The following is a 55,378-nucleotide window of genomic DNA, read 5'->3' as shown; positions in this document are numbered from 1 at the left end:
GGCGAACGCTGACTGCATTGTCATTCAGGGTTCGAACATGGCGGAGGCCCACCCGGTCGGTTTCCAGTGGGTGAGCGAGGCCCAGGCCCGCGGCGCCAAGGTGATCCACGTTGATCCCCGTTTCAGCCGGACCTCCGCAGTGGCGGACAAGCACATCCCGATCCGGGTGGGCTCGGACATCGTGCTGCTGGGTGCCCTGGTCAACTACATCCTGAGCAACGACCTGTGGTTCAAGGACTATGTGGTGGCCTACACCAACGCAGCCACGATCATCAGTGAGGACTACCAGGACGCCGAGGATCTGGACGGCCTGTTCTCCGGCTACGACCCGGAGTCCGGGAAGTACTCCCCGCACTCCTGGGCGTACCAACGCACGGAGAACACGCATGAGGAGGGGAAGGAACACGGCGAGACCAAGTCGGAGTCTGCCGAACCGGAGGCCGCCGGCAGTGGTGGCCCGCCGGTGGACTCCTGGCACTACGACACCGATGAAACGCTCCAGCACCCGCGCACTGTCTTCCAGATCCTGAAGCGGCACTACGCCCGCTACACCCCGGAGATGGTGCAGCAGGCCTGCGGGATCCCGATCGAGGACTTCGAGTACCTGGCGAAAGCCGTGACCGAGAACTCCGGAAGGGACCGCACGACGTGCTTCGCCTACGCGGTGGGATGGACCCAGCACACACTGGGAGCACAGTTCATCCGGATGGCGACGATCGTCCAGCTGCTGTTGGGCAACGTCGGCCGCCCGGGCAGCGGCATCATGGCTCTGCGCGGTCACGCCTCCATTCAGGGGTCGACGGACATCCCGACGCTGTTCAACCTCCTGCCGGGGTATCTGCCGATGCCCAAGGTCGGCGAGCAGTCACTCGCGGAGTACCTGGACGGCGTCCGATCCGAGGACCAGAAGGGATTCTGGCACAACGCCTCGGACTACATGGTGAGCCTGCTCAAGTCCTATTTCGGTGACGCCGCAACGGCGGAGAACGAATACGGCTACGACATGCTGCCCAAACTCACCGGTGCCCACGGCACCTATCAGACGGTGATGGCGATGCTGGAGGACAAGGTCGACGGTTACTTCGTCTTCGGCCAGAACCCGGCGGTGGGTTCGGCCCACGGCCGGATGCAGCGGATGGGCATGTCCCACCTGAAGTGGATGGTCGTCCGCGATCTGCAGCTGATCGAAACCGCGAACTTCTGGAAGGAGGGGCCGGAGATCGAATCCGGGGAACTCACCCCAGAGGACATCGAGACCGAGGTCTTCTTCATGCCGGCCGCCAACCACGTGGAGAAGGCGGGTACCTTCACCCAGACCCAGCGACTGCTGCAATGGCGCCACAAGGCGGTCAACCCGCCGGGACAGGCACAGAGCGAATTGCATTTCTTCTATGAGCTCGGCAAGCGGATCATCGAACGGGTCGCTGACTCCGATGACCCACGGGATCTGCCGTTGCAGTCTGTGACCTGGGACTATCCCACTGATGAGCATGGGGATCCGGATCCGGAGGCGGTGCTGGCGGAAATCAACGGTTTCCACCTGACCGGTGAGAAGGCGGGCCAGCCCTTGTCCAATTACACCGAGATGAAGGATGACGGCTCGACTTCCGGCGGCTGCTGGATCTACACCGGCGTGTACGCGGACGGGCACAACCATTCCGCGAACCGGACCCCCGGCAGGAACCAGAACGAGATAGCTCTGGACTGGGGCTGGGCCTGGCCGGCCAACCGCCGCATCCTCTACAACCGGGCCTCCGCGGACCCGGACGGCAAACCGTGGAGTGAACGCAAGAAGCACATCTGGTGGGATGCGAATCAGGGAAAGTGGATCGGCGAGGATGTCCCGGACTTCCCGGCGACTCTGGACCCCACGGCGCGTCCGGGGACGGAGGCGCAGGGCGTCGCCGCTCTGTCCGGCATCGACCCGTTCATCATGCAGGCGGACGGCAAGGGCTGGCTCTTCGCGCCGAACGGTACCGTGGACGGGCCGTTGCCCACCCACTATGAGCCGCACGAGTCACCGGTGCGCAACCCGCTCTACGGTCAGCAGGCCAGCCCGAGCCGGATCGTCTTTCCCCGGGCGGACAACCTGAGTGCACCGAGCGGGGGACAGGCAGGTAGTGAGGTGTACCCGTACATCTTCACCACCTACCGGCTGACCGAGCATCACACCGCCGGTGCGATGAGCCGCTTCCTGCCTTATCTCTCGGAGCTGCAGCCGGAGATGTTCTGTGAGGTCTCCAAGGAGCTCGCGGAAGAGCGGGGCCTGGAGAACTACGGCTGGGTCACCCTGGTTTCGCCCCGTTCCGCCATTGAGGCGAAGGTACTGGTCACCGACCGCATGAAGGCGCTGACGATCAACGGGCAACGCTTCCACCAGATCGGCATGCCCTACCACTGGGCGCAGGGCAGCCAGGCGGTGGTTTCCGGTGATTCGGCCAATGACCTGATCGGGGTCACCCTGGACCCGAACGTCCAGATCCAGGAGACCAAGGTCTCTGCGGTCGACATCCGGCCGGGCCGGAGACCCCGTGGGGCGGACCGGTTGACACTGGTCCGCGAATACCAGGAGCGTGCCGGCCTGACCTCGGAGACCGGCAACCAGCAAGCGACCGTCGACGCGGACACGCTCGCGCGGGCGGCAGAGGAGAACGAGAACGATCCGGACCACGGAGACAATGAGTAGGGAGGGGCTGACATGGCTATGACCTTGACTGAAGGGCCCTCGCACCTGGGCTATGACGGGCACCGGCGGAAGGGCTTCTTCACCGACACCTCGATCTGCATCGGCTGCAAGGCCTGTGAGGTGGCCTGCAAGGAATGGAACCGCAACCCGGTGGACAGCACCTTTGAGCTGTCCAACTCCTCCTTCGACAACACCGAAGAGCTCGGCGCGGATACCTGGCGCCATGTCGCTTTCATCGAGCAGGATTCCGAGCGCATCGAGCAGGCCCGGGAGTCCGGCCGCAAGCTCGTCGGCCTGGGTATGCCCACCATCGGGACGACCCCGGAGGAGTCGGCGGCCCCTCCGGCGGACCCCACACCCCCGGACACCGCTGACTTCCGCTGGCTGATGAGCTCGGACGTGTGCAAGCACTGCACCCACGCCGGCTGCCTGGACGTGTGCCCGACCGGCGCACTGTTCCGCACCGAGCACGGCACCGTCGTCGTCCAGGACGATGTCTGCAACGGTTGCGGAACCTGCGTGGCGGGCTGCCCCTTCGGCGTCATCGAACGCCGCGCTGACGGTGGGGTGAGCAAGAAGGACGACCGGGAGCACGGGGACAATGCGTTGACCGCCATGGGCAAGCGGCTCTTCGGCGGGGACCAGAACGAGGACTTCACCGTCGGTCAGGAACCGCCGGTCAAGAACATCGGCGTCGCCCAGAAGTGCACGCTGTGCTACGACCGTCTCAAGGACGACCAGACCCCGGCGTGCGCGCAGGCGTGCCCGACAACCTCCATCAAGTACGGCGAGCACGATGAACTGCTGGACATCGCCCGGAAGCGGGTGGCCGAACTGCACGCGCAGGGCATGACCGAGGCCCGTCTCTACGGCGCCAACCCCTCGGACGGGGTCGGCGGAACGGGGTCGATCTTCCTGCTCATGGATGAGCCGGAGGTCTACGGCCTGCCGCCGGATCCGCGGGTGCCCACCCAGGACCTTCCCCAGATGTTCAAGCGTGCCGGCATGGCCGCCCTCGGCATGTTGGGTGTCGCCACGGCGGCGTTTCTCGCGGGAGGGAAAAAATGACGACCTCGGAATTCGATTCCTACCGCCCGCCGGAGCCCCCGCGGAAGAAGCGGAAGAAGAAGGGCAGGCGGCGCGGGCCGGGCCGGACCGACGGTTCCGCGGAGATGATGATGGTCCCGGACGTCGAGTTCGACTCCTACTACGGGCGGCCGGTGGTCAAGGCCCCGCCGTGGGAATCCCCGATCGGTATCTACCTGTTTCTCGGCGGCATCGCCGGCGGCTCCTCACTGCTGGGGCTCGGGGCGCAGTTGACCGGCCGGGAGCAGCTCCGCCGGAACTCCAGGCTGTCGGCCATCACCGCGGCCGGGGCCGGCTCCGTGGCACTGATCGCGGATCTGGGCCGCCCCGAGCGGTTCCTGAACATGTTCCGGGTGTTCAAGCTCAGCTCCCCGATGAACCTCGGGTCCTGGCTGCTCGGTGCTTTCTCGCTGTCCGCGGCCATCGCCGCTGCGCCGGAGGCGGATCGCCTGACCGGACGTCGCCTGCCGCTGCCGAAGTGGCTGCGGCGCACCCTGGATAGGGCCGCCGCCCCGGCCGGCGCCACGTCGGCCGCCTTCGGGGCACCCCTGGCGGTCTACACCGCGGTGCTGCTCTCGGACACCTCGGTGCCCACCTGGAACGAGGCGAAGGACCACCTGCCCTTCGTCTTCGCCAGTTCCGCGGGCCTGGCATCCGGTGGACTGGCGATGATCACCACGCCGGTCCAGGAGGCCGGTCCCGCCCGCGCGCTCGCGGTCGGGGGTGCCGTCGCCGATATCGCGGCCACGAAGATCATGGAGAAGCAGATGAACCAGGTGGCTGCGGAACCGCTGCACCAGGGCCTGCCCGGCCAGCTGCTGAAGTGGTCGGAGCGGTTGGTCGTCGCCGGCGGCGTGGGCGCGCTGCTCGGCGGGCGGTCCCGCCTGGTGTCGGTGCTCTCAGGCGCCGCGCTGTTGACAGGTTCCGCCTTCACCCGCTTCGGCATCCTGCACGCCGGACTGGAATCGGTGAAGGATCCGCGCTATGCGGTCGAACCGCAGCGCCAGCGTCTGGCGGCCCGTCGCGGGCAGGGCCAGACGGGCGACGCCATCACTACCGCACGGTGACGGTGCCCGGGTGCTCGGCGACGGTCTCGCCGATGACCGGGTACCCCGGGACCTCGCCGACGACCAACAGGCCACCGGAGGTCTGGGCGTCGGCGAGCACGATCAGCTCATCCTCGGAGAAGCCGTCCGCCACATTCAGGTGCGGACGCACCCAGTCCAGGTTGCGGCGCGATCCACCGGGGATGTAGCCGTCGCGCAGCGCCTCCGTCACGCCGTCGATGTGCGGGACCTTGGTGTGGTCGATGACGGCCCCCACCCGGGAGGCACGCATCATCTTGTAGAGGTGGCCGAGCAGACCGAAGCCGGTGACGTCGGTGGCGGCCTTCGCCCTGGCGGCCACGGCCTCCTCCGCGGCGTCCTTGTTGAGGGTGGTCATGGTCGTGATCGCCGCTTCGAAGACCTCACCGGTCTGTTTGTGCCGGTTGTTGAGCAGCCCCACGCCGATCGGCTTGGTCAGGGTGATCGGCAGGCCAGCCTCTGCGGCGTCATTGCGCATGAGCTTGTCGGGATGGGCGATGCCGGTGGCCGCCATGCCGTAGGTCGGCTCCGGGGAGTCGATGGAGTGCCCGCCGGTCACCGGTGCGCCGGCTCGCTCGGCGATGTCCATGCCGCCCCGGAGCACCTCGGTGAGCAGTTCCAGCGGCAGTTCCGAGCGTGGCCAGCCGACCAGGTTGATGGCGGTCACGGGGGTCCCGCCCATGGCGTAGACATCGGAGAGGGCGTTGGCGGCGGCGATCGCACCCCAGGTGTAGGCGTCGTTGACCACGGGGGTGAAGAAGTCGGCGGTGGAGATGACAGCGAGGTCGTCCGTGATGCGCACGGCGGCGGCATCGTCCCCGTCATCGAGCCCCACCAGCACGTTTTCGTGGGTCTGGCCGGTCAGTCCCCGGACGGCCTCCTCGAGTTCGCCGGGCGGGATCTTGCAGGCGCAGCCGCCCCCGTGGGCGTATCCGGTCAGTTGGATGGAACTCAGGGGAATGTTCATGACCTCGACTTTAACCACAGTTGAGGCGGGCGGGCATCCGGGGTGTCCACCGTCGCTGTTAGAGTTCTGCGGTGGAGGCGTACGTGTCCTGGTGGGCGCCCCGGTCTTCAAAACCGGTGAGTCCGAGCATCTCGGGCTGGCGGGTTCGATTCCCGTCCGTCTCCGCCACCGACTTTTCCCATCTTCGCCCCCGCGGTTCTTGGAGGATGCCATGGAGGATCCGAGGCGGCGCATCCCGCGCACCGATGACCTGCTGCGCCTGCCGGCGGTGACCGCGGCCCGCACCCGCCTCGGGGAAACCAGGATCCGGGAGCTGGTGCGCGCTGCCCAGGCCCGGGCCCGGGCGGGGGAGATCGCCCCCGAGCAGGTCGCCCCGGAACTGGCGGCGGCCCTGGACACCACCCGGCCGGTCAGTCTCACGCCCGTGCTGAATGCGACGGGCGTGATCGTGCACACCAATCTGGGGCGGGCCCCGCTGTCCGATGCCGCCCGTCGTGCGTTGTCCGACGCCGCCGGCTACGTGGACGTGGAACTGGATCTGACCACCGGCCTGCGTTCCGGCACCCGCGGGGCGGGGGCCCGGGCCGCGCTGCTGGCCGCGGTGCCCGCCGCCGGGGACGCGCTGGTGGTGGGCAACGGTGCCGCGGCGCTGCTGCTGGCCACCACGGCCCTGGCGGCGGGTGGGGAGGTCATCATCAGCCGGGGTGAACTCATCGAGATCGGCGCCGGCTTCCGGCTGCCGGAACTGATCGAGACCACGGGCGCCGGTCTGCGCGAGATCGGCGCGACCAACCGCACCCACCCGGCCGACTACTCGGCGGCGGTCACCGCCCGGACCCGCGCCATCCTCAAGGTCCACCCCAGCAACTACCTGGTCAGCGGCTTCACCGCCAGTGTCGGTGTGCCTGAGCTGCGCCGGATCGCGGATGAGCATGGCCTGCCCCTGATCGTGGATCTGGGCAGCGGTCTGCTGCGCCCGGACCCCGTCCTGCCGGACGAACCCGACATCGACACCGCGCTGCGGGCGGGTGCGGACGTGGTCATCGCCAGCGGTGACAAACTGCTCGGCGGCCCCCAGGCCGGGATCCTGCTGGGCACCCCCGAGATCATCACGACCCTGAAGAAGCACCCGTTGGCCCGTGCCCTGCGTGCCGACAAACTGACCCTGGCCGCCCTGGAGGCGACGGTGTCCGGTGCGAGCACCCCGGTCCAGCAGGCCCTGCACCTCGACCCCGAGCACCTCCGGGACCGGACGGAACAGTTGGCCGCCGAGGTGGGCGGGGACGTGGTGGCCCACGACGGCCGCGTCGGCGGGGGCGGGGCACCGGAACACCCGCTCCCCGGGTGGGCACTCCGCCTTCCGACGGAACTGGCGCCGGCCCTGCGCGCCGGTGATCCCGTGGTGCTGCCGCGGGTCCACCAGGGAGCCTGCCTGATCGACCTGCGCTGCATCCCGGCCGCCGCCGACGGGCAGCTCGCAACCGCCATCACCCGTGCCCAGGAGGCCTGATGTTCGTCATCGCCACCGCAGGTCATGTCGACCACGGTAAATCCACCCTCGTCAAAGCCCTGACCGGTATGGAACCCGACCGCTGGCGGGAGGAACGCGAGCGCGGCCTGACCATCGATCTCGGCTTTGTCTGGGCCACTCTGGGCTCGGGCCGGAAGGTGGCGTTCGTGGACGTGCCCGGCCACGAGAAGTTCCTGGGCAACATGCTCGCCGGCATCGGCCCCGCCCCGCTGGTGTGTTTCATCGTCGCCGCCGACGAGGGCTGGCAGGCCCAGAGCACCGATCACCGCGACGCCCTCACCGCCCTCGGTATCTCCCACGGCCTGGTGGTGCTCACCCGCGCCGACCGGGCAGAGCGCCAGCGCCGCGATGAGGTCACCGCCGAGGTCCGCACGCAACTGGCCGACACACCGCTCGCCGACGCCGCCGTGGTCGAGGTGTCCGCGCACACCGGCGAGGGGCTCGACCGACTGCGGCAGGAGCTGGACGCTCTGCTCAGCACCGTTCCCACGCCAGACCCCGGGACGCGGGTTCGCCTGTGGGTGGACCGCTCCTTCTCCGTCAAGGGCGCAGGCACCGTGGTCACTGGCACCCTGGCCGCCGGCACGCTGCGCACCGGCCAGCGGATGCAGCTGCTGGGCCGGGAGGAAAACCACGGGGTGGAGATCCGGGGGCTCCACAGCCAGAACCAGAGCCACCGGGAGATCGGCCCGGTCAACCGGGTGGCGGTGAATCTGCGCGGCGAGGACGCCGAACGCGTCCACCGAGGGGACGTGCTGGTCACCCCGGGAGCGTGGCAGGAAACCGCCGTCATCGACGTCCGCCGGACGATGGGCACGGCCCTGGACGACGCCCCGCGGACCCTGGTCATCCACCTCGGTACCGTCGCGGTGGAGGCGCACCTGCGTTCCCTCGACCCCGATCACGCCCGGCTCAGCCTGGACCGGGCCCTGCCCCTGCAACTGGGCGACCGGCTGGTGCTGCGCGGCACCGGCGCCCGCAACGTGCTCGCCGGGGTGCAGGTGCTCGACGTGGCCCCGCCGGAGCTGGGCAGACGCGGCGACAGCGCCCGGCGGGCCGGCACGTTGGCGACGATGCCGCCCACCGGCGACATCCGCACCGAGGTCACCCGCCGCGGTCTGATAGCGGGTCCGGAACTGACCCGCTTCGGCATCGCGCTGCCCCCGACCCCGCCGGAGGGGGTGACGGTGCTGGGGCAGTGGTGGGTCGACGCGACGCTGCCGGCGACCTGGCGTGACCGGCTGCGGCGGGGTGTGACGCAGCTCGACCCCCTCAGTCGGGGACTGAGCCGCAAGGCCGCCCGCGACCTGGTGGGCTGCCCCGCCGAGCTCCTGGATCCGGTGATCCACTCCGCCGGTCTGGTGGACCGCGACGGGTTCATCACCGATCCGCAGCGCCGGATCGACCTGGGCGCGGCCGAGCCCGCGATCCGGACCATCGAGGGCTGGCTGCGGGAGGATCCCTTCGTGGCCCCGGAGGCCAATGAGCTCGCCGACCTCCGGCTGAGCACGAGGCAGTTGGCCGCGGCCGAGACCGCCGGGCGCATTCTCCGGTTGGGCGAGATCGTGCTGCTGCCGGACGCCCCGCAGGGTGCCGTGGCGGTCCTGCGCGGGCTTGACCAGCCCTTCACCCTCAGCCAGGCGCGTAAGGCGCTGGACACCACGCGCCGGGTGGCGGTTCCCCTGCTGGAGCATCTGGACGAACTCGGTCTCACCCGCCGGGTCGACGCCGGCAACCGGGTGATCCGCTAGAGATCCAGTGACTGACCGGGGGAGAGGGGCACGTACTCCGCGCCGTAGTTCTCCGCGAGGATCCGCAACTGCTTGTCATTGATCGCCAGGCCGAAGTCATTGACGATGCCGTCGTGGATGGCGACGAACCGTCGTGGCCGCTGCCGGTCCAGCCAGGCCTCGACGTCGAGCATCTTCACCCAGGGACCGTTCACCGGCACCAGGGCGGTGTCGATCAGTGCCACCTCCTGGAAAGCGTCGCCCGGGTGCAGCAGCGTGGCGTTGAACAGGTAACCCACATTCTCCGCGGTGGGCTGACAGCGCAGCACCGCCGCATGCTCGGTGCCGACGACCTCCACCTCGATCTCGCCGATCCGGAGGCGGTCACCGGCGGCCACCACCCTGGCCGCCGCCACCGTCTCCGCCACCGAGGCCGGGGCGTAGACCGCCAGCTGCGGATTCTGCTCCCGGGCCGCGGCCAGCTCGGCGACGTCCACGTGGTCCGGGTGGCCGTGGGTGAGCAGCACCGCGTCGGCTGCCGCCAGGTCCGGGGGCACCCCGAAGGTGCCGGGGTCGACGATCAGGGTGGTGGCGCCTTCCTCGATTCTGACGCAGGCATGGATGTGTCTGGTGAGTTTCATGTTCTCCATGATGCCCGTCGATAGGCTGGGACACATGGGATTCACACGAGCCGAACTGGACAGCTTCCGCGACCGCACCGTACCGGATCTGTTGCCGGACCCGCTGCGGCTGTTGCTGGTCGGCATCAACCCCGGGCTGATCAGCGCCGCCACCGGGGTGCACTTCGCCCGGCGGGGCAACCGCTTCTACCCGGCGCTGCACCTGGCGGGAATCACCGAGACCGTCATCGACGCCGGCGACGGCATGAGCGCGGCCGACCGCGCCCAGCTGACCGACAAGGGGGTCGGGATCAGCAACCTGTGCCCGCGGGCGACGGCCCGCGCGGATGAACTGGACGACGCTGAGCTGCGCGCCGGGGTCGCACATCTGACGGAGATCGTCACCGAGCGTGCCCCGGAGGTGGTGGCGATTCTGGGGATCACCGCCTTCCGCACCGCCTTTTCCCGGCCGAAGGCGACGCTGGGGTGGCAGGACTCGCCCTGGGAGGGCACGGCGTTGTACGTCGCGCCGAATCCCAGCGGGTTGAACGCGCACGCGCAGGTGCCCGACCACGCGGCCGCCTACGCGGAAATCGCCCGCGCCGCCGGGGTGATCTGAACTAGGCTCGGAGGGGAAAGGAGCAGGACATGGATTTCACCGCACCACATATCGGCGATGGCATCGAAGAAGCGATGGCCCGGCACCCGAGGACCCGGTTCCTGCCCGCGGACCAGGCACCGTATGCCGCGGAGAACCGCGCTCTCCCCATCGGTTACGGCCAGACCAACTCCCAGCCCAGCACGGTGGCGGACATGCTCCGGCTCCTGGACCTGGCGCCCGGGCAGCGGGTGCTGGACGTCGGCTCCGGATCGGGGTGGACCAGCGCCATCCTGGGCGAGCTGGTGGGGGAGTCCGGCCAGGTGCTGGGCGTGGAGCTGGTCCCGGAGCTGGTGGCCGCCGCCCGCGAGGCGTTGGGGGACGCCCAACCCTGGGTCAGCATCACGCAGGCCACCCCGGGCACGCTCGGACTGCCGGACCAGGCCCCCTTCGACCGCATCCTGGTTTCCGCAGCGGCGGATGAACTACCTACCGCGCTGGTGGAGCAGCTGGCCGGGGACGGCGTGATGGTCATTCCCGTGGACCGGCAGTTGCTGCGGGTCACCCGGGATGGGACCACCGGACACGGCGGGTACGTCTTCGTCCCGCTGATCACCTCCTGACGCGGATCGCTCACGGCACGCGGTGGGTCCACTCCTCGGTGCCGAATTTGGTGTCCACCAGTTCCCGGGCCTGGGCCAGATCCGCGTCACTGAGCTCAACCGTGGCTGCGCCATAGCGGTCGCGGAAGGTCTCCAGCAGGGTGTCGATGATCTCCGCCCGCGTCGCACCGGTCTGGCTGCGGAGCGGGTCCACGCGCTTCTTCGCGCTGCGGATGCCCTTGTCCGCGATCTTGACCCGACCGATGCGCAGCACCTGCGTCATCATCTCCGCATCAATGTCATAGGACATGGTCACGTGGTGCAGCACCGCGCGACCCCGGCGTTTCTGGGCGGCCCCGCCGATCTTGCCGCCGTCCGAGGTGATGTCGTTGATCGGCACGTACCAGGCGTTCACGCCGTGCTTCTTCAGCGCGGCCAGTACCCAACGGTCCAGGTAGGCGTAGGACTGCTCATAGGTCAGCCCCGCGACCAGGGACTCCGGGGCGTACAGCGAGTAGGTGATGCAGTTGCCGCCCTCCATGAACATCGCGCCGCCACCGGAGACCCGGCGCACCACCGTCACGTCGTGCTCCTCGACGCCTGCCGGTTCCAGCTCATTGTCGTAGGACTGGTAGGAGCCGATCACTGCGGCGCGGTCCTCCCACTCCCAGATCCGCATGGTCGGCCCGCGCTGCCCGTCGGCCACCTGCCGCAGCAGGAGGTCATCGAGCGCCACGTTGACGGGCGTGGGCAGGACCGGGGAGTGGATGACCTCCCAGTCCAGGTCGCTGAAGTCCGTCGCCCCGGTGATCGCCCGTCGGGCAACTGTCGCGATGTCCGCGGTGGTGAAACCGTGCAGCGCGAGCCTTTCGCCGAAGGGACGCAACGCGGCGTCGATACGCGTCTGCAGTGCCGCCGCGTCCTCGCTCGTCGACGCCCCCTCCAGCGCCGCGGCGATCTCGAAGAACGCCTCGTCCGGCTCCAGGAAGAAATCGCCCGAGATCTTCGCGGCGGTGATCTCGCCGGCGTCGGTGGTGATGTCCGCGACGACGAGTTTGCCGCCGGGAACCTTCAGTTCGAAGTGGTGCTGCTGGCTCATGGCACCGAGGTTACCCGCGGAACATCCGGCGGCGGCCGGGCGTTGCATGGGGCATGAGCGACAAAGGCACCGAACCGGACTTCACCCAGCTGACCTTCTTGACCACCACGGAGGCCGAGGTCTGCGGACCGGCGGGCTGTGACACGTCCGATCCTTCCGGGGAGTGACCTGCCCGGTGCCCGGAAGTGGCGCCCTGTAGTCTAAAAGACCATGAGCTCTGCCCTGAACGCGCCTCCGGTACCCTCCCCCGCGCTACCGCGCCCGGCCAGCGACGATGAGGGTCGGCGCCAGTGACCCACGAGTTTCTCATCGCGTTCGGACTGACGGTGCTGGCCGGCCTGGCCACCGGCATCGGCGGTCTGATCGCGGTGATCAAGAAGAACCCCGGTGACCGCTTCATGGCCAGCTCACTGGGTTTTTCCGCGGGAGTGATGCTGTACGTCTCCCTGGTGGAGATCCTGCCGGAGGGGATCACGCATCTTTCGGACAGCTATGGCGAGCGGGGCGGCAACTGGTGGGGGCTCGCCGGTTTCTTCGGCGGTATCGCCCTGATCGCGGTCATCGACCGCCTCGTGCCCACCGCGATCAACCCGCACGAATCCATGAGCGGGGACACCCCGGAGCTGCAGGCCCGGCGCATGAAGATGATGAAGATGGGTACGCTGACCGCTCTGGCCATCGGCATCCACAACTTCCCGGAGGGCTTCGCCACCTTCATCTCGGCGCTGGATGATCCGGTGCTGGCCCTGCCGATCGTGGTGGCCATCGCCGTGCACAACATCCCGGAGGGCATCGCCGTCGGCGTGCCGATGCGCGAGGCGACCGGCTCCCGCTGGAAGGGGTTCGGCTGGTCCACCCTCTCGGGTCTGGCGGAACCCGCCGGCGCGCTGATCGGTTATCTGCTGCTGCTGCCGTTCCTCGGGCCCACCGCGATGGGGTTCGCCTTCGCCGCCGTCGCCGGCATCATGGTGTTCATCTCCATGGATGAGCTCCTGCCCACCGCGGTGGCCACCGGCCGTCACCACCACGCCATCTATGGCCTGATCGCCGGGATGGGGGTGATGGCGGTCAGCCTGGTGCTGTTCCTCTAGTGCGGCCGGTGGTTCCTGAGCCGGCCGATCAGCGCCACGATGCCGACGACCACGGTGCCCCACAGGAAGCCGAAGACCAGGGAGCAGAAGGTGCCGGCGATCCAGCCCAGCGCGCCCCCGCCGACGGCCGTCTCCGCACCGTGGGCGATCTGGAGGGGCCAGGGAAGGCCGAACTCGTCCAGCCCCACGACGATGATGTGGCCGCCGACCCAGAGCATGGCGAAGGTGCCGATGACGGTGATCGCGGTCAGGATCTTCGGCATGGCCTTGACCAGTCCGCGGCCGAAGGTCCCGGCGCCGCCGTCCGGGTTGCGCTCGGCCAGCTTCAGCCCCGCGTCATCCATCTTCACCAGGATCGCCACGGCCCCGTACACCAGGGCCGTGACGCCGAGAGCCACCAGGATCAGCACCAGGGCCCGCATCCACAACGGCTGCTCCGCCACCTCATTGAGGGAGATGACCATGATCTCCGCGCTCAGGATCAGGTCCGTGGTGATCGCCCCCTTGACCACCTTGTCCTCTGCGGCCGGGCCGACGTCGGTGGCCGGGGTCTCCTGCTCCGCGTGCCCGAGCAGCTTGTGCCAGATCTTCTCCGCACCCTCGAAGGCGAGGTAGGTGCCGCCGACCATCAGGATCGGCGTCAGAGCCCAGGGGGCGAGCCAGCTCAGCAGCAGGGCGATCGGCAGGATGATCACCAGTTTGTTGAACAGCGAGCCCTTGGTGATCCGCCAGATCATCGGCAGTTCCCGCGCCGGGGTGGCCCCGGCCACGTATTTCGGGGTGACCGCGGCATCATCAATGACCACGCCGGCGGCCTTGACGCTGGTGCGTCCGGCCGCCGTCGCCACGTCGTCGACGGTGGCGGCGGACATCCGGGCGATGGCCGCGACATCATCCAGCAGGGCGGCAAGTCCACCGGCCATGACGGGTTCCTCTCTCGCGCGGGTAGGGCCTTTCAGTGTACCGAGGGCACGACCGCTGCGCAGCAGGGAAGCAGGACCTGGTGGTGTACACCGTCTGAACTTCCGGGTAATTTAGGATGCATGACGATCTCCTCCACCGCCCGTGTCGCCACTGATCGCCCGGCCCGCTACGGCAAGCAGCTGGCATCGCACTTCTCGAAGAAGCTGGCGACGGAATGGGACGCCGCGGAGGGGCGCGGCCACCTGACCTTCACCGGGGATCTGCCCGGAGAGGTCGGGATGATCGCCGGAGACAAGGTTCTCCTGCTCCACCTGGAGACCGCCCCCGAGCACCTCGCGGACCTGGAGGCGGTCGTGGGCCGGCACCTGGTCCGCTTCGGTGCCCGGGACGAGCTCTCGGTGACGTGGCGCCGGGAGGGCGGCGAAGACGGCGTCGTGGTTACCACGGCGGACCTGGAGGACTAGCCTGGAACGCTCAGAAAATACCTAGGTATTGTGTTATATCTGCAGGTCAGTGGCAGTGTCCCTGGCCGGAACCTGAACCGGCGGTCACATTTGGGTGACAGCTGCGCAGTGGGGCGAATTCAGCTGCGGAGGTACCTAGGGTGGGGCATGTGACGGGGTATCCGGCACATGACAATGACACCCACACGGCAGTGAGGATCACACCATGACCACCGCACGCGACATCATGACCCCCGGCGCCGAGTGCGTCGGCGAGAACGAGACCCTGGAGGTGGCCGCCCGCAAGATGCGCGACGAGAACGTCGGCGCCCTGCCCGTCTGCGGGACGGACAACCGGTTGAAGGGCATGGTCACCGATCGGGATATCGCCGTCAAATGCCTGGCGGAAGGCCAGGACCCGAAGACCATGACGGCCGGCGAACTGGCCGCGGGCAAGCCCGCCACCATCGGCGCCGATGATCCCGTCGAGGAGGCCCTGCGGACGATGAAGGAACATCAGGTCCGTCGCCTGCCCGTCATCGACGGCCACGACCTGGTGGGCATGCTGGCACAGGCCGACATCGCCCGCTCCATGCCGGACAAGAGCATCGGCGATCTTCTGGAATTCATCTCTGAGTAGGAGGCGACATGACTGAGGCAGAGACCACCACAGACCACGACACCATCCGCCGGTGGGCCAGCGAGCGGGACGGCGTGCCGGCCACCGTGGCGGGGACCGGTGACCCCGGCATCCTCCGCTTCGATTTCCCCGGCGGCGCCGGGGAGGACGAGCTGACCCACATCGAGTGGGATGAGTGGTTCGAGAAATTCGACCGGGAGAATCTGGCGCTGCTGTACCAGGACGAGAAGGCCAGCGGGGAACCGAGCACCTTCTTCAAACTCGTCAAGCGCTGAGCCGACAGGCCCCGACCACCCGGTCGGGGCCTCAGCTCCGCTGGGCCTCGATCTCCGCGTAGCGCTCCAGCAGCTCCAGACCGTGGCGTCCGGCCTCGCCCTCGGCGCGCAGTCCCTCCCGCATGCCGGCGAGCATCTGTTCGCCGTGCGGGAAGGGCGGCAGCAGCGGCACGTCCGGATCGGCGCGCACATCCACCACCACCGGCCGCTCGACACTGAACGCCTCATCCAGCACCCGGTCCAGTGCCGTGTCATCCTGCAGGACCATCCCGTGCAGGCCCAGCTGGCCGGCGTAGGCGGCGAAATCGAAACCCGGGACGGTCTGCGAGGCGTCGAAGCGGGGTTCGGACTCCGATTCGCGCTGCTCCCAGCTGACCTCCGCCAGGTCCCGGTTATTCAGGACGACCAGGATCAGGCGGGGGTTCTCCCAGGTCCGCCAGCGTGCGGCGACGGTGATGAGCTCATTGATCCCCAGCATCTCCATGGCCCCGTCACCGACCAGCGCCACCACCGGACGTTCCGGTGCGACCTCCTTCGCCGCGACCGCATAGGGCACGCCACAGCCCATCGACGCGAGCGTGGACGAGAGGTGGGCGGGCACGCCCGCCGGCAGGGTCAACTGCCGCACATAGTGGTAGACGCTGCTGCCCACGTCGACGGCGAGCTGGGCGTTCCCCGGGATCCGCTCGGAGAGCCCGCGTACCACCAGCTCCGGATTCAGCGGCTTCGCCGGCACCGCGGCGCGCAACCGGGCGATCTCCCTGCCCCGCTGCACGGCCTGCTCCACCTCGGAGCGCCAGGGCCCCGCCCCGCGTTCGGGCAGCCGCTCCAACAGGGCACGGATGCTGGGCCCGGCGTGACCGACCAGGCCGACCTCGATGGGGTAGCGGTTGCCGATCATCGCGGGATCCAGATCGATCTGAACTGCCCGGGCCTGCCCCGGCGCGGGGTAGAACTCGGTCCACGGGTCATTCGATCCGACGATCAGCAGGGTGTCGCACTCCTGGAGCACCTGGGCGGAGGCCGGGGTACCCAGGTGCCCCATGGTGCCGGCGGCCAGGGGATGGGTCTCGTCGACATAGGGTTTGCCCAGGAGACTGGTGGTGATCCCCGCGCCGAGGCGCTCGGCCAGTTCCGCCACCTCGTCCTGCGCCTGCCGGATCCCCTGGCCGACGAGAAGGGCGATCTTTTCGCCCTGGGCCAGCACCTGGACCGCCCGGTCGAGGTCCTCGCTCCGCGGGGTCACGGTGCCGGAGGTCCAGCGCGGGGCGGTGACCACCTCGCCGTGGCTCTGCCCGAGATCAGGTGCCTCGGCCTGCTGCACATCGTGCGGCAGGATGATCACGGCCGGCTTGCGGGTGGACAGGGCCGAGCGGAAGGCCCGGTCGAGCACCATCGGCAACTGCTCGGGGGCGACCACCGATTGGACGAAGGGGGAGGAGACGTCGGCGAAGAGGTTCTGCAGATCGATTTCCTGCTGGTATCCGGAGCCGAGTACCGAGCGGTGCTGCTGGGCCACCAGCGCCACCACCGGGGCGCTGTCCAGCTTGGCGTCGTAGAGCCCGTTGAGCAGATGCACCGCGCCCGGCCCCTGCGTCGAGGTGACCACCCCGACCCCGTGGCCGTACTTGGCCTCTCCCACGGCCATGAACGCCGCGCCCTCCTCGTGGCGGGCGGCGATGAACTCCGGCCCCTCGGCAGCGCGGCGGAAGGCACCGAGCAGGGGATTGTTGCCGTCGCCGGCGTAGCCGTAGACCCGGTCCACCTCCCAGGCCCGCAATCGGTCGATGATCAGGTCAGCTGTGGTTCTGGTGGACATGACAGATCCTTCCGGGTCAGTCCAGCGGGGAGCCCGCGGTGACGTCTTCGATGGCGTGGGGATCGAGCACGACCTTGATGCAGCCGTCCTCCTTCTTCTGGAACTTCTCGTAGGCGGCCGGGGCATCGGTGAGCGGCACCCGGTGGGTGACCAGGTCGTCCACGCCGAGTGGATCGGCCGGATCCTCCACCAGCGGCAGCAGGTCGTCGATCCACTTCTTCACGTTGCACTGGCCCATGCGCAGCTGGATCTGCTTGTCGAAGAGCGTGAGCATCGGCATGGGGCTGGCCTGCCCGCCGTAGACACCGGACAGGGAGACCGTGCCGCCGCGGCGCACCAGGTCGATGGCGGAGTGCACGGCCGCCAGCCGGTCCAGGCCGCCGTGCTCCATCATCTTCCGACCGACTGCGTCCGGCAGCATGCCGACGGCCTGGTGGGCAAGCTTGCCCACCGGGGAACCGTGGGCCTCCATGCCGACGGCGTCGACCACACCGTCGGGACCGCGGCCGTCGGTGGCGTCCCGGATGGCGTCATTGGTGTCCTCGCCGAAGTCGAAGACCTCGACGCCGTGCCGGGCGGCCATTGCGCGACGCTCCGGCACCGGATCAATGCCGAACACGCGGGCGCCCAGGTGACGGCCGATGCGGGCGGCCATCTGCCCGATGGGGCCGAGGCCGTAGACCGCCAGGGTGTCGCCCTCGCCGACGTCGGCGTACTTCACAGCCTGCCAGGCGGTGGGCAGGACGTCGCTGAGGAAGAGGTAGCGGTGGTCCGGCAGTTCCTCGCCGACCTTGATGGGACCGAAATCGGCGTGCGGGACGCGCAGGTACTGGGCCTGCGCGCCGGGGACGGAACCGTAGAGTCGGGAGTAGCCGAACAGCCTGGCCCCGGAGCCGTACTCGGTGACCTGGGTGGTCTCGCACTGCGAGTACAGGCCGCGGCGGCACATCCAGCAGGTTCCGCACGCGATGGTGAAGGGGATGACCACGCGGTCGCCCTCCTTGAGATGGGTGGCGGAGCCGGCCTCGACGACTCGTCCCATCGGTTCATGGCCGATGATGTCGCCCGCGTCCATGAAGGGGCCGAGCACCTCGTAGAGGTGGAGGTCCGAGCCGCAGATGGCGGTGGAGGTCACCTCGATGACCGCGTCCGTGGCGGCCTTGAGCCCCGGATCCGGGACGGTTTCCACGCTTACTTGTCGTTTTCCTTGCCAGGTCAGTGCTTTCATGTCTCCTCCTTGGAAAGGTTGGCTCAGTCGGATGAGCAGGTTTTCACCATTGTGGTGTGCAGCAGCTCCAGGGCGCGCTCCTCGGTCTGGGCGAGGATGTCCTCCGGTTCGCCGGGGAAGTGGTGCAGTTCGGTGTGGATCGTCCCGCGGACCAGAACCGCGATCCAGGTGGTGCCGGGCGGGTTTCCCTCCTGGCTGCCCGGACCTCCGGCCCCGGAGACGGCGACGGTGGCGTCGGCGGTCATCAGGTCCGCCAGGCCGGTGGCCATGGCGCTCACGGCGGCCTCGGTGATGACCGGGGTGCCCTCAGGCACCCCGAGCACCTCGTACTTGATGCGGGTCTCATAGCAGACCACACCGCCAGCGAACCATTCTGAGGAACCCGGGGCGGCGCTGAGGCGGCTGTTGATTTTTCCGCCGGTCAGGGACTCCGCGACGGCTACCGTGAAGTCATGCTGGGTGGCCAGTTCGGAGATCTGGGCGGCGGTGTCGGCGGGGGACATGGTGGGTCAGTAGTTCTGGGGAGCGTCGCTGGCGGGGAAGGATTCGTCCTCCCATTCCTCCACCAGTTCCTCCTCGGTCTCCGGTCCCTCGGGGTCCGGGTTCTCGGCTTCGGTCTGTTTCTTCGGGTCAGTCATGTTCTCTTCCTTGTTTCTCGGGAGGTCTAGTCTTCGTAGGTTTCGCGGGTCTCCCGCAGTGCGCGGGAGCGGGCGTAGGCGTGGACTTCATCCAGGGCGGCCAGCTGGTCGGCGACCTTGTCCCGCAGCTCCGTGAAGGGCGCGGGGTCCAGGTTCATCTCCTCCGCGTGTTCCAGCAGGGTCTGCCAGCCGCCCTTCTTCCCGATCACCGCGCTGCGCATCAATTCGGTCTCCAGCAGCATCGTCATCGGCGAGCGGCTCACGGCCCGGCCGTTGCCCTTGAGTCGGCCCACCTTCTCCGCGACATCGGCCATCGCCTGCCGGTAGGGCATCTGCTTGAGCCCCAGCTGGTGGATGAGCTTTTCCAGGAACTCCCGCTCCGTGCGGATCTCCACCGCCAGGGCGGAGAGCTTCGCGAACATGGGGGTGTCCACGTAGTCCTGCGCCATCCGGTTCATCCGGTCCGCCCCGGCGGTGGCCCCGGTCAGGTGATCGGAGAGGTAGAGCTGGAGCAGGTCGCGGGACATCTCCGCCGGGACCTGACCGGACGGGGCCTCCGGATCCCGGTCGCGGGGCCGCAGCGGCAGGGACGAGGTGCCCTCGCCGCTGCGCAGGGCGTCGAGCAGCTCGCGCAGGGCATCGGCCGCGCTGTGCTCGGGCCGCCACCCCAGTTCGGTCCGCGCCCGGGAGTTGTCCATCATGGGCACCTGCATCGCCATGTCGATCCACCCGGCGTCGGCGGCCACGGTGCCGGCCTTGTGGGCGGCGGCCACCGCCGCCCGCACCACCGCGGGCGGGAGCTCCACGTACCGGCCGTGGTCGACGATGTCGGCCAGGTCCTGCGGGTGGAGAATGTCATCGGCGCAGACGTTGAACGCCCCCGGGATCTTCTTGACCACGGCCAGGGCATAGGCCCGGCCGAGATCATCGGCGTGCACGGCCTGGGCGGCGACGCCCTTGGGCAGGGGCAGCATCGGCGGGGTCATCTTGAGCGCCTGATCGGGGACGGCTCCGCCGATGAAGTAGCGCTGGATCTCGGCGGCGGCCGCCGCCTGGAAGGTCAGGCCCGGCCGCAGCCGGGTGACCGCGACGTCGGGGTGGGCGGCGGTGAAGGTGTCCAGGACCCGTTCCTGATCCGCCTTGTCGGCGCTGTAGTGGGAGGACTCGATGCCCATGGCGGGCCAGCTCTCATCGCGCAGCGGCAGGGTCTCCCCGGTCTCGCGGGCCGGGTCGGGGGAGTAGGCGCCGACGGAGCTGGCGACCACCAGGTGCGGTACCCCGGCCGCGGCCACCGCCTCGGTGACCCGCCGGGTGCCTTCGACGTTGACGCGGTGGAGGAGCTCGCGGCGATCGTTGGGCTGGATCAGCCAGGCCAGGTGGATCACCGCGTCGGCGCCCTGGAAGATGCCGGTCAGCTCCGGGATGACGTCCTCGGCGGCACTGGCGGCGGCGATGTCCACCGTCTCCCACCGGCAGTCGGCGTAGGGCGCGGATTCAGTGTCGGGCAGTCGCCGGGCGATACCGGTGATCTGCGTGACTTCGGGGGTGGAGTGCAGTGCCTTGAGCACTGCGGTGCCGTGGTTGCCTGTGGCACCGATGACTACGACTCGCATGATGTTCTCCTAAAACGTCGTCAGTTGTCGGGATGTGGGTGGTGCGGTCGAGTACGGCCCAGCTTACGGATCATGGCTGTGCCAGGAGTAGCTCCGTGGCTTCCGTGGAACGGTCGGTGACGGTGGTCGGCGCCTCGAGGTGGACCGCCCCGCTCGGCAGGACGGCCGCCCCGCCGTGCCGGGCGAGTACCTGCCACTGCGCCAGCACGTCCTCGCCGGCGTGGTTCGCGGGCAGTTGCGACCAGAATTCGAAACCGCCGGACTCGAGCAGGCACGCCCGGTCGAAGAGCACACACCCGCCGACCCAGGCGATCTTGTACACCAGGAAGCCACTGGGGCCGAACTCCTGCCGGGCGGCGAGATGACAGAGGTTGGCGGCGTTGTGGAGCCGCCAGCGCTCGTGGGCGGGCCCGGAGTCCGGAATGGGTTCCGGCGCTACCCGGCCCTCCCACGGCTCGAAGGTCTCCCACTCGGCGGGGCGCTCATCCGCCAGATAGGACAGGCCCTGCACGGCGGAACCGATGAAGCCCCCGCCGTGCCGGTGCAGGGCCGAGCTCATCCGGGTGATGGTGCCCGGTTCCAACCAGACGTCGCTGTCGAGGAAGAGCACCAGCCGTGCCCCGCTCAGTTCCAGCAGGCGGTGCCGCTGCTGGGCCAGCCCCCGACGGGGCAGGTTGCGTTCGCAGCGCACCGTCCGGCCCTGGGCGCGCAGCACCCGGATCATGGCGGCCGCCGCAGACTGCTCCCACACCGCGGTGTCCGACTGGTCGGAGAGGATGACATCGAAGTCCACCTCGGTCTGGGCGGCCAGGCCCGACAGGGTCAGCGCGAGTTCCGCGGGGCGCTCGAAGCAGGGGATGAGCACCTCCAGCGGCGCCGGTCCCTCGCGGGGCGTGGGGGGTAGTCCCCACCGTGAGCTGTCACGTACGGGCATGTTCCTCTCCCTTCGGTTGGGTCTGCCGCATCCGCTCCACCAGGGCGCTGGTGGAGTGGTCGGAGACGTAGTCCATGATCCGGACCTCACCGCCGTAGGCCCGGACGACGGCGGTTTCCGCGAGCATCTCCGGGGTATAGTCCCCGCCCTTGACATAGATGTCGGGCTGCAGCTTCTCGATCAGCGGAATGGGGGTGTCGGTGGAAAACGCCGTCACGTAGTCCACCGAGTTCAGGGCGGCGAGCACTCCCGCGCGATCACTCAGGGGGTTGATGGGACGGCCCTCACCCTTGAGACGGCGCACCGAGTCATCGTCGTTGACGGCCACCACCAGGACGTCGCCGAGCTGCGCGGCCTTGGTGAGATAGGAGATGTGCCCGCGGTGCAGCACGTCAAAGCAGCCGTTGGACAGGATCACCCGGTGCCCGGCCGCCCGGTGCGCGGCGACCTTGTCCAGTAGCTCGTCGGTGGCGGTGAGGGCGTCGGCGAAATCATTGAGGTGGAGCATGAGGTCTCTGGTGGAGCACAGGGAGGTGCCCAGCCGGTGCACCACGACGTCCGCGGCCGCCTGGGCCAGGTCAAGGGCGACGTAGTTTGGCAGTCCGTTGGCCCGCGCGAGGGTCAGCGCAGCGACGAAGGTGTCACCGGCCCCGGAGGCCTGCTTCTCGGCGGCCGGGTTGGCCCAGGTGCGGTGGACCAGCCCGGCACGGTTGAGCAGGACGGTGCCGTCGCGGTCGAAGGTGACCACCACCTGAGCCGCCCCGGTCTCCTCCAGCAGCCGGGTGGCGTGTTCGGTCACCCGCTCGATCCGGCCTGGCCCCGTACCCAGGGAGGTACCGAGGACGGCCTCGGCTTCCCCGTGGTTCGGGGTGATCAGGTCCGGGTGGGCCGCGGCCCAGTGCCGCGGGTCGTGGGCGTCCACGACGGTCAGGGGACGGTCCGCCATCACTCCCAGCTGCTGTGGGAGGTCGCAGTGGTGGACGGGGCCGGTGTAGTCGCAGATGACCAGGGCGTCGGAATCCCAGGCGGCGGTCAGGGCGTGTTCGCTGAGCTCCGCCAGCAGCTCGGCGGGGTAGTCGCCGGGGGTTTCGTCGAGGCGGAAGAGCACCTGATCCTCGACCACCACCCGGGACTTAGTGGTGGTGGCCACCGCCGGATCGAGCAGCAGGTGGGTGGTGTCCACCCCGGCGCTGTCCAGGAGCTGCTGCAGCCGGTGGCCGGCGGCGTCGTCCCCGGCCACACCAACCAGGCGCACCCGCGCGCCGAGCGCAGCGAGGTTCATGGCGGTGTTCGCGGCCCCGCCGGGGGCGAAGTTCTCGTGGCTGCGGTCCACCACCGGGGCCGGCGCCTCCCGGGCCAGGCGGTGGCTCGTGCCGTAGACCCAGGTGTCCAGGATGACGTCCCCGATCACGGTGACGGTCCGGGCGGCACTGGCCAGTTTGAGGGGGAGATCAGTAGCTAGGGTCATTGTTCCGCTCCTCCGGGAAATTCCAGGTGGACCACCGAGGTGGTGGTCATCTCGTCGAGCAGTTCAGGGCCGTAGCCGAACCCGTCGCCGGAATCGCGGTGCGGCTGGGCGGCCCCACCGGGGGCGCCCCCGAACACGTTGTTGACCTTCACGGTGCCCACCTGCAGGGTGTTCACGGCCTGCAGGGCCCGGTCCAGGCGCCGGGTCAGCACCGTGGCGGCGAGTCCGTAACGGTCGTCGTCGGCCAGGTGCAGGCCCTGATCGAAGGAGTCGATGACCTGGACCGGTGCGACGGGGCCGAAGGTCTCCTCCCGCATCACCGTCATGGTGGGGTGGCAGTCGGTGAGCACCGTGGCCGGGTAGTGCGCGCCGGGGCCCTCGGGGATCTCTCCGCCGGTCAGCAGCCGCGCGCCGTCGCTCACGGCGTCACTGACCTGGACGTGGACCTGGTCGCGGTGGGCCTCGTCCACCACCGGCTGGGTGGTTCCCCACCGGCGGGCCTCGGCGACGAGGCGGTCGAGGAACTGCTCCGCGATGGCGCGGTGGACGAAGACCCGTTCCACGGAGGTGCAGATCTGGCCGGCGTTGACGAAGCAGCCCGTGGCCGCCTGCTGCGCCGCCCAGGCCGGGTCGACGGTGTCGTCGATCAGCAGGGCGTCGTTGCCGCCGTTCTCCCGGATGACGTGTGCCCCGGTGGCGGTGGCGGCCGCCGCGATGGCGGTGCCGGTGGCGGTCGATCCCACGTGGGCGAAGACGTCGATGCGGTCATCGGCGGTCAGCAGCTGTCCGACGTCGCCGGCGCCGGTGAGGGTGAGCAGCACGTCGGCCGGCAGGGCGCTGCTCAGCACCTCGCCGAGCCGGACGCCGAGGTGCGGGTTGCGCTCACTGGGCTTGTGGATCACGGTGTTGCCGGTGACCAGCGCCGCGCCGATCAGCCCCATCGCCACCGCCACCGGATCGTTCCACGGGGTCAGCGCCGCGACGACCCCGCGGGGCCGGGTCACCGTGTAGTCGGCGGCGAGGCCGTCACCGCGCAGACTGTGGCCACGGTGCAGCGGCCCCAGTTCGGCGTACTGGCGCAGCGTGCCCACCCCGGCGTCGATGCCACCCCGGCAGTCCGCCAGCAGTTTGCCGGTCTCGCGCTGGTTGAGCTCGGCGAGTTCTCCGGCTGCGGCCGCGAGAGCGTCGGCCATCGCGTGCAGGTACTTACCGCGCTGTTCCGCGGGAGTGGCCGCCCACGTGGGTTGGGCGGCGCGGGCGGCGGCGACGGTCCGGGCCACCTCTTCCCGGTCGGCGCCGGCGAGTTCGCCCACGGGCGCGCCGGTGGTGGGATCAACTACGCTGAGACGGGTTGTTGCCTGGTCGACTGCGGTCATGGTGGTCCTCTCTAAGAGTCTAAGAAGGTGGAAGTTTCGTGACAGATGGTGGAACGTTCGTCGGCGAGCAGGGGGAGAAGTTCGCCGGGGTGGAGCGCATCGCGGTGCTGCGTGGCGGGGGACTGGGAGACGTGATGTTCGCGATGCCCGCGATCACCGCACTGGCCGCCGCCTACCCGGAGGCCTCGATCACCCTGTTGAGCACCCCGGCCGCCGTGGCCCTGCTGCGGGACCGTCCCGGTCCGGTGACTGAGGTGGTGGAGCTGCCGAATGCGGAGGGCGTGCGCCCCGGCCCGGAGGATCCGGAGCAGACCGCGGAATTCCTGGCGCGGATGCGGCAGCGCCGTTTCGATCTCGCCGTGCAGGTGCACGGGGGTGGCCGCTACTCGAACCCCTTCCTGCTGGAGCTCGGCGCCCGCCACACGGTGGGCACCCGGACCCCGGACGCGGTGGCTCTGGAGCGCAACCTGCCGTACGTCTACTACCAGCAGGAGATGCTGCGCGCCCTGGAGGTCGTTGGGCTGGCCGGCGCCGAGGTCCGCGACCTGGAACCCTGGCTCACCGTCACCGACGCCGAGCGGGCCGCCGCCCGGGAACACCGCACCGGTCAGCCCCTGCTGACCATCCACCCGGGGGCCACTGATCCGCGCCGTCGCTGGCCGGCGGAACGGTTCGCCGAGGTGGCGCGCCGGGCTGCGGCGGCGGGCTGGCAGGTGCTCGTGGTCGGCGATGCCGGGGACGTGGGGGCGGCCGAGCAGATCGCCGCCGGCGGCGGGGTCTCCCTGGCGGGCCAGCTCTCGCTGTCTGAACTGCTGGGGGTGCTCGCCGAATCCGACGTGATGCTGGGCAATGACAGCGGCCCGCGTCATCTCGCGCTGGCCGTGGGGGCCCGCACGGTGGGCCTGTACTGGCTGGGCAACCTCATCAACGCCGGCCCCATGGGACGGGGCCGCCACCGCGTGCAGCTGTCCTGGGTCACCTGCTGTCCGGTGTGCGGGGCGGATGTCACCCAGGTCGGGTGGACCGCTGAACGTTGTGAGCATGATCCCTCCTTCCTGACTGGGATCGGCGTGGACGAGGTCTGGGCGGACGTGCGGGCGCTGGGCGCCTGATCAGGGCCAGGAATCCTCCAGCTCATTGGCGATCAGCATCTCGCGGATCTCCACGTTCTCCGGCTGCGTCAGGGCGTAGAGCACGGCCTCGGCCACCCGGGCCGGTTCATTGAGCCGGGAATCGTCCTGGGGCATGTACTGCTCGGTGCGGCCGTCGAAGAACTTCGTCTTCATTCCGCCGGGGATCAGGCAGGTCACGCCGACCTCCCCCTTGGTCTCCGCGGCCAGGGCCTGGCTGAAGCCGCGCACCGCGAACTTCGAGGCGCTGTAGGCGGTGGCGCCGCCGGCCCCCTTCAGCGCCAGGGTGGAGGCCACCGTGACCACCCGCCCGTGGGAGCGCTTGAGGTGGGGCAGGGCCGCCCGCGTGGCGGAGACCGTGCCCAGCAGGTTGACGCCGAGCACCTGCTCCCACTGTTCCGCGCTGACCTCATCCAGTTCACCCGGGATGTCCATGCCCGCGGCGGCGATCAGGGCGTCGATCCCGCCCAGCTCCTCGGCCACCTGGCTGATTGTGTTCTCCACCGCGGCGCGGTCGGTCACGTCCACCTCGTGGGCGCGGTAGTCGCCGGCGTCGGAGATGTCCCGGTCGAGCACCACCGCGGTGCCGCCCGCCTCGGTGATGGCCAGGGCACAGGCCAGGCCGAGGCCGGAGCCGCCGCCGGTGATCAGGATCTTCGCGTTCTCAAGCTGCATGTGTGTTCGGTTCCTTTCGAAAGATGTCGGTTCTGTCAGTTCACGGTGTTCAGCGCCTGCGCCAGGCGCGTGGTGGAGCGGGCCGGGTGATAGGGCACGGTCACCGCCTCCCCGCCCCAGCTGCGGACCAGCCGGGCCTCCGGGAGGGAGTCCATGTCATAGTCACCGCCCTTGACCCACAGATCGGGGCGCAGCTGCTGCAGCACCGCCTCCGGGGTGTCCTCGTCGAAGACGACGACGGCGTCGACGCACTCCAGCGACTCCAGCAGCTCCACCCGGTCCGCCTGTGAGACGATCGGCCGTTCCGGCCCCTTGAGCCGGCGCACCGATTCATCGGAGTTCAGGCAGACGATCAGCATGTCGCCCAGCCGCCGGGCAGCCTGCAGGGTGCGGGCGTGACCGGCGTGCAGCAGGTCGAAGCAGCCGCCGGTGGCCACGATGGTCCCCTCCCGGGTGCGGACCTCCGCGATGCGGGTGTCCAGGTCATCCGTCGGCGACTCGCCGCGGATCTCCTCGTCCAGGGTGGCGACGCCGCCGCCGGCCAGGAAGGACCCGGCCTCCTGCACCGCGGTGGCCACGGCGTCGGCCAGCGGGGCACCCGTGGCCAGCTGGGCCGTCAGTGAGCCGGCGAAGCGGTCGCCCGCCCCGCACGCGTCGGCGCTGGTGCTGGCGATGGCCGGCACGAACTGGGGCAGGGTGCCCCGGCCGAACACGGCCGCGCCCTTCTCCCCGAGCGTGACGACGGCCGAGCGGGCCGGCCACTGTTCGAGCAGTGCGGCCGCCGCCTGGGACATGCCCCGGGTGTCCTCGGCGCCGTGGTCCGCCACCGCCCGCAGTTCCGCCAGGTTGGGAGTGACGGCCGTGACCCCCTCGACCGGGTCCGCACCGTTGGGGTGCGGATCCCAGACCACGGGGATCTTCGCCGCCACCTCGCGGAGGGCCTCACGGAGGTCCGGATCCGCGGTCAGGCCGCGGCCGTAGTCGGAGACCAGGACGGCGCTGGCGGACCGGACGGCGGCGAGCATCTCCTCGGTGACCGGGGCGGTGGCGGTGGGCGCGCAGTGGTGGTCCGTGCGGGCCACCACCTGCCCCTCCGCCAGCAGGCGCTTCTTCACGGGGGTGGGGTGCCCGGAGTCTCCGGCCACCAGATTGACCCCGTCAAGGGTCCCCGCCAACAGGATGGAGGACTCGTCCTCGCCCATCAGGGTGACCAGCGTGGTGGTGACCCCCGACTCCTTGAGCAAGCGGGCCGCCAGACCCGCCCCACCCGGTCGCGGGGTCTCCGCCACCACGTCGACGACGGGCACGGGGCCGTCCGGGGAGAGCCGCCGGGCGGTACCGACGGTGTCGATGTCGAGCAGGACGTCCCCGACAACCACTACCTCTACTGTGGTGTCCATTTCTAAACCTCCTGGAAGCTGGCGTGGGAAACATGGGCTACTTCGGCGTCGAAGGCGCGGCAGATGCCGTGGACGGCCATCAGGTGCGCCTCCTGCACATTGGGGGAGTCGGCGTCGACCGTGATGACCTCGTCGCAGAGCGCGGCCAGCGGGTTCGGACCGGGCCCGGTCAGCGCCCAGACCCGCAGGCCCTTCTTCCGGGCGGTCTCCGCCGCCCGCAGCAGATTGGGGCTGGTGCCGCTCGTGCTCAGCAACAGCAGGACGTCACCTGCCCGGGCATGCCCCTCGAGCTGCCGGGCGAAGACGTGTTCATAGCCGTAGTCATTGCTGATCGCGGTGACCGCCGAGGAATCGGTGTGCAGCGCCATCGCGGAGTAGGCCGGGCGTTCGCCCTGGAACCGGCCGACCAGCTCGGCGCTCAGGTGCTGGGCCTCGGCGGCGGAACCGCCGTTGCCGGCGGTGAACAACCGACCGCCGGCACCGAGCGTGGCAGCCAGTTCCCGGCCCCAGAGGGCCAGCAGCCCTGACTGGCTGCGGAGCGAATCAACCGCGGTGGCCACGCCGTCCAGGTGGGTGGCGATGCCGTCGTCGCCCATGCTGCGGGAGCCGGTCGGCGGGGTGCCGTTGAGCAGCTGCTGGTAGGCCGCCTCGGTGGCCTTGGCGACCACGGGCCAGGCGTAGTGCCGGCGGGCACGCCGCACCCCGTGGGCCCCCATCTCCGCGATGCGGGCCGGATCCCGCAGCACCGTGGCGGCGGCCGCGGCGATGGCGGCCGGGTCCTGCGGCGGGACGTGCATTCCCGTGGCGTTGTCCACCACGGTGTCCGCCAGCCCCCCGACTTTCGCGGCCAGGACCGGCACACCGCAGGCCATGGCCTCCAACGGAACGATGCCGAAGGGTTCGTACCAGGGGGTGCAGGCCACGAGATCGGCGCTGCGCAGGATGGAGGGCACCTCCTCCCGCGGGACCTGGCCGCGGAAGATGACCCGCTCGCTGACCCCCAGGTCGGTGGCGATCTGCCGCAGCCGGGCCGCCTCCGGGTCATGCTCGAGGCTGCCCTGTTCACCACCGCCGATGATGTGCAGATCCACATCGTCGAAGCCGTGCTGGGCCAGCAGCGGCAGGGCGCGGATCACCAGGTCCATACCCTTGCGCGGGACCAGACGGCCGACGCAGACGATCCGGCGTCGGCCACCCGTGGGTTCCATCAGCTTGTCCGGGGTGAACATCTCCAGGTCCACGCCGCAGGGGATCACCGAGGTCTTGGTGGGGGAGATGCCCATCGCCTTCAGCTCCCGCACCTCATCGTGGCAGGTGGCGATGACGTGCGTGGCCAACTGGCCGATCTGGGGTTCGATCCAGGCTCGCTCGACCGGACTCGTGTCGGCCGCGCCCTGGTAACGGCGCTTGACCGTGCCCAGCGCGTGGAAGGTGTGCACCAGCGGGGTCCCGGTCAGCTCCGCGGTGTCCAGGGCGGTGCGGGCGGCCAGACCGGACATCCAGAAGTGGGAGTGCACCACATCCGGCACCGCTTCCGGGTGCTCGCACCAGTAGCGGGCCACCTCCCGACCGAATCCCGGCATGAACGGCAGGAACTCGTCCTTGGGCAGGGACCCGACCGGGCCGGCGGTGACGTGGACGACGGTGACGCCGGGCTCGGCGACCACGGTTTCGGAAAGGTCCGGGCTGTCCCGCCGGGTGAACACCGTGATCTGGTGTCCCCGCGCAGCCAGTGCCCGCGACAGGGAAGCCACGTGGACGTTCTGCCCACCCGCGTCAACGCCGCCCAGGGCGGCCAGCGGGCTGGCGTGTTCGGAGATCATCGAGATTTTCATTGTCAGTCCTCGTATTCATCGTTGGGTGGCGGAAAGGGGAACTAAACGACGTCGGCCAATAATTCGTCCCAGTCCCGGAGGAACCTCTGGAGGCCGTACCGCTCGAGGGCGAAGGACCTGGCGGTGGTGCCCATCGCCTGGGCCCGCCAGGGGTCATTGAGCAGGCGCAGGGCGGCGTGGTGGAGGTCATCCATCCGCGTGGACAGGAACCCGGCCTCCGCGGGGACGGCGCGGATGGCCTCGGTGGTGCCCAGGGCGAGCACCGGCATGCCCAGGTGCATGGCCTCCAGCAGGGAGAGCCCCAGGGAGGTCCACCGCACCGTGTGGAGGTAGATGCGCCGCTGCGCCATCTCGCGGTGCAGCTGCCCCCGCTTGAGGTCACCGTGGACCCGCAGCTTCTTCGGCGAGATGCCGGTGGCCTCATGGACCCCGTCGGTGCCCATGCCGAAAAGATCCACCGGTGCGATGCCGGCGAAACCGGGCAGCAGGTCCGTGCCGGTGACCCGCCAGCGGCGGACCGGTTCATTGCTGACCACCGCGAAGTGGGGCTGTTCCCCGGTGTAGAGGTGGCCGGGATCCCGGATCCCGTGCTCGATGACGGTGGTCGGGGCGGAGCCGTTGTCCCAGAGCAGCTCATTGAAGTAGGTGACGTGCGCGATCGGGATGTCGGTCTGGTCGGCCAGCGGGTGCACGGTGTCTGGCACATCCCCGCGGGGGGTGTTGTGCTCGACGTAGACCGCCGGCACATCCACCCCGGGCTTCCGGCCCAGCAGCTGCTCGGCAGCCGCGAGGTCCTCGGGGCGCTGGAGGATGACGACGTCGACGTCCTCCAGTTCCATGCGGTCCGGCGACACGTCGCGCACGTTGTCCGGCCAGTCCCGGTCGGCCCGTCCCAGGCCCCAGGGACCGCCTTCGGGCAGGGCCGGCAGCAGATAGTCGTGGCGGCCGTGGACGAAGGCGTCCGTCCAGGAACCGTGCACGTGCCAGAGTAGAATCTTCATCGCTGTACCTCGTTTTCTCGCAGAGTCGGGCTGGTGGTCCGCAGACGCTCGACGGCGTCGGCGACCTCGGCCGGAGTGACCGAAGCCAGGCAGGGGTGACCCGGTACCGGGCAGTCCCGGGCGCGGGTGTTCCTGCAGGCGGCGTCCTGGTCGCCGAGCAGCTCCACGGGCACGCCGTAGGGGGCCCAGCGGATCGCCGGCACCACCGGGGAGAAGAGACTGACCACGGGCGTGCCGACGGCCGCGGCCAGGTGCGCGGGCCCGGTGTTTCCGGACACCACCACCGTGGCGCCCGCCAGCACCCCGGCGGTCTGCCGGAGATCGGTTCTTCCCCCCAGGTCGATGCCGTGGTCACCGGCGACCTGTGCGGTCAGTTCCATCTCGCCCGGCCCCCCGGTGACCACCACCCGGTGGCCGCGCCGGGCCAGCAGCTCGACGGCAGCGGTGCTGTGTTCGGGCGGCCACATCCGCGCGGGCACCGCGGCGCCCGGGTGGACGACCACATAGTCCTCGGGGAGCTCATCATCCAGTGGCCCGGCCGGATCGCTGATCCGCAGGCGGCCGTCATCATCCGGCGGGAGGTGGTAGCCCGCGGCGGCGGCGATGCCCAGGGCGCGTTCCGCCTCGGGCTGGTCCTCGGGGAAATCCTCCCCGGGACGCAGCCGGACGTCGAGCAGGGAACCGGCGAAATCGACGGATGCGCCGGTGATCCGTTCGACCCCGGACATACGCAGCACCAGGGCCAGTGGCAGGGGGGACTGGTGGAATGAGGTGAAGATGACGGCTTCGTCGAAGCCTTCCTCCATCACGAACTGCCGGAGGGTCTCGATGTGGAGCACGTCCGCGGGCGGAGCGGGGACGACGGTCCAGGGGCTGGCCCAGGTGAACAGGTCAGTCGGGCCCGGCAGCAGTTCCGCCGCGGCACGACCCTGCGGGCCACACAGGAGAGTGAGCCGGGAGACCTCCGGGTCGGCGGCAATCGCGCGGATGGCGGGCCCGGTGACCAGCACATCGCCGACGCTGTCTAGTCGGGCGACGAGTACCTTGCGCATCAGTGCCCTCCCAACGCGAGTTGCACGGCGGCCGTGAGATCAGGGGCGACCGCCGGGGCGTCATCGATCTCCGGTCGCAGGGTGACGTCGGTGGGCACCAGGATGCTGCGGCAGCCCGCGGCCCGGGCGGCGCCGACGTCGGCCCCGATGTCGCCGATGAAGACCATTTCCGCGGGCTCGACCCCCAGTTGCCCGGCGGCGGCGAGCAGCATCCCGGGCGCCGGTTTGCGGCACCCACAGCCGTCCGTGGCGAGGTGGGGGCAGAACTGCCAGACGTCGAAGGGGCCGAGCAGCCCAGTGACGCGCTGGTTCACGGCCCGCACCTGCGCGGTGGTGATCAGTCCGCGGCCGACGCCGGACTGATTGCTGATCACGCCGACCGGGATGCCGTGCGCCCGGATCAGGTCCAATGCCCGGCGGGCACCCGGCATGGGGCGCACGAGCGCCGGGTCGCCGTTGTAGGGCACATCGACCACGAGGGTATTGTCGCGGTCGAATAACACGGCGGAAGGCAGGGGAGAATCATGGACCAACCCACAGTGCTGGCATTGCGGGCCCTCAAACTCGGGGATCTGCTGGTGGCCGTACCGGCGTTGCGGGGCCTGCGGCGGGGCTTCCCCGAGCACCGCATCATTCTGGCGTGTGCCGGGTGGCTGCGGCCGCTGGTCGAGTTGACGGGCGTGGTCGATGAGCTGCTGCCCACCCCGCGGGGGCTGGACATCCCCCTGGACATCCCGGCCGACAGCGTCGACGTGGCCGTCAACTTCCACGGCAACGGGGTGGACAGCCGTTCCCGGCTGGAGGCCGTGCGGCCGCGGCACCGGATCGGCCACGCCGCCCCCGGCTGGGACGGCCCCACCTGGCGGGACGACATCCACGAGCGGGAGCGTTGGGTACGGCTGCTCAACGCCCACGGCCTGCCGGGCGATCCCCTGAATCTCCGGCTCCCCGCCCCGGTGGCGGACGTGCCCCAGGGGGTCGCGGTGGTGCACGTGGGCGCCGCCCACGCCAGCCGGCACTGGCCCGCCGAAAGATTCGCCCGGGTGGTGGAGGAGCTGATCGGTTCCGGACACCGGGTGCTGCTCACGGGTGACCAGCGCGAGCGTGAGCGCGCTGAGCAAGTGGCGGCTCAGGTTACCGGGCCCCAGCCCGAGGTCGTGGCCGGCAGACTGTCGTTGGTCGAGTTCTTCGCGGTGATCGCCCATGCTGCGGTCGTGGTCTCGGCCGATACCGGCGCCGCTCACCTGGCCAGCGCCTTCGGACGACCATCGGTGGTCATCTTCGGCCCGGCCTCCCCGGTGAACTGGGGGCCACCGCCGGGGCCGCACCGAGTTCTCACCGATGCTGCGGTGCGGCGTGGCGACGCTTTCGCTACCGACCCCGATCCCGCACTCCTGGCGGTGGGGGTTGCGGACGTGGTCACCGCCATCCACGAGCTGCTTGGTGAAAACTGAGCACACCGGTCTTTTCATGTGAGGCGACGTCCTTGTCTGCATTCGTGGCGGGGCTGACATCATGTGATGGTCTTCACGGCCCCAGGGAACAAACTCTGACTGCTACCCCTTCAGCAAACGCGAAGAACAAAGAACCCGCAACCGCCCGAAGCATCCCTGCAGTTCACACCTATAAAAATAAGTTAATGATTTGGACCGGCCCGAAGGTTCGGGCCCTTTCGGCTGGTTCGGTGGCTGTGTCACCAAGTTTTCCCAGCTGAAGACACCTATTAATGCAATATATGTAAAAGATATGGAGATGCTGAATTAAGCACAATTGCCCGGAATTTCCGCTAAATATGATTTTTCTCAACCGAGAACAAATCAAGAACAAAGGTGGTATAGGGGGGCGGTGAATTGTTCGGAAATAGTAAGTTAATTCCGCTCTGTCACACCGGACTGTCGGTGGCCGCGCTCCGTGTCCTATGGTGGACGGGACAACTCGATACTCACGGGTGCCCGGTGCGACTCCGGGCTGAGATGCAGCACAGCTGCGACCGTCGAACCTGATCCGGGTAATGCCGGCGCTAGGGAGGAATCATGACTGACACCAGTCCGTCCAAAAACACGTGGCGGGTCATCGACATCATCATCGCGGCCGTGCTGGGCGTGGCCTGCGGTCTCTTATTCTGGCTGTGGAATTCGGTCGGCTATGCCGGGTTCACCGCCCTGGACGCCCTGACCCCCGGGCTGGGCGGACTGGCGGCCGGAGTCTGGCTGCTCGGTGGGGTGGTCGGTGGCCTGGTGATCCGCAAGCCGGGAGCGGCGCTGTTCGTCGAAGTGCTCGCGGCCGTCGTCTCCGCCGTGCTGGGCAACCAGTGGGGGATCGAGACCCTCTACTCCGGTGTGGCCCAGGGGCTCGGTGCGGAACTGGTCTTCGCGGTCTTCGCCTACCGTCGGTTCACCCTGCCGGTGGCTGTGCTGGCCGGTATCGGCGCCGCGATCGGCGCCTACGTGCTCGAGCTGTTCCTCTCGGCCTACTACGCCATGTCCCTGACCTTCAACATCATCTACCTCAGCTGCCTGACGGTCTCCGGGATCGTGCTGGCCGGGATCCTCGGCTTCTACCTGGTCCGCGCGCTGGCAGCCACCGGCGCGCTGGACCGCTTCGCGGTCGGGCGGGAGGCGCGACCGCTCGTATGACCAGCAACCTCACGCTCGGGGCCGCAGTCACGGCCCGCGGTTTCGGCTGGCGTCACGCCTCCCGGACCCGCCCGGCGCTGGCCGGGGTGGACCTGGACATCGCCCCCGGTGACCGCATTCTGCTGACCGGGGACTCCGGGTCCGGGAAATCCACCCTCCTGGCCGCGCTGGCCGGGGTACTCGGCGATGACGAGGACGGGGAGCGGCAGGGCAGCCTGTGTGTCGACGCCCCGACCGTCGGCCTGGTGCTCCAGGATCCGGACTCCCAGGTCATTTCCAGCCGGGTCGGCGACGATGTCGCCTTCGGCTGCGAGAACATCGGGATCGACCCGGCGGACATCTGGCCGCGGGTCACCCGGGCCCTGGACCTGGTGGGGTTGGACCTGCCGCTCGACCATCCCACCGCGCACCTGTCCGGCGGTCAAAAGCAGCGTCTGGCGCTGGCCGGGGTCATCGCGATGGGCGCGACTCTGATCCTGCTCGATGAGCCGACCGCCAACCTGGATCCACACGGGGAGCGGGAGGTCGTCGCCGCCGTGGACCGGGTGCTCACGGAAACCGGCGCCACGCTGGTGGTCGTCGAGCACCGCCATGATCTCTGGACCCCTGTGGTGGACCGCATTCTCCGGTTGGACGGCGGGATCGCGGAGATCGGTACCGCCGACCTTCCGGGGCCGGCGGACCTTCCCCCGGCACGCTCGCCGGGCGGACCGGCGCTGCTGGCCGCCCACGACCTGGTCACCCAGTTCGGGCCGCCGCGCAATCTGCATCTGCCGCAGGGGGCGTCGACCGTGATCACCGGACGCAACGGGGCCGGCAAGTCCACCCTCGCACTCACACTGGCCGGGCTGCTGCCGCCGCGCAGCGGAACCCTGGAACTTTCCGGGGACCTCCGGCAGGGGCTGCGGCCGCCGCCGCACCGCTGGCGCTCCGCTGCCCTGGCCCGGCGCATCGGCACCGTGTTCCAGGATCCGGAGCACCAGTTCGTCGCCCGTACCGTCGCCGAGGAGATGGCGGTCGGCCCGAAGGTGATGAAGCTGCCCGAACGTCCGGCACAGCGTCGCATCGACGAGCTGCTGGAGCGGCTGCGGTTGACGCACCTGCTCCAGGCCAACCCCTTCACCCTGTCCGGCGGGGAGAAACGGCGGCTGTCGGTGGCCACGGCCCTGGTGGCCGCCCCGACGCTGCTGATCCTGGATGAGCCGACCTTCGGCCAGGATCCCGCGACCTTCCGGGAGTTGGTGCTGCTGTTGCGGGAACTGACGGATGACGGGGTCACCGTCGCCTCGGTGACCCATGACCCGGGGTTCATTGCGGCTCTGGGCGATCACCACGTGGAGGTGGCATGAACCTGTTGCACGGCATCAATCCCGTCACCCGGATCGCGGCGCTGATCCTGCTGACCACGCCGCTGCTGCTGAGCGTGGACGTGGTCTCGGCGGCGATCTCCCTGGCCTTCACCCTCGTCCTGGCGCCGCTGGCCGGCGTCGGTTGGCTGCGGCTGCTCCGGCGGGGCTGGCCGATTCTGCTGGCTGCGCCGATCGCCGGGGTGTCCATGGCGCTCTACGGCCGTCCGGAAGGGGAGGTCCACCTGGAGTTCCTCTTCGCCACCGTCACGGACAACTCGCTGCAGCTGGCCGCCGCCATCATGGTGCGGGTGCTGGCGGTCGGCCTGCCGGTGGTGGTGCTGGCCACCCGGGTGGATCCGACGGATATGGGGGACGGGTTGGCCCAGGTCGCCCGGCTGCCGGAACGATTCGTCATCGGTGCCGTAGCCGGTGCCCGGCTGACCTCGCTGTTTCGCTCGGACTGGTCGTCCATGGCCCGGGCCCGCCGTGCCCGTGGCATCGCCGACCGGGGCCGGATCCGGCACACGTTGACCATGGCGTTCGGCCTGCTGGTGCTCTCCCTGCGCCGCGGGGGTAAGTTGGCCACCGCGATGGAGGCCAGGGGCTTCGGCGCCGGGCGGCGCACCTGGGCGCGGGAATCGACCGTGGGACCACACGACGCCGCCGTGCTCGTCGGCTGCGTCCTGATCTCCGCGGTGGCGGTGGGCGTGGCCCTGTGGACCGGTTCCTTCCGCTTCCTCGGAGCCTAGATGTTCACCATTCTGATCGACGGCCGGTCCGGGGCGGGCAAGACCACCTTCGCCGCCGGACTGGCCCGGCGCACCGGCTACCGTCTCGTGCACCTCGATGAGTTCTATCCGGGCTGGGGTGGCCTGGCCGCCGCAGCCGGGATGGTGGCCTCTCAGCTGCTGCACCCGCTGACCCCCGGTTACACCCGCTGGGACTGGGGGACGGATACCCCGGGCGAGCGGGTGCGGTTGCCGGTGGGGCAGCCGTTGATCATCGAGGGCGCGGGTGCGGTGACCGCGGCGTCGATCAGCGCTGCCGAGCGTCTGGGCGGGGCCCTCACCGTGCGTATCGACGCCCCGCGGGAGCTGCGGCGCGAGCGCGCCCTGCGCCGGGACCCGGGCTACGGGCCCTGGTGGCGGATGTGGGCGGCGCAGGAGGACGAGCACTTCGCCGCGCACCCCGGTGTCGATCTGGTGCTGCGGAACACTCCGCGCTAGGCCTATGCTGCTGCTTCATGGAAACAATCAGGATTGCAGCGGTGGTGCTGCGCGATCAGGCGGGTCGGGTGCTCGGCGTGCGCAAACGGGGCACGGGCAGCTTCATGCTCGTCGGAGGAAAGCTCGAGGTGGACGAACCACCGCTCCGGGCGGCCGTACGCGAGGTGGCGGAGGAGCTGCATCTGGAACTGGTGCCGCCGGATCTGCGGCACCTCGGCCGGTTCGCTGCCCCCGCCGCCAACGAGGTGGGGGCCGGGGTGGACTGCGACGTCTACCTGGCCGATGGCGCTCTGGCAGGTCTGCCGCCAGTGTACGAGGAGATCGCGGAAGCGAGGTTCTTCCCGGTGGATTCCGCCGCCGAGGAGTTGGCGCCGCTCAGCCGTGATGTGATCTTCCCCCTCTTGCGGGGGTGATCCAGCTCACGAACTTTTCAGGGCGATACTAATGGCCGCACGGGAAACATACAGCTCGTGTGGCGTGTCGAAAATATATGCAATATTCTGCAAGTTTTTTCTGGGGTGCGTCCGTCCAATACTTCTTTGTGTGGCATGTCACCGTTTAGGATTCTTCTCAACCCGTTCTAAGTTCTATTGAGAGGTCCTAACATGGCTCTGAAGAAAGTCCTCGGCACCCTGTCGGCCGCGGCCCTGGTGCTTGGCCTGGTGTCCTGCTCCGATTCCGGAACTGACTCCGGAACCGGCGGAGGCGGGGACAACTACGTCACCGCGAACGGCACTGAACCGCAGAACCCCCTGATCCCCGCCAACACCAACGAGGTGGGCGGTGGCCGCATCGTCGATCTGCTCTACTCCGGACTCGTCTACTACGACGCCGAGGGGGAGGTGCACAACGAGATGGCCGAGTCGATTGAGCCGGAGGGGGAGAAGACCTTCCGCGTGACCCTGAAGGAGGGGCAGACCTTCGCGGACGGCTCCCCGGTCACCGCGGACAACTTCGTCAACTCCTGGAACCATGCGGTGGAGAACTCCATGTTGTCCTCCTACTTCTTCGAGCCCATTCTCGGCTACGAGGAGGGCACTCCGGAGATGGAGGGGCTGCAGGTCATCGACGACCGCACCTTCACCATCGAGCTGAACCAGCCCGAGGCCGACTTCCCGCTGCGCCTGGGGTACTCCGCCTTCTACCCGCTGCCGGACGAGGCCCTCGAAGACATCGAGGCCTTCGGTGAGAACCCGAACGGCAACGGCCCCTACAAGCTGGCCGAGTGGAACCACAACCAGGACGCCACCCTGGTCCCGAATGAGAATTACGACGGCGGGCGCACACCGCAGAATGACGGCGTGAAGTTCGTGTTCTACGCCAACTTCGACGCCGCCTACAACGACCTGCTGGCCGGCAACCTCGACGTCCTCGACGAGATTCCCGACACCTCCTTCGCCACCTTCGAGGAGGAGCTCGGCGACCGGGCCGTGAACCAGCCCTCCGCGCTGAACCAGACCTTCACCATCCCGGAGCGGCTGGACCATTTCTCCGGTGAGGAGGGCAAGCTCCGCCGCGAAGCCATCTCCCACGCGATCAACCGCGAGGAGATCACCGAGGCCATCTTCCAGGGCACCCGCACCCCGGCCTCCGACTACACCACCCCGGTGCTGCCGGGCTTCGACGGCGACATCCCGGGCAACGACGTCCTGGACTACGATCCGGAGCGGGCCCAGGAACTGTGGGCCCAGGCTGAGGAGATCGCGTCCTTCAACGGGGAGTTCACCATCTCCTACAATGCCGACGGCGGCCACCAGGCCTGGGTGGACGCGGTGGCCAACTCCATCCGCAACACCCTGGAGATCGAGGCGGTCGGCAATCCTTACCCGGACTTCAAGTCCCTCCGCGATGACGTGACCAACCGCACCATCGACGGCGCCTTCCGGACCGGCTGGCAGGCCGACTACCCCTCCCTGGGCAACTTCCTCGGACCGCTCTACGGCACCGGCGCCGGCTCCAACGACGGCGACTACTCCAACCCGGAATTCGACGCCAAGCTCGCTGAGGCCGCCGGCGCCTCCGACCCGGAGACCGCGATGTCCATCTACAACGAGTCCCAGGAGATTCTCTTCGAGGACCTGCCCGTCATCCCGCTGTGGTACCAGAACACCGTGGGCGGATCCGGGGAGAACGTGGACAACGTGACCTTCTCCTGGAAGGACGTCCCCGTCTACTACGAGATCACCAAGAGCTAGCCGGACCGCCGCCTTAAATGACCGACACGACGCACCCCGCGTAAGCCTCCACCACGCGGGGTGCTGACGTGCCGGAAAGGAACCACACATGCTTCGCTACATCGGGCGACGGCTGCTGCAGATGATCCCCGTGTTCTTCGGGGCCACGCTGCTGATCTACGCCCTCGTCTTCCTCATGCCCGGCGACCCAGTGGAGGCACTCGGCGGTGACCGCGGACTCACCGACGCCGCCCGCGATCGCATCGAGGCCGAGTACAACCTGGACAAGCCCTTCCTCGTGCAGTATCTGCTCTACATCAAGGGGATCTTCACCCTGGACTTCGGCACGACCTTCTCCGGCCAGCCCGTCGCCCAGGCGATGGCCGGCGCCTTCCCGGTGACCATCAAGCTCGCCGTCATGGCACTGATCTTCGAGGCCGTGCTCGGTGTGCTCTTCGGTGTCATCGCCGGCGTGCGCCGCGGCGGTGTCTTCGACTCCACCGTCCTGGTCCTGTCCCTGGTCGTCATTGCCGTGCCCTCCTTCGTCATCGGCTTCGTGCTTCAATTCGTCGTCGGCGTCCAGTGGGAGCTGTTACCCGTGACGGTCGGCTCCAATGAAACCTTCGTGGCGCTGCTGATGCCCGCGGTGGTGCTGGGTGCGGTGTCCTTCGCCTACGTCCTGCGGCTCACGCGGCAGTCCGTCAGCGAGAACCTGCGCGCCGACTACGTGCGCACCGCCCGCGCCAAGGGTCTGGGGGAGGGGGCGGTGATGGGGCGGCACGTGCTCCGCAACTCCCTGATCCCGGTCGCCACCTTCCTGGGCGCTGACCTGGGGACCCTGATGGGCGGGGCGATCGTCACGGAGGGGATCTTCGGCATCAACGGTGTCGGCGGATCCATCTACCAGGCGATCTTGAAGGGCGAGCCGACCACCGTCGTCTCCTTCACCACCGTCCTGGTGATCGTCTACATCATCGCCAACCTCATCGTGGATCTGATCTACGCCGTGCTCGACCCGAGGATCCGTTATGTCTGACATCGACCGTAACCTGACCAACCCCGATCAGGCGCACTTCATCGCCACCGTCGACGAGACCGGCCTCGGTGCCGTCGACGCCGTCGCCGATGAATCCGCCCCGACCTCCCAGTGGGGGCAGGCCTGGCGCAGCCTGCGGCGGCGACCCCTGTTCTGGGTGTCCGCCGCGCTGATTCTCACCGCCGTGGCCCTGGCACTGATTCCCGGACTGTTCACCAGCACCGATCCGCGCCTGTGCGTGCTCGCGAACTCGCTGGGCGCACCCGAACCCGGCCATCCCTTCGGCTTTGACCGGCAGGGCTGCGACATCTTCGCCCGCACCATCTACGGGGCCCGGGCCTCGGTGGCCGTGGGTATCCTGACCACCGCACTCGTGGTGCTGATCGGCACCACCATCGGCGCACTCGCCGGCTATTTCGGCGGCTTCCTCGACGCCGTGCTGTCCCGGCTCACGGACGTCTTCTTCGCTGTTCCACTGGTCCTGGCCGCGATCGTCGTCATGCAGATGTTCAAGGAGCACCGCACCATCATCACGGTGGTGCTCGTGCTCGGCCTGTTCGGCTGGACCTCGATCGCCCGTATCACCCGGGGAGCGGTGATGAGCGTGAAGAACGAGGAATTCGTCACCGCGGCCCGCTCCGTCGGAGCGTCACGGTGGCGTATCCTGACCAGCCACATTCTGCCGAACGCAGCGGCCCCGATCATCGTCTACGCCACCGTGGCGCTGGGCACCTTCATTGTCGCCGAGGCCACGCTGTCCTTCCTGGGCATCGGCCTGCCCAGCTCCGTGGTCTCCTGGGGCGGCGACATCTCCCGGGCGCAGACCTCCCTGCGCACCCAACCCATGGTGCTGTTCTACCCGGCCATGGCCCTGGCACTGACCGTGCTGAGCTTCATCATGATGGGCGACGTCGTCCGCGACGCCCTGGACCCGAAGGCGAGGAAACGATGACCACCGCAAGGAATGAGACACCCCTGCTGCAACTGAAGGACCTGAGCATCTCCTTCACCTCCTCCACCGGTGTCGTCGAGGCGGTGCGGGAAGCGAATCTGAGCGTCTACCCCGGCCAGTCCGTGGCGATCGTGGGGGAGTCCGGCTCCGGCAAATCCACGACCGCCATGTCCGTGCTCGGCCTGCTGCCGGGCACCGGAAAGGTCACCGGTGGGCAGATCCTCTTCGACGGCGAGGACATCACCCACGCCACCCGGAAGCAGCGCCAGCGCTACCGCGGTGAGGGGATCGGCCTGGTGCCCCAGGACCCGATGTCCAACCTGAACCCGGTGTGGCGGATCGGCACCCAGATCCGGGAATCCCTGCGCGCCAACAAGATGGTGCCCCGCGCACAGGAGAAGGACCGGGTCACGGAACTGCTGGAGGAGGCCGGGCTACCCGACGCGGCGCGCCGGGCGAAGCAGTACCCCCACGAGTTCTCCGGTGGCATGCGCCAGCGCTCCCTGATCGCGATGGGTCTGGCGGGACGGCCCAAGCTGCTGATCGCCGATGAACCGACCTCCGCCCTGGACGTGACCGTGCAGAAGCGGATCCTGGACCACCTCGGCGAACTGACGTCGGAGCTGGGAACCGCCGTGCTGTTCATCACCCATGACCTGGGACTGGCTGCCGAACGTGCCGAGCATCTGGTGGTCATGCACCGTGGCCGGATCGTCGAATCCGGGCCGAGCCTGCAGATCCTGCGCGACCCCCGGCACCCCTATTCCCAACGGCTGGTGGCCGCCGCACCCAGCTTGGCCTCCGCCCGCATCCGCTCCGCGCAGGAACACGGCCGGGAGTCCGAGGAGCTGCTGGCGCACGCTGAGGCCGCGGAACGGGAACCGGTGATCGAGGTCCGGAACCTGACCCGGGAGTTCGACGTGCGCGGCAGCCGGGAGAAGTTCAAGGCCGTCGACGACGTGAGCTTCACGCTGCGCAAGGGTACGACCCTGGCACTGGTGGGGGAGTCCGGTTCCGGCAAATCCACCGTGGCCAACATGGTGCTCAACCTCCTCGACGCCACGGACGGCCAGGTCTACTACCGGGGCAGGGACATCTCGGTGCTCTCCGGCAGGGAGCTGTTCAACGTCCGTCGCAAGCTGCAGGTCGTCTTCCAGAACCCCTTCGGCTCCCTGGACCCCATGTACTCGATCTACAAGTGCATCGAGGAACCACTCGTGCTCCATAAGGTGGGTAACCGGAAGCAGCGCGAGGAACGGGTGGCGGAGCTGCTGGACATGGTGTCGATGCCACGCTCGGCGATGCGGCGCTACCCCAACGAACTCTCCGGCGGCCAGCGTCAACGCATCGCGATTGCCCGCGCCCTGGCACTCGAGCCCGATGTCCTGGTGCTCGACGAGGCCGTCTCCGCCCTGGACGTCCTGGTGCAGAACCAGATTCTGCAGCTGCTGGCCGAACTGCAGGAACGTCTCGACCTGTCCTACTTGTTCATCACCCACGACCTCGCGGTGGTCCGGCAGACCGCGGACGACGTGGTGGTGATGCGGCAGGGCAGGATCGTGGAACAGGGCACCGCCGATGAAGTGTTCGCCGACCCCAAGGAGGCCTACACCCGGGATCTCATCGATTCCGTCCCGGGCCTGGGCATCGAGCTGGGGAGCGGTTAGTCGGCGGCACCGGGACCGGGCCGCTGAATCCTCTCCCCGGTAGCGGTCGGCTCTGTTAACGTCAGATCATCACAGCTCAATCTAAGGGGAAAAGTGTTCGGGATTCTCACCGCCTTCGCGATTATTCTCATGGTGATAGCGGTGGGCTATCTGCTGGACCGTACCGGGATCATCCGCGGGAAGGGCGACCGGGACGTGATCAACCGGATCGCCTTCTATGCGGCGGTGCCGGCCCTGGTGTTCTCCGAGGTCGCGCAGACCGAGCTGGCCGACATCTTCTCCCCGGTGATCGGGGTGACGTTCCTGGTCACCCTCATCACGGCGATCCTCTACTGCGTCATCTCCGTGTTGTTCCTGCACCGTGACGTGCCCACGATGGCTGCCGGCGCCGGGGCCAGCGTCTACGTCAACGCCGTCAACATCGGCCTGCCGGTGATGAGCTACGTGATCGGGCATGCCACCTACATGGCGCCGATCATGGTGATGCAGGCCGTCATCTTCACCCCGCCGATCCTGGCCGGACTGGCCGCGGGCGGGGTGAGCTGGCGGCAGATCCTGCAGCGCTCGTTATTCAGTCCGATCGTGCTGGCTTCCGCTGCCGGCCTGGTGGCCACGTTGAGTCCCTGGACCGTTCCGGAGCCGGTATTGGCGCCCTTCTCCATCCTGGGCGGGGCCGCGGTCCCGCTGGTGCTGGTCAGCTTCGGCGCCTCCCTGGCGGCGACGCGGGTGCTGCAGGTCCGGGAGGATCGACCGTCGGTGATCACGGCGTCGTTCCTCAAGCTGGTCGCGATGCCGGCCATCGCCTGGCTGCTCGGCCGGCTCTTCGGGCTGGGTACGGAGGAGCTCTACGCCGTGGTGATCCTGGCGGCGCTGCCGTCGGCGCAGAACGTCTACAATTTCGCGGCCACCTACGGCAAGGGCACGATTGTCGCCCGTGACACCGTGTTCCTCACCACCTTCGCGGCGCTGCCGGTGATGCTGGTGATTGCGCTGCTGTTCGGACGATAGATTCCGTCATCTCCCGGAACGTGAGGGAATCCTCGCGTTTTCCCTGTTCGGGGGTGGTTTTTGGACGATTTCTCCCCGCGCTCTCATCTCCACCGTAGAATGACGTAGAACTCAAAGGATTAAAAAAGTGGTACACGCCACAAGATTTTGAGGGCGAAAGGAGAGCGTCATGGGTCTCAATATCCGTGCCAGTGAAATGAAGGTCTGGGAGACCTTCACGCTCGAACGTCAGCTGGAGGTCATCATCAACGCCGATCATCTCCTGACCTCCCGTGGGGAGCCGAGGGGGACGGTCAGTCTCTCGGACGTGATCGCCTCCGAGTTGATCGGCAGCTAGAGGATCTCGTCAATGACCTCGGTCGGGCGGGCGATGCGCACGCCCTTCGGGGTCACCACGATGGGGCGCTCGATCAGCTTCGGGTTCTCCACCATCGTCTGCAGGAGCTCCTCCTCCGGCGTCTCGGGGGACAGCCCCAGCTCCCGGTACACGGTCTCCTTGGTGCGGATACCGTCGTGGACGGCGATTCCCGCGCGGTCGTAGAGCTTCCTGAGCTCGGCCGCGCTCGGGACATCATCCAGGTACTTCACCACCTGGGGGGAGATTCCCCGTTCCTCCAGGTAGGCCTTGCCCTTCCGGGAGGTGGAACAGCGTGGGTTGTGGTAGATCGTGGCCTCGGAAACAGTCATGTCCCCAGTCTGCCACGGCTCAGTCGGCTGCCGGCACCAGTTCGACGTGTTCGGCCCAGGTCAGCTCGATGCCCTGGGCGCGCAGCCACGCCATCGCGTCGTCCGCGTGCCGGGTGATGCCTTCGACGGCGGCGAGGGTGGTGTCGATCGCGGTTTCCGCCTCCGCCGCGGTGATCAGTCCCGCGGACGTCGCGGCCGCCAGCTCGTCGATGTCCAGGACATCGATCGGCTCACCCGTCACGGAGACCAGGTCCACGTAGAGGTCGCGGTAGTTCCACACGCCGCCGTGGACGTCGATGTCCGCCACGTCGAAGTAGTAGTCCTGCCGCTCATCCACTCCCTCGCGGAAGTGGAAGATGTTGGCGCGCAACCCCAGTTCCGGCAGCAGCCAGCTCTCCAGGTAGCCGAAGCGCGGATGGTTCGCGCCGCGTGCCATGTAGAGGCCGAACTCGGTGCGGGTGAAGACATCAACCTCCCGTAGGTACCCCTTGGGGTCGGTGTTGATGAACGAGTCGGTGTCGAAAATCTCCGACTTCACCGGGTGCAGGTCCGCCATGATCGCTATCTCACTTCCACGATGGCACCGGTCGGGATGAAGGAACAGGTCGCGTCCTCAGTGCGGACGTCGCCGGCGGCCATGGCGATCACGGTGCCGTGGCCGGTGTCTGCGGTGCCCGAGATGGTCGCGGGCCCATCCGGGTTGATGCCGTTGTTGTGCAGGGTGGTGGTTCCCGTCTTCAGCGTGTTGATGTTGATCCAGTGAACGTGCATGCCGCCCTGGTCTGCGGCGGCAGGGGCCGTGCCCAGGGCGGTGAACAGGAAGGCGGTCTGGCCGGGGCCGGCGCCCGGTGCCGGGATTTCCGCGGGGCCGGGGACGGCGATCGCGGAACCGACTGCGTCCGAGGTTCCGCCGATGCAGTCGCCGGCCACCGTCGGCCACGCGAACTGGGTCAGTGGGGGAGCGTTCTCCGGCAGTTCCGGCCCACCTCCGCCACCGCCCTCGAAGAAGAGGACGGCCGCCAGGATGGCGCTGCGGAAATCCTCCGGCATCCACGGCTGTTCCGCGAAGCCGCGGGCCTGATCCAGCACTTCCTGGGTGGGGCGCCCCAGTTCGTCAATGGGGAGCGAGGACTGGGCCGAGGCGGTGCCGACACCGCCGGTCAGAAGCAGGGCAGCGGTGCCCAGCGTGGCGCTGATACGTCGAATGGAGTTTCGCACGGAGACCTTCCCGGAGCTTGAAGTGTGAGTAACACTAGTTCACACTAGTTTCTTCCAGAACAATATTCACTTCTTTCTCATGGCCAACGCGAAACTGGGTCCGGGTTGTACTTGTCACGTCGCGCCCGACGGACCTTCCGTTACTCGGGTGGGGTGACTGAGGGGAGCGTCACGGAATCGCCGCCGTGCATTTAGGACGTGCGGGGAGTATCGTGTACGCAGTTCACCATCGCGCCTGTTGTGCGATCAATATCGGTAGGAGTACCCAGCTAGTGACCCATCCTGAGTTTCGTAACGTCGCCATCGTCGCGCACGTCGACCACGGCAAGACCACCCTCGTCAACGCCATGCTGGAACAGTCCGGCGTCTTCGGCGATCACGGGGAGGTCGCAGACCGTGTGATGGACTCCGGTGACCTGGAAAAGGAAAAGGGCATCACCATCCTGGCCAAGAACACGGCCATCCGCCGCAAGGGTCTGGGCAAGGACGGCAATGACCTCATCATCAACGTCATCGACACCCCCGGTCACGCCGACTTCGGTGGCGAGGTTGAGCGCGCCCTGTCCATGGTTGACGGTGTCGTCCTGCTGGTCGACGCCTCCGAGGGCCCGCTCCCGCAGACCCGTTTCGTGCTGAGCAAGGCGCTGGCCGCCAAAATGCCGGTGATCGTCTGCGTCAACAAGACCGACCGGCCCGACGCCCGCATCGCTGAGGTCGTCGAGGAGGCCCAGGATCTGCTCCTGGAGCTCGCCGCCGGCCTGGATGACGAGGAAGCCGCCGAGGCAGCTGAGCAGCTGCTCGACCTGCCGGTGCTCTACACCTCCGGCCGCGAGGGCCGGGCGTCCACCGAGAACCCCGGCAACGGTAACGTCCCGGATTCCCCGGATCTGCAGCCGCTGTTCGACACCCTCTACGACGTGCTGCCCGAGCCGACCGCCCACCACGACGGTCCGCTGCAGGCACACGTGACCAACCTGGACTCCTCGTCCTTCCTGGGCCGCATCGGCCTGATCCGCGTGCACTCCGGCTCCATCAAGAAGGGTCAGCAGGTCGCCTGGATCCACTATGACGACGAGGGCAACCAGCACACCAAGACCGCCAAGATCGCGGAGCTGCTGCGCACCGTCGGCGTGACCCGTGTGCCGGCGGAGGAGGTCGTGGCCGGTGACATCGCCGCGATCGCCGGCATCTCCGACGTCATGATCGGTGACACCCTGGCTGATCCGGAGAACCCGGTCGCCCTGCCGCGGATCACCGTGGACGAACCGGCCCTGTCCATGACCATCGGCGTCAACACCTCGCCGATGGCCGGCCGGGGTGGCGGTGACAAGCTCACCGCCCGCGTGGTCAAGGCCCGTCTGGACCAGGAGCTGATCGGCAACGTTTCCCTGAAGGTGCTGCCGACCGAGCGTCCCGACGCCTGGGAGGTCCAGGGCCGTGGCGAAATGGCACTGTCCGTGCTGGTGGAGACCATGCGCCGCGAAGGCTTCGAGCTGACCGTCGGCAAGCCGCAGGTGGTCACCCAGACCATCGACGGCAAGCTGCACGAGCCCTACGAGATCATGGTCATCGACGTGCCCTCCGACTACCAGGGTGCCGTCACCCAGCTGATGGCCGGCCGCAAGGGACTCATGCAGTCCATGGACACCACCCCGGGTTCGGACTGGATCCGCATGGAGTTCCGCATCCCGGCCCGTGGCCTGATCGGCTTCCGCACCACCTTCATGACCGAGACCCGCGGCACCGGTATCGCCAACTCCTACTCGGACGGCATGGACGTCTGGGCCGGCGAGATCAAGGGCCGCGCCCACGGCTCGCTGGTCTGCGACCGCACCGGTAAGGTCACCGCCTTCGCGCTGACTCAGCTGGCGGACCGCGGCAACTTCTTCGTCGAGCCGGGAGCCGAGACCTACGAGGGCATGGTCGTCGGCGCCAACAACCGCGAAGAGGACATGGACGTCAACGTCACCAAGGAGAAGAAGCTGACCAACATGCGTTCGGCCACCGCCGACGCCACGGTCACCCTCGCGAAGGCCCACACCCTCTCCCTGGATGAGGCCATGGAGTTCTGTGGTACCGACGAGTGCGTTGAGGTCACCCCGGATGTCCTGCGCGTCCGCAAGCTGATCCTGAACGCCACCGAGCGCGGCCGCGCCCGCTCGCGGGCGAAGAACCTGAACAAGTAGCACGACTGTGCAGTGGCGCAGCCCCGTCGGCGTGGCGATGTTATTCGCCACCAACGGGGCTGCTTTCGCATCCATCCTCCCGTGGTACCCCACCTTCGCCCGTGAGTGGGGCCTGAGCGAGGCTGTCTTCGGGATCGTGGTGGCGTGTTTCGCCGCCGGTTCCCTGATCTCCTCGGCGCTGCCGTCGGTCCTGGTGGGCCGGTTCGGCCCCATCCCCGTGTTCACGGTCGGCACGGTGCTGCTCGCCGGACTGGTGGCCACAGTCGGATGGACCTCCTCTGGTCTGGGGCTGGCGCTGTGCCTGCTCAGCATCGGCATCCTGGACGCCGTCGTCGACGTCGGCCAGAACGTTGCGGCCATGCGTGTGCAGGCAAGGCAGAAGATCACCATCATCTCCTCCATGCACGCCTGCTGGTCGCTGGGCTCGGTCATCGGTGGCGGCCTGGCCACCCTGGCCACCGCCCGCGGCGTCGACCCGCGCTGGCACCTGGGCACGGTGGCCGTCGTCATCTGTCTGGTCGCGCTCTCCGGTACGCGGCTGATCGACGCCCCGCCCGTTCCGCGGCAGGAGTCCGCCCCGGCCCGGTTCCGGTGGCGGGGCCTGCTTCCGGTCCTGCCCCTGGCTCTCCTGGCGACCGCCGGCACGGTGGTGGAGGACGCGGCCAACAACTGGTCCGGGTTGGCCGCGGTTGAGCTGGCCGGCGCCGGGGTGGGCACCGCCGGCATCGCCTTCACCCTGGTGTTGGCCGCGCAATGCGCCGGGCGGTTCACCGGCGATCCGCTGATCCAGCGCTTCGGTCGGGTCCGGATAGCCCGGATCGGTGGAGCGTTGATCCTGCTCGGCGGCATCCTGATCGTCAGCGCCGGTGGCTGGCCGCTCTACAGCCTGGGACTCCTGGCGGTCGGCTTCGGTTGTGCCACCCTCGTTCCTAGCGCGTATGCCGCCGCGGCGACCCTGCCCGGGGTCCCGGAGGGCGCCGGGGTGACCCTGCTGAGCTGGCTGATGCGGATCGGATTCCTGGCGACGTCCCCGGTGATCGGTCTGCTGGCCACCGCGGCGTCGTTACGCGCCGCCCTGGGCCTGTTGCTCCTCTGCGGCGTGTTGGCGTGGGCCTTCGCGCCGTCACTGAAGACCGGGCTGGTAGAAAAGCAGTTGTGAGAAGCCACATCCGTTCCACCGTCGTCGCCCTCGCCACCGTGCTGGCGTTGGCCGGCTGTTCCGCCAACCCGGGCCCGCCGCCGGTGGAGGAGCCCACGGAAACCGAAACCACCGAGACGAGCACCCCGGAACCCGAACCGCCCCGGGAGGAACGCGAGGCGATCGATGTCGGCATCGACCCGCTACGCAACGGCCTGAACCCCCATCTGCTCTCCGACGACACCGCATTCGTACAGTCCCTGGCCTCGCTGGTGCTGCCGAGCGCCTTCCGGAACGGCGACATTGACACGGACGTGCTGCAGTCCGCCGAGGAGATCGAACCGGCCGAGGGTATGGCGCAGACGGTGCGCTACGTCATCAACCCGGAGGCGCAGTGGAGTGACGGCACGCCGATCACCGGCGCGGACTTCACCTACCTGTGGCGGGAGATGACCTCCACCCCGGGGGTCATCGACGCGGCGGCCTACGAGGCGATCGCGAATGTCCGCACCTCGGCGGCGGGCAAGACCGTCGAGGTCGATTTCGCGCTGCCGCTGGCGAGCTGGCGGGGGCTCTTCGCCCACCTGCTGCCGAGCCACCTGGCCCAGGGCGCCTTCGGTGAGGTGCTGCGGGATGACGTGCCGGCTTCGGCCGGGCGTTACATGGTCCAATCCGTCGACCGGGCCAGGGGAGTGGTGACCCTGCACCGCAACGACCGGTTCTGGGGGGAGAACCCCGCCCACACGGATGTCCTGAATTTCCGGGAGATCCGCTCGGTGGCCGGGGGAACGGACCAGCTGCGCAGTGGTCAGGTCTCCTTCCTTGACGTCACGCCGCAGGAAACGTCGGTGGACGCCTACTCCCTGATGGCGGACACCCAGACGCGCACCTGGAACACCTCCCGGGAACTGCAGTTGACGATGAACACCACCTCTCCGGTGCTGGAGACCGCGGCTGCCCGGGCCCAGCTCGGTTCGCTGATCGACGTCCCGCTCGTCGCCCGGCTCGCGGCGGGCCGGTCCAGCAACCTCGTGGTACCCACCGCCCCGGACTTCGGGACGGTGGATGTCACCGCCCTGCAGGAGGCCACCGCCGGGGAACCGCTGCGCATCGCCGCCGACCCCGCCGATGACACCGCCTCCGCCGCGGTGCGCACCGTGGTGGATCTGCTGACCAGACAGGGAGTGGCGGCGGAGATCGTCGCCGCCGAACTCAGTGACGTGGCCGCGGACGGGTTGCCGGAAGGCGACGTCGACGCCGTGATCTCCTGGCGCAACTCAGTGGGCACGCCCGTTGATGTGGCCAGCGCCTACGGCTGCGCGCCCGATGAGGAACGGACCGGCAACCTGTCCGGCTACTGCGTCGGGTCCACCGACGAGGTGCTGGACGCCTTCCTGGCCGGCGAGGGCAGCACGGCGGAACTGGTGTCCTTCATCCAGGGACTGGAGCAGCTGGAGCACCTGACCGTCCCACTGCTGCAGGAGACCAGGGTGCAGGCGCTGGGCACCGGTATCGTGGGGGTGGACCCGCTGCTGGAGAACTGGCCCAGCGGCATTTCATCGGCATCGACCTGGAGGAAGAATTGAGCGCTGATCTGATCGGTTACCGGGTGGTCGCGGTGCACGCCCACCCTGACGACGAGTCGATCGCCACCGGTGGGGCCCTGGCCGACCTCGCCCGCCGGGGCGCGGAAGTCACCGTCATCACCTGCACCCTCGGTGAGCAGGGCGAGGTGATCGGCGACACCTACCAGGAGCTGATCACCGACCGCGCCGACCAGCTCGGCGGTTTCCGCATCCACGAACTGCGGACCGCCCTGGGCATCCTCGGTGTCCACGGCCGCCACCTCGGCCTGCCGGGGCTCTTCCGGGACTCCGGCATGGTGGGGGATCCCGCCCATGAGCACCCGAAGGCCTTCGTCAACTCCGGGGAGCGGGCCGTCGAGCTGCTGGCGGAGCAGCTCCGCGAGCTGACGCCCCACCTGGTGATCACCTACGGTCCCGACGGCGGTTACGGTCACCCCGACCACATCCGTGCCCACGAGATCACCCACGCCGCGGCAGCGGAGGTCCACGTGCCGCGCATCCTGTGGGGGGTGTCCGACGCCGCGGACCTGGCCGCCGGGCTCCGCACCATCACGGCGGTGCCGGAAGGCTGGCGGCAGGCCGGAGAAGGGGAGCTGGCGGCCGTCGATTCCGGTGACATCGCCCTCACCCTGGACGACCACGCCTTCGCCGCGAAGCTGGGTGCCATGCGCGCGCACGCCACGCAGATCTGGATCGCCGACGGCAGCGTTTCGGAGACCAACCCGGCCGCCGCTTTCGCCACCGTCACCGACCGGGAGGCCGCCCCGGTGGTCTGGGCCCTGTCGAATCTGGTTGCCCAGCCATTGCTGCGCCGCGAGCACTATCAGCTCGGGGCGGGACTGGAGCTGCCCACCGGCGCCACCGGCCTGCTGGACGGCATCGAGCTGAATGCGCCACGGGGGTAGGTGTTGACCGCGAAGCAGCAGGGTTTTATTCACCACGACTTCAGCCGCGGTGAGGCCGTCGGAGGTCTGTTCTGGCTCTCCCTCGGAGCGTTGATCTCGGTGATCATGGAGGTGTTCTACCTCGGCACCTGGATCGCCCTCCCCGGCGGCACCTCGGTCGCCTTCCCCGTCACCATCGTCATCGCGTTCTTCTTCACGATGGTGCTGAGCAGGACGGCAGTGCTGTGGACGGACCGGATGGCGGTTGCCGGTGTCCCGCTGTACACATGGGTGGCGGGCTACCTCCTGTTGCTGCTGTGGCCGGCGCTCACCGGTGACCAACTGCTCGGATCCAATATCCGGAGCGTCCTGTTACTGGCGGCCGGGCTGGTGGGAGGCGTTTGGCCCCTAGTCAGCCACAAGTGACATAATGAGGAAGTATTCCACCCATATCCACGAAAATTACTGGAGTATCGAGTATCTGATGACCTACGTAATCGCACAGCCCTGCGTTGACGTCCTTGACCGATCCTGTGTGGAAGAGTGCCCGGTCGACTGCATCTACGAGGGCAAGCGCATGCTCTACATCCACCCGGACGAGTGCGTCGACTGTGGCGCCTGCGAGCCGGCCTGCCCCGTGGAGGCCATCTTCTACGAGGATGACACCCCCGATGAGTGGGCTGAGTACTACGACGCCAACGTCGGCTTCTTCGATGACCTGGGTTCTCCGGGCGGTGCCGCGAAGGCTGGCCCGCAGGACTTCGACCATCCCTTCGTCGCCGCGCTGCCGCCGCAGAACCAGGAATAGTTCCCGGTTTTCACTAGCCCTACCCGTCCACCGACCAGGAGCACCATGACCCGCACTCCGTTGGGATCCAGCCTGCCCGACTTTCCCTGGGATTCCCTCGCTGACGCCACCGCCACGGCGGCCGCGCACCCGGAGGGCATGGTCGATCTCTCCGTCGGTTCCCCGGTGGATCCCGTGGCACCGGGCATCCAGTTGGCGCTGGCAGAGGCCGCCGGAGCGGCCGGTTACCCACCGACGATCGGGACGCCGCGGTTGCGGCAGGCGATCGTCGCAGGTCTGGCCCGCCGTTACGGCATGACCGGCCTGGCGGAGTCTTCAGTGCTACCGGTTGTGGGCACCAAGGAGGCCATCGCCTGGCTACCGACGCTGCTCGGGGTCAGCGGCACCGTCGTCATTCCGGAGATCGCCTACCCGACCTATGAGGTCGGCGCCCTGATGGCCGGTGCCCAGCCGCTGCGGGCGGACTCGCTGTTCAAGATCGGCCCCGCCCGCCCGGACCTGATGTTCATCAACTCGCCCTCCAACCCGACGGGCAAGGTGCTCGGGCTGGATCATCTGCGCAAGGTCGTGCAGTGGGCGCAGGAGAGAAACGTGGTGCTGGCATCCGACGAGTGCTATCTCGGGCTGGGCTGGGAGGACGACAACCCGCCGATCTCCATCCTGGATCCCCGGGTCTGCGATGGCGACCACACCAACCTCATCGCCGTCCACTCGCTGTCGAAGTCTTCCAACCTCGCCAGTTACCGGGCCGGTTACCTCGCCGGAGATCCCTCGTTGATCGCCGAACTGACCGAGGTGCGCAAGCACGCCGGACTGATGGTGCCCGGTCCGATCCAGGCGGCCATGGTCGCCGCCCTCGAAGACGATGACCAGGAGGCGATGCAGAAGCTCCGGTATGCCGCCCGGCGGGCCAAGCTGGTCCCGGCGTTGATCCGGGCCGGTTTCCGCATCGACAATTCCGAGGCTGGCCTGTACCTGTGGGCCACCCGGGACGAAGACAGTCGCGCGACGGTCAACTGGCTCGCGGCACGCGGCATCCTCGCCGCTCCCGGGGATTTTTACGGCCCCGCCGGCGTGAAGCATGTGCGCATGTCGTTGACCGCCCCCGATGAACGCATCGACGCGGCTGCGGCCCGCTTGCGGGAGCACTAGCCGTTCTAGAACGGCGGCATCTCCTTTCCCTTGGGCCGCGGCCGGCGGTGGGCCTTCTGCTGTGCCCGTTCCCGGCGGGCACGGAGCCGCTGCGACAGAGTCTGGGTCCACCGTTTCTGCCGCGGTGCCAGTGGGCCGTCGGCACGGTCCACGGCCCACGTGCCGTCCCCGAAGAGCCAGTAGACATCGCCGGTGGCCGGATCCAACAGGTAGCAGGCCTGTTCATCGGTCTTCCTGTTGTGGTGCCGCTGACAGAGGGAGATCATCTCGGTGGCGGTGGTCTCCCCGCCGTCGGTGTAATTCATCCGGTGATCGAGCTGGCACAGGTGAGCCGGAACCTGACATCCCGGCCACCGGCAGATCCGATCCCGGCCCTCCACGTGGGCTCTGATATCGGCCCCGGGGCGGTAGCCCTTGCCCTTGTTCTTCCCGGCCTCATCCACATCCCGGATGACCTTGGCGATCTCGGCCAGCTGCCCGGTATCGGCGGGGGAGAGAGGACCGTAGGGTTGCAGGAATCCGGGAGCCTCCGGCAGGTCGCTGGCCTGGAAGAGGTTCAGGGCGACGCTGACCGCCACATTCGCCAGGATCAGCTCCGTGAGGGCCGTGGCCCGGGAGACGTCCTGGGCGGCGGCCCGGGTCCGCACGGCCTCCTCGATCATGGTGGCGGTCGCTTGGTCGGTGCGCAGTTCGACGATGACGCTGCCGTCGGGCTGCTGCCAGGACTGGTAACCGGCAGAGAACTCGAGCTCCTCCTCATCAGTGCTGTCCTCGGGGGTGGGCTCGGTGGAATCACCCGTGCTGTCTTCGTCCGTCGCGGGATCCTCCTCGTCCGGAGTGAAGGCCCGGACGACCTCCTTGACGGCCTTGATGATCTTGGCGGACTCGGGAACGAGTTGCTGGGGACGGGTGGGGGTGAACAGCAGCACCAGGCTGGTATCCAGACACTCCCAGAATTCCGGATCCGTGATGATGTCGGCGTGGACGCCCTTGGTCTGGAACTCGATGGTGCGTAGTCGGCGCATGTCCACGTGGAATCGCGTTTCCACGATCTTCCGGAGTCCCGGCAATTGGTCCAGGGTCACCAGGGCGGCAAGGTTGTCGGCGATGAAATTGGCTGTCTGGCCGGTGCTGCGGGTCAGGGTGGCGGCGTACTCGGTGAAGTCCCGGGCTTCGGTCTCCGGGTCCGCCGGGAGGATGGCGCGCCACTTCAGGTATTCGAAGCGTTGCTCCCAGATCTGCAATTGGGCGATCGGGTCGCCCGGTCGGTTGACGGCGAAGAAGTTCGGGTCGGTGGCGGGTTCGGTGGTGGTCACAGCAGGCTGACCTCCTCTCAGGAGGCTGGTGGGGCAGGGTTTCCGCACATTCGGCATTATCGCTCATATGTTCGATGATGACGATAGGGAACACCCTGGACAAGGAACCCGTTGGGGTGCCCCTTCAGCCCACCCCCTTAGAGATCGCGCGGATAGGTCAGGGTCGTTGGGTCGGGCGAGTCTCCCAGCGATAGGTGCTCCAGGCTTCCCGGACCAGCCGGCGGACAACGATCACGGCGTTGGCTAAAGAAATGAACGCTTCAATGACCCGGATGCGACGTTCGGTACACACCTGCAGTTTCCTGAACCCGCGGTTGTGCCACGAGTTCGTCCGCTCCACGACCCATCGGGCCCCGGCCTGCAACGGGAACCCTTTCTGGCTGATCACCCACTCGCAGCCAAGTTCGGTCAACAGGCTGCGGGTCTTGCTTGAGTCGTATCCGGCGTCCAGATGCACGGTGATCTGATCGGGCAGGGCGAGTCCGAACCGGCCTAGTTTCTCCAATGTCGGGCGCAACAACGGCGAGTCATGCCGGTTGGCACCGGCGACCACGCACCCGAGCGGGATACCTGCGCCGTCGACCAGCAGGGAGCGTTTCGTGCCTTGTTTGCCCCGGTCAACCGGGGATCGCCCGGCGGCTTCACCACCGCAGGGGGCTTTGACGATGCACCCGTCCACGCTTAAGTTTTCCAGATCGAGTCCGACGATACGGTCATAGAACTCCAAACAGATCTGTTCCAGCTGCTCGAAGATGCCGGCGGTGATCCATTCATCCCGGCGGGTGCGCAAGGTGGTGGCCGAGCATGTC

At 68.6% G+C, this 55,378-nt stretch carries 55 protein-coding genes, 1 tRNA gene, 1 pseudogene and 1 riboswitch (1 of these 58 cut by a window edge); of the genes and pseudogenes, 32 read left to right on the top strand and 25 right to left on the bottom strand.

Annotated elements, in window-relative coordinates; genetic code table 11:
* The 3 genes in view from fdh to nrfD are tightly spaced (at most 12 nt apart) and all read left to right on the top strand, a layout consistent with a single transcriptional unit that may run on beyond the window.
* A protein-coding gene (gene fdh / locus ACQCVD_RS04155; RefSeq protein WP_426822451.1) for a formate dehydrogenase crosses the window boundary here: on the top strand, nt 1-2,686 show its 3' portion. 638 nt of this gene lie to the left of the window's left edge; only the last 2,686 of its 3,324 coding nucleotides appear in the window; its start codon lies beyond the left edge, outside the window; it ends in the stop codon at nt 2,684-2,686.
* Between the two features lie 12 nt (nt 2,687-2,698).
* The gene (locus tag ACQCVD_RS04150) at nt 2,699-3,754 is read left to right on the top strand and encodes a 4Fe-4S dicluster domain-containing protein (RefSeq protein ID WP_426822450.1); all 1,056 of its coding nucleotides are present in this window, start codon (nt 2,699-2,701) and stop codon (nt 3,752-3,754) included.
* Nucleotides 3,751-4,839 (top strand): NrfD/PsrC family molybdoenzyme membrane anchor subunit, encoded by a 1,089-nt coding sequence (nrfD, locus tag ACQCVD_RS04145; protein WP_426822449.1) that lies wholly within the window; start codon nt 3,751-3,753, stop codon nt 4,837-4,839. The genes ACQCVD_RS04150 and nrfD overlap by 4 nt, the downstream gene beginning before the upstream one ends.
* On the opposite strand, the gene selD is transcribed toward nrfD, so the two are convergent.
* Complete coding sequence (gene selD, locus ACQCVD_RS04140; protein ID WP_426822448.1) at nt 4,826-5,824, bottom strand: selenide, water dikinase SelD; 999 nt, start codon at nt 5,822-5,824, stop codon at nt 4,826-4,828. The two genes, nrfD and selD, sit on opposite strands and share 14 nt — an antisense overlap.
* 73 nt (nt 5,825-5,897) lie before the next feature.
* On the opposite strand from selD, the gene ACQCVD_RS04135 reads away from it, so the two are divergent.
* The 3 genes from ACQCVD_RS04135 (at nt 5,898) to selB (ending at nt 9,106) form a co-directional block, all read left to right on the top strand.
* Nucleotides 5,898-5,992: transfer RNA gene (locus ACQCVD_RS04135), tRNA-Sec, on the top strand.
* Nucleotides 5,993-6,035: 43 nt separating this feature from the next.
* Nucleotides 6,036-7,334, top strand: coding sequence for an L-seryl-tRNA(Sec) selenium transferase (gene selA / locus ACQCVD_RS04130; RefSeq protein WP_426822447.1), 1,299 nt, complete (start codon nt 6,036-6,038; stop codon nt 7,332-7,334).
* The gene (selB, locus tag ACQCVD_RS04125; protein WP_426822446.1) at nt 7,334-9,106 is read left to right on the top strand and encodes a selenocysteine-specific translation elongation factor; all 1,773 of its coding nucleotides are present in this window, start codon (nt 7,334-7,336) and stop codon (nt 9,104-9,106) included. Before selA ends, selB begins: the two co-directional genes overlap by 1 nt.
* Here the strand turns inward: selB and ACQCVD_RS04120 are convergent.
* Nucleotides 9,103-9,726 (bottom strand): MBL fold metallo-hydrolase, encoded by a 624-nt coding sequence (locus tag ACQCVD_RS04120; protein ID WP_426822445.1) that lies wholly within the window; start codon nt 9,724-9,726, stop codon nt 9,103-9,105. The two genes, selB and ACQCVD_RS04120, sit on opposite strands and share 4 nt — an antisense overlap.
* Before the next feature lie 34 nt (nt 9,727-9,760).
* Between ACQCVD_RS04120 and ACQCVD_RS04115 the strand changes: the two genes are divergently transcribed.
* Both ACQCVD_RS04115 and ACQCVD_RS04110 read left to right on the top strand, forming a co-directional pair.
* Nucleotides 9,761-10,324, top strand: a complete 564-nt coding sequence (locus ACQCVD_RS04115) for a mismatch-specific DNA-glycosylase (protein WP_426822444.1) — start codon at nt 9,761-9,763, stop codon at nt 10,322-10,324.
* A 29-nt stretch (nt 10,325-10,353) separates the two neighbouring features.
* Nucleotides 10,354-10,926 carry a protein-L-isoaspartate O-methyltransferase family protein gene (locus ACQCVD_RS04110; protein WP_426822443.1) on the top strand — a complete coding sequence of 191 codons (573 nt, stop codon included), beginning with the start codon at nt 10,354-10,356 and terminating at the stop codon, nt 10,924-10,926.
* A gap of 10 nt (nt 10,927-10,936) precedes the next feature.
* Here ACQCVD_RS04110 and ACQCVD_RS04105 read toward each other — a convergent pair whose 3' ends face one another.
* Complete coding sequence (locus ACQCVD_RS04105) at nt 10,937-12,004, bottom strand: lipoyl protein ligase domain-containing protein (RefSeq protein ID WP_426822442.1); 1,068 nt, start codon at nt 12,002-12,004, stop codon at nt 10,937-10,939.
* Nucleotides 12,005-12,014: 10 nt separating this feature from the next.
* On the bottom strand, nt 12,015-12,149 hold the full coding sequence (locus ACQCVD_RS04100; RefSeq protein WP_426822441.1) for a hypothetical protein: 135 nt from the start codon (nt 12,147-12,149) through the stop codon (nt 12,015-12,017).
* A gap of 145 nt (nt 12,150-12,294) precedes the next feature.
* Here ACQCVD_RS04100 and zupT point away from each other — a divergent pair, with 145 nt between their 5' ends.
* Nucleotides 12,295-13,095 (top strand): zinc transporter ZupT, encoded by an 801-nt coding sequence (gene zupT, locus ACQCVD_RS04095; protein ID WP_426822440.1) that lies wholly within the window; start codon nt 12,295-12,297, stop codon nt 13,093-13,095.
* Here zupT and ACQCVD_RS04090 read toward each other — a convergent pair.
* On the bottom strand, nt 13,092-14,018 hold the full coding sequence (locus ACQCVD_RS04090; protein ID WP_426822439.1) for a DUF808 domain-containing protein: 927 nt from the start codon (nt 14,016-14,018) through the stop codon (nt 13,092-13,094). The two genes, zupT and ACQCVD_RS04090, sit on opposite strands and share 4 nt — an antisense overlap.
* Nucleotides 14,019-14,138: 120 nt before the next feature.
* Between ACQCVD_RS04090 and ACQCVD_RS04085 the strand changes: the two genes are divergently transcribed.
* The 3 genes from ACQCVD_RS04085 to ACQCVD_RS04075 all read left to right on the top strand — a co-directional run bounded on the left by ACQCVD_RS04085 (nt 14,139) and on the right by ACQCVD_RS04075 (nt 15,377).
* A complete protein-coding gene (locus tag ACQCVD_RS04085; RefSeq protein WP_426822438.1) occupies nt 14,139-14,483 on the top strand; it encodes a DUF2218 domain-containing protein in 345 nt (114 codons plus the stop codon).
* Nucleotides 14,484-14,688: 205 nt separating this feature from the next.
* The gene (locus ACQCVD_RS04080; RefSeq protein ID WP_426822437.1) at nt 14,689-15,102 is read left to right on the top strand and encodes a CBS domain-containing protein; all 414 of its coding nucleotides are present in this window, start codon (nt 14,689-14,691) and stop codon (nt 15,100-15,102) included.
* A gap of 8 nt (nt 15,103-15,110) precedes the next feature.
* Nucleotides 15,111-15,377, top strand: a complete 267-nt coding sequence (locus ACQCVD_RS04075; RefSeq protein WP_426822436.1) for a hypothetical protein — start codon at nt 15,111-15,113, stop codon at nt 15,375-15,377.
* Nucleotides 15,378-15,408: 31 nt separating this feature from the next.
* Here the strand turns inward: ACQCVD_RS04075 and ACQCVD_RS04070 are convergent, their stop codons facing one another.
* The 8 genes from ACQCVD_RS04070 to ACQCVD_RS04035 all read right to left on the bottom strand — a co-directional run bounded on the left by ACQCVD_RS04070 (nt 15,409) and on the right by ACQCVD_RS04035 (nt 24,453).
* Nucleotides 15,409-17,196 carry a thiamine pyrophosphate-requiring protein gene (locus tag ACQCVD_RS04070; RefSeq protein WP_426822435.1) on the bottom strand — a complete coding sequence of 596 codons (1,788 nt, stop codon included), beginning with the start codon at nt 17,194-17,196 and terminating at the stop codon, nt 15,409-15,411.
* A 16-nt stretch (nt 17,197-17,212) separates the two neighbouring features.
* The gene (locus ACQCVD_RS04065; protein ID WP_426822434.1) at nt 17,213-18,424 is read right to left on the bottom strand and encodes a zinc-dependent alcohol dehydrogenase; all 1,212 of its coding nucleotides are present in this window, start codon (nt 18,422-18,424) and stop codon (nt 17,213-17,215) included.
* A gap of 23 nt (nt 18,425-18,447) precedes the next feature.
* On the bottom strand, nt 18,448-18,927 hold the full coding sequence (locus ACQCVD_RS04060) for a CinA family protein (RefSeq protein ID WP_426822433.1): 480 nt from the start codon (nt 18,925-18,927) through the stop codon (nt 18,448-18,450).
* Nucleotides 18,928-18,933: 6 nt separating this feature from the next.
* Nucleotides 18,934-19,062 (bottom strand): hypothetical protein, encoded by a 129-nt coding sequence (locus ACQCVD_RS04055; protein WP_426822432.1) that lies wholly within the window; start codon nt 19,060-19,062, stop codon nt 18,934-18,936.
* A gap of 26 nt (nt 19,063-19,088) precedes the next feature.
* Nucleotides 19,089-20,675: an NAD-dependent epimerase/dehydratase family protein gene (locus ACQCVD_RS04050; RefSeq protein ID WP_426822431.1), complete on the bottom strand. Its 1,587-nt coding sequence runs from the start codon at nt 20,673-20,675 to the stop codon at nt 19,089-19,091.
* 70 nt (nt 20,676-20,745) lie between these two features.
* Entirely contained in the window at nt 20,746-21,609 is an 864-nt protein-coding gene (locus ACQCVD_RS04045) for a glycosyltransferase family A protein (RefSeq protein ID WP_426822430.1), read from the bottom strand.
* The gene (gene rfaE2 / locus ACQCVD_RS04040; RefSeq protein ID WP_426822429.1) at nt 21,596-23,077 is read right to left on the bottom strand and encodes a D-glycero-beta-D-manno-heptose 1-phosphate adenylyltransferase; all 1,482 of its coding nucleotides are present in this window, start codon (nt 23,075-23,077) and stop codon (nt 21,596-21,598) included. The genes ACQCVD_RS04045 and rfaE2 (ACQCVD_RS04040) overlap by 14 nt, the downstream gene beginning before the upstream one ends.
* Complete coding sequence (locus tag ACQCVD_RS04035; protein WP_426822428.1) at nt 23,074-24,453, bottom strand: aldehyde dehydrogenase family protein; 1,380 nt, start codon at nt 24,451-24,453, stop codon at nt 23,074-23,076. Before ACQCVD_RS04035 ends, rfaE2 (ACQCVD_RS04040) begins: the two co-directional genes overlap by 4 nt.
* Nucleotides 24,454-24,491: 38 nt before the next feature.
* Between ACQCVD_RS04035 and ACQCVD_RS04030 the strand changes: the two genes are divergently transcribed.
* Entirely contained in the window at nt 24,492-25,565 is a 1,074-nt protein-coding gene (locus ACQCVD_RS04030; protein ID WP_426822427.1) for a glycosyltransferase family 9 protein, read from the top strand.
* Here the strand turns inward: ACQCVD_RS04030 and ACQCVD_RS04025 are convergent, their stop codons facing one another.
* The 7 genes and pseudogenes from ACQCVD_RS04025 to ACQCVD_RS03995 form a co-directional block, all read right to left on the bottom strand.
* Entirely contained in the window at nt 25,566-26,258 is a 693-nt protein-coding gene (locus tag ACQCVD_RS04025; RefSeq protein ID WP_426822426.1) for an SDR family oxidoreductase, read from the bottom strand.
* Between the two features lie 35 nt (nt 26,259-26,293).
* A complete protein-coding gene (gene rfaE2, locus ACQCVD_RS04020) occupies nt 26,294-27,658 on the bottom strand; it encodes a D-glycero-beta-D-manno-heptose 1-phosphate adenylyltransferase (protein WP_426822425.1) in 1,365 nt (454 codons plus the stop codon).
* Between the two features lie 2 nt (nt 27,659-27,660).
* Nucleotides 27,661-28,254 carry a D-sedoheptulose-7-phosphate isomerase gene (locus ACQCVD_RS04015; RefSeq protein WP_426822664.1) on the bottom strand — a complete coding sequence of 198 codons (594 nt, stop codon included), beginning with the start codon at nt 28,252-28,254 and terminating at the stop codon, nt 27,661-27,663.
* A gap of 72 nt (nt 28,255-28,326) precedes the next feature.
* Nucleotides 28,327-29,481 (bottom strand): annotated as a pseudogene (locus tag ACQCVD_RS04010) (glycosyltransferase); the annotation flags it as partial.
* 53 nt (nt 29,482-29,534) lie between these two features.
* On the bottom strand, nt 29,535-30,494 hold the full coding sequence (locus tag ACQCVD_RS04005; protein WP_426822424.1) for a glycosyltransferase: 960 nt from the start codon (nt 30,492-30,494) through the stop codon (nt 29,535-29,537).
* Nucleotides 30,491-31,546, bottom strand: a complete 1,056-nt coding sequence (locus ACQCVD_RS04000) for a glycosyltransferase family 9 protein (RefSeq protein WP_426822423.1) — start codon at nt 31,544-31,546, stop codon at nt 30,491-30,493. Before ACQCVD_RS04000 ends, ACQCVD_RS04005 begins: the two co-directional genes overlap by 4 nt.
* On the bottom strand, nt 31,546-32,049 hold the full coding sequence (locus tag ACQCVD_RS03995; protein ID WP_426822422.1) for a D-glycero-alpha-D-manno-heptose-1,7-bisphosphate 7-phosphatase: 504 nt from the start codon (nt 32,047-32,049) through the stop codon (nt 31,546-31,548). The genes ACQCVD_RS04000 and ACQCVD_RS03995 overlap by 1 nt, the downstream gene beginning before the upstream one ends.
* 21 nt (nt 32,050-32,070) lie before the next feature.
* On the opposite strand from ACQCVD_RS03995, the gene ACQCVD_RS03990 reads away from it, so the two are divergent.
* The 12 genes from ACQCVD_RS03990 to ACQCVD_RS03935 all read left to right on the top strand — a co-directional run bounded on the left by ACQCVD_RS03990 (nt 32,071) and on the right by ACQCVD_RS03935 (nt 43,931).
* Nucleotides 32,071-33,000, top strand: a complete 930-nt coding sequence (locus ACQCVD_RS03990; RefSeq protein WP_426822421.1) for a glycosyltransferase family 9 protein — start codon at nt 32,071-32,073, stop codon at nt 32,998-33,000.
* 481 nt (nt 33,001-33,481) lie between these two features.
* Nucleotides 33,482-33,590: riboswitch (TPP riboswitch) on the top strand.
* Nucleotides 33,580-34,182, top strand: coding sequence for an ECF transporter S component (locus ACQCVD_RS03985; protein ID WP_426822420.1), 603 nt, complete (start codon nt 33,580-33,582; stop codon nt 34,180-34,182). (Overlaps the previous riboswitch by 11 nt.)
* Nucleotides 34,179-35,531 (top strand): ABC transporter ATP-binding protein, encoded by a 1,353-nt coding sequence (locus ACQCVD_RS03980; RefSeq protein ID WP_426822419.1) that lies wholly within the window; start codon nt 34,179-34,181, stop codon nt 35,529-35,531. The genes ACQCVD_RS03985 and ACQCVD_RS03980 overlap by 4 nt, the downstream gene beginning before the upstream one ends.
* Nucleotides 35,528-36,280: an energy-coupling factor transporter transmembrane component T family protein gene (locus ACQCVD_RS03975; RefSeq protein WP_426822418.1), complete on the top strand. Its 753-nt coding sequence runs from the start codon at nt 35,528-35,530 to the stop codon at nt 36,278-36,280. Before ACQCVD_RS03980 ends, ACQCVD_RS03975 begins: the two co-directional genes overlap by 4 nt.
* Nucleotides 36,281-36,757 (top strand): hypothetical protein, encoded by a 477-nt coding sequence (locus ACQCVD_RS03970; protein ID WP_426822417.1) that lies wholly within the window; start codon nt 36,281-36,283, stop codon nt 36,755-36,757.
* Nucleotides 36,758-36,774: 17 nt separating this feature from the next.
* A complete protein-coding gene (locus ACQCVD_RS03965) occupies nt 36,775-37,170 on the top strand; it encodes an NUDIX hydrolase (RefSeq protein ID WP_426822416.1) in 396 nt (131 codons plus the stop codon).
* 192 nt (nt 37,171-37,362) lie between these two features.
* A complete protein-coding gene (locus ACQCVD_RS03960; protein ID WP_426822415.1) occupies nt 37,363-38,952 on the top strand; it encodes a peptide ABC transporter substrate-binding protein in 1,590 nt (529 codons plus the stop codon).
* Nucleotides 38,953-39,040: 88 nt separating this feature from the next.
* On the top strand, nt 39,041-39,967 hold the full coding sequence (locus ACQCVD_RS03955) for an ABC transporter permease (RefSeq protein ID WP_426822414.1): 927 nt from the start codon (nt 39,041-39,043) through the stop codon (nt 39,965-39,967).
* The gene (locus ACQCVD_RS03950) at nt 39,960-40,919 is read left to right on the top strand and encodes an ABC transporter permease (protein ID WP_426822413.1); all 960 of its coding nucleotides are present in this window, start codon (nt 39,960-39,962) and stop codon (nt 40,917-40,919) included. Before ACQCVD_RS03955 ends, ACQCVD_RS03950 begins: the two co-directional genes overlap by 8 nt.
* Nucleotides 40,916-42,586: a dipeptide ABC transporter ATP-binding protein gene (locus ACQCVD_RS03945; protein WP_426822412.1), complete on the top strand. Its 1,671-nt coding sequence runs from the start codon at nt 40,916-40,918 to the stop codon at nt 42,584-42,586. Before ACQCVD_RS03950 ends, ACQCVD_RS03945 begins: the two co-directional genes overlap by 4 nt.
* A gap of 93 nt (nt 42,587-42,679) precedes the next feature.
* The gene (locus ACQCVD_RS03940; protein WP_426822411.1) at nt 42,680-43,594 is read left to right on the top strand and encodes an AEC family transporter; all 915 of its coding nucleotides are present in this window, start codon (nt 42,680-42,682) and stop codon (nt 43,592-43,594) included.
* A 169-nt stretch (nt 43,595-43,763) separates the two neighbouring features.
* Nucleotides 43,764-43,931, top strand: coding sequence for a hypothetical protein (locus ACQCVD_RS03935; protein ID WP_426822410.1), 168 nt, complete (start codon nt 43,764-43,766; stop codon nt 43,929-43,931).
* Here ACQCVD_RS03935 and arsC read toward each other — a convergent pair.
* The 3 genes from arsC to ACQCVD_RS03920 are packed head-to-tail and all read right to left on the bottom strand — an operon-like array spanning nt 43,928 to nt 45,499.
* On the bottom strand, nt 43,928-44,281 hold the full coding sequence (gene arsC, locus ACQCVD_RS03930) for an arsenate reductase (glutaredoxin) (RefSeq protein ID WP_426822409.1): 354 nt from the start codon (nt 44,279-44,281) through the stop codon (nt 43,928-43,930). The two genes, ACQCVD_RS03935 and arsC, sit on opposite strands and share 4 nt — an antisense overlap.
* 19 nt (nt 44,282-44,300) lie before the next feature.
* Nucleotides 44,301-44,837 (bottom strand): DUF402 domain-containing protein, encoded by a 537-nt coding sequence (locus ACQCVD_RS03925; RefSeq protein ID WP_426822408.1) that lies wholly within the window; start codon nt 44,835-44,837, stop codon nt 44,301-44,303.
* 5 nt (nt 44,838-44,842) lie between these two features.
* The gene (locus ACQCVD_RS03920) at nt 44,843-45,499 is read right to left on the bottom strand and encodes a hypothetical protein (protein WP_426822407.1); all 657 of its coding nucleotides are present in this window, start codon (nt 45,497-45,499) and stop codon (nt 44,843-44,845) included.
* Nucleotides 45,500-45,771: 272 nt separating this feature from the next.
* On the opposite strand from ACQCVD_RS03920, the gene typA reads away from it, so the two are divergent.
* From typA to dapC, 7 genes are read left to right on the top strand one after another with little or no spacing between them, the layout of a single operon-like run.
* Nucleotides 45,772-47,685 (top strand): translational GTPase TypA, encoded by a 1,914-nt coding sequence (gene typA, locus ACQCVD_RS03915; protein ID WP_426822406.1) that lies wholly within the window; start codon nt 45,772-45,774, stop codon nt 47,683-47,685.
* A gap of 7 nt (nt 47,686-47,692) precedes the next feature.
* Entirely contained in the window at nt 47,693-48,844 is a 1,152-nt protein-coding gene (locus tag ACQCVD_RS03910) for an MFS transporter (RefSeq protein ID WP_426822405.1), read from the top strand.
* Nucleotides 48,841-50,409, top strand: coding sequence for an ABC transporter family substrate-binding protein (locus ACQCVD_RS03905; RefSeq protein WP_426822404.1), 1,569 nt, complete (start codon nt 48,841-48,843; stop codon nt 50,407-50,409). Before ACQCVD_RS03910 ends, ACQCVD_RS03905 begins: the two co-directional genes overlap by 4 nt.
* Complete coding sequence (mshB, locus tag ACQCVD_RS03900) at nt 50,406-51,314, top strand: N-acetyl-1-D-myo-inositol-2-amino-2-deoxy-alpha-D-glucopyranoside deacetylase (RefSeq protein WP_426822403.1); 909 nt, start codon at nt 50,406-50,408, stop codon at nt 51,312-51,314. The genes ACQCVD_RS03905 and mshB overlap by 4 nt, the downstream gene beginning before the upstream one ends.
* A 3-nt stretch (nt 51,315-51,317) precedes the next feature.
* On the top strand, nt 51,318-51,719 hold the full coding sequence (locus tag ACQCVD_RS03895; protein ID WP_426822402.1) for a hypothetical protein: 402 nt from the start codon (nt 51,318-51,320) through the stop codon (nt 51,717-51,719).
* Nucleotides 51,720-51,777: 58 nt separating this feature from the next.
* Nucleotides 51,778-52,101 carry a ferredoxin gene (gene fdxA / locus ACQCVD_RS03890; RefSeq protein ID WP_426822401.1) on the top strand — a complete coding sequence of 108 codons (324 nt, stop codon included), beginning with the start codon at nt 51,778-51,780 and terminating at the stop codon, nt 52,099-52,101.
* A 45-nt stretch (nt 52,102-52,146) separates the two neighbouring features.
* Nucleotides 52,147-53,253, top strand: a complete 1,107-nt coding sequence (dapC, locus tag ACQCVD_RS03885; protein WP_426822400.1) for a succinyldiaminopimelate transaminase — start codon at nt 52,147-52,149, stop codon at nt 53,251-53,253.
* Between the two features lie 5 nt (nt 53,254-53,258).
* Here dapC and ACQCVD_RS03880 read toward each other — a convergent pair whose 3' ends face one another.
* Together ACQCVD_RS03880 and ACQCVD_RS03875 are read right to left on the bottom strand one after the other, a co-directional pair.
* Nucleotides 53,259-54,569 (bottom strand): HNH endonuclease signature motif containing protein, encoded by a 1,311-nt coding sequence (locus tag ACQCVD_RS03880; protein ID WP_426822399.1) that lies wholly within the window; start codon nt 54,567-54,569, stop codon nt 53,259-53,261.
* 157 nt (nt 54,570-54,726) lie between these two features.
* The coding region (locus ACQCVD_RS03875; RefSeq protein ID WP_426822398.1) for an IS5 family transposase at nt 54,727-55,378 on the bottom strand (652 nt) is incomplete at its 5' end.

This window comes from Corynebacterium halotolerans (assembly GCF_050107895.1).
GTDB classification, from domain to species: Bacteria; Actinomycetota; Actinomycetes; order Mycobacteriales; family Mycobacteriaceae; genus Corynebacterium; species Corynebacterium halotolerans_B.
The sequence above is the reverse complement of the archived record's forward strand: the minus strand, read 5'-3'. Positions and strand labels throughout refer to the sequence as shown.

Excerpts from the sequence above, each read along its gene's own strand:
- ACQCVD_RS04150 (WP_426822450.1), top strand. The coding sequence starts at position 2,699 with ATGGCTATGACCTTGACTGAAGGGCCCTCGCACCTGGGCTATGACGGG.
- nrfD (WP_426822449.1), top strand. The coding sequence starts at position 3,751 with ATGACGACCTCGGAATTCGATTCCTACCGCCCGCCGGAGCCCCCGCGG.
- selD (WP_426822448.1), bottom strand. The coding sequence starts at position 5,824 with ATGAACATTCCCCTGAGTTCCATCCAACTGACCGGATACGCCCACGGG.
- selA (WP_426822447.1), top strand. The coding sequence starts at position 6,036 with ATGGAGGATCCGAGGCGGCGCATCCCGCGCACCGATGACCTGCTGCGC.
- selB (WP_426822446.1), top strand. The coding sequence starts at position 7,334 with ATGTTCGTCATCGCCACCGCAGGTCATGTCGACCACGGTAAATCCACC.
- ACQCVD_RS04120 (WP_426822445.1), bottom strand. The coding sequence starts at position 9,726 with ATGAAACTCACCAGACACATCCATGCCTGCGTCAGAATCGAGGAAGGC.
- ACQCVD_RS04115 (WP_426822444.1), top strand. The coding sequence starts at position 9,761 with ATGGGATTCACACGAGCCGAACTGGACAGCTTCCGCGACCGCACCGTA.
- ACQCVD_RS04110 (WP_426822443.1), top strand. The coding sequence starts at position 10,354 with ATGGATTTCACCGCACCACATATCGGCGATGGCATCGAAGAAGCGATG.
- ACQCVD_RS04105 (WP_426822442.1), bottom strand. The coding sequence starts at position 12,004 with ATGAGCCAGCAGCACCACTTCGAACTGAAGGTTCCCGGCGGCAAACTC.
- ACQCVD_RS04090 (WP_426822439.1), bottom strand. The coding sequence starts at position 14,018 with ATGGCCGGTGGACTTGCCGCCCTGCTGGATGATGTCGCGGCCATCGCC.
- ACQCVD_RS04085 (WP_426822438.1), top strand. The coding sequence starts at position 14,139 with ATGACGATCTCCTCCACCGCCCGTGTCGCCACTGATCGCCCGGCCCGC.
- ACQCVD_RS04080 (WP_426822437.1), top strand. The coding sequence starts at position 14,689 with ATGACCACCGCACGCGACATCATGACCCCCGGCGCCGAGTGCGTCGGC.
- ACQCVD_RS04075 (WP_426822436.1), top strand. The coding sequence starts at position 15,111 with ATGACTGAGGCAGAGACCACCACAGACCACGACACCATCCGCCGGTGG.
- ACQCVD_RS04070 (WP_426822435.1), bottom strand. The coding sequence starts at position 17,196 with ATGTCCACCAGAACCACAGCTGACCTGATCATCGACCGATTGCGGGCC.
- ACQCVD_RS04065 (WP_426822434.1), bottom strand. The coding sequence starts at position 18,424 with ATGAAAGCACTGACCTGGCAAGGAAAACGACAAGTAAGCGTGGAAACC.
- ACQCVD_RS04060 (WP_426822433.1), bottom strand. The coding sequence starts at position 18,927 with ATGTCCCCCGCCGACACCGCCGCCCAGATCTCCGAACTGGCCACCCAG.
- ACQCVD_RS04055 (WP_426822432.1), bottom strand. The coding sequence starts at position 19,062 with ATGACTGACCCGAAGAAACAGACCGAAGCCGAGAACCCGGACCCCGAG.
- ACQCVD_RS04050 (WP_426822431.1), bottom strand. The coding sequence starts at position 20,675 with ATGCGAGTCGTAGTCATCGGTGCCACAGGCAACCACGGCACCGCAGTG.
- ACQCVD_RS04045 (WP_426822430.1), bottom strand. The coding sequence starts at position 21,609 with ATGCCCGTACGTGACAGCTCACGGTGGGGACTACCCCCCACGCCCCGC.
- rfaE2 (WP_426822429.1), bottom strand. The coding sequence starts at position 23,077 with ATGACCCTAGCTACTGATCTCCCCCTCAAACTGGCCAGTGCCGCCCGG.
- ACQCVD_RS04035 (WP_426822428.1), bottom strand. The coding sequence starts at position 24,453 with ATGACCGCAGTCGACCAGGCAACAACCCGTCTCAGCGTAGTTGATCCC.
- ACQCVD_RS04025 (WP_426822426.1), bottom strand. The coding sequence starts at position 26,258 with ATGCAGCTTGAGAACGCGAAGATCCTGATCACCGGCGGCGGCTCCGGC.
- rfaE2 (WP_426822425.1), bottom strand. The coding sequence starts at position 27,658 with ATGGACACCACAGTAGAGGTAGTGGTTGTCGGGGACGTCCTGCTCGAC.
- ACQCVD_RS04015 (WP_426822664.1), bottom strand. The coding sequence starts at position 28,254 with ATGGGCGACGACGGCATCGCCACCCACCTGGACGGCGTGGCCACCGCG.
- ACQCVD_RS04005 (WP_426822424.1), bottom strand. The coding sequence starts at position 30,494 with ATGAAGATTCTACTCTGGCACGTGCACGGTTCCTGGACGGACGCCTTC.
- ACQCVD_RS04000 (WP_426822423.1), bottom strand. The coding sequence starts at position 31,546 with ATGCGCAAGGTACTCGTCGCCCGACTAGACAGCGTCGGCGATGTGCTG.
- ACQCVD_RS03990 (WP_426822421.1), top strand. The coding sequence starts at position 32,071 with ATGGACCAACCCACAGTGCTGGCATTGCGGGCCCTCAAACTCGGGGAT.
- ACQCVD_RS03985 (WP_426822420.1), top strand. The coding sequence starts at position 33,580 with ATGACTGACACCAGTCCGTCCAAAAACACGTGGCGGGTCATCGACATC.
- ACQCVD_RS03980 (WP_426822419.1), top strand. The coding sequence starts at position 34,179 with ATGACCAGCAACCTCACGCTCGGGGCCGCAGTCACGGCCCGCGGTTTC.
- ACQCVD_RS03975 (WP_426822418.1), top strand. The coding sequence starts at position 35,528 with ATGAACCTGTTGCACGGCATCAATCCCGTCACCCGGATCGCGGCGCTG.
- ACQCVD_RS03970 (WP_426822417.1), top strand. The coding sequence starts at position 36,281 with ATGTTCACCATTCTGATCGACGGCCGGTCCGGGGCGGGCAAGACCACC.
- ACQCVD_RS03965 (WP_426822416.1), top strand. The coding sequence starts at position 36,775 with ATGGAAACAATCAGGATTGCAGCGGTGGTGCTGCGCGATCAGGCGGGT.
- ACQCVD_RS03960 (WP_426822415.1), top strand. The coding sequence starts at position 37,363 with ATGGCTCTGAAGAAAGTCCTCGGCACCCTGTCGGCCGCGGCCCTGGTG.
- ACQCVD_RS03955 (WP_426822414.1), top strand. The coding sequence starts at position 39,041 with ATGCTTCGCTACATCGGGCGACGGCTGCTGCAGATGATCCCCGTGTTC.
- ACQCVD_RS03950 (WP_426822413.1), top strand. The coding sequence starts at position 39,960 with ATGTCTGACATCGACCGTAACCTGACCAACCCCGATCAGGCGCACTTC.
- ACQCVD_RS03945 (WP_426822412.1), top strand. The coding sequence starts at position 40,916 with ATGACCACCGCAAGGAATGAGACACCCCTGCTGCAACTGAAGGACCTG.
- ACQCVD_RS03935 (WP_426822410.1), top strand. The coding sequence starts at position 43,764 with ATGGGTCTCAATATCCGTGCCAGTGAAATGAAGGTCTGGGAGACCTTC.
- arsC (WP_426822409.1), bottom strand. The coding sequence starts at position 44,281 with ATGACTGTTTCCGAGGCCACGATCTACCACAACCCACGCTGTTCCACC.
- ACQCVD_RS03925 (WP_426822408.1), bottom strand. The coding sequence starts at position 44,837 with ATGGCGGACCTGCACCCGGTGAAGTCGGAGATTTTCGACACCGACTCG.
- fdxA (WP_426822401.1), top strand. The coding sequence starts at position 51,778 with ATGACCTACGTAATCGCACAGCCCTGCGTTGACGTCCTTGACCGATCC.
- dapC (WP_426822400.1), top strand. The coding sequence starts at position 52,147 with ATGACCCGCACTCCGTTGGGATCCAGCCTGCCCGACTTTCCCTGGGAT.